Source organism: Paracoccus sp. FO-3, from assembly GCF_006386455.1.
Lineage (GTDB): Bacteria > Pseudomonadota > Alphaproteobacteria > Rhodobacterales > Rhodobacteraceae > Paracoccus > Paracoccus versutus.
In genome coordinates, this window is sequence record NZ_VCBQ01000031.1 from 1 (window position 1) to 50,327 (window position 50,327).

Genomic DNA, 50,327 nt, shown 5'->3' on the forward strand with positions numbered 1-50,327 from the left:
GACCTGGAGACCTGGAGACCTGGAGACTGCGAAAGCCCGACGCGCCTGTCGAGAGGGTTTTCCACCCCGCCATGGGAAATTTTTGCCGCGCCACCTAGGGAAAGCGCATTGCCGGCTTTCGGCATGCCTTCCCGGATGGCTCAGCGCAGGCCCATCTCGGCCAGCGCCCTGGCGATTTCGGGGGGCAGGTCCGGCTCGGCCCCGCGGCCTGCCGGCAGGTCGGGCGGGGTCTCGGCGCCGGGCAGATAGCGCCAGCCCTGGAACGGACGGCGCGGCACGGCCGCGACGCGCACCAGCTCGGGGGCAAGGACCAGCGCGCAGCGGCGGATGCCGTCCTCGCCCTGCACCTCATGCAGCTCCAGGATGCGCTGGCGGGCCTGCATCACGCCCTTGAACACCCAGTAGATCGAGCCGCCGTCCAGCAGTTCGGCCTCGCGCTTGGGCCACATGCGGGTGACATGGCGGGCCGGGCCGCCGCCGAAACGGTGCTTCTGCCAGGCGGCGAGTTCGGCCGGATCGTCGCAGCCGACGCAGAGTTTCATCAGGTTCAGGGACGCGCTCATGCGCCAGATATAGCTCTGTGACGGGCGGGCGCAATGGACCTGTGCGCCAAGCCGCCATGACCGCAGTGCAGCGGCCGGGCAAACAGGACCGGCCCAGCGACGGGCGGGGGCGTGCTGTTTCCCCCGAGGCGATGACCACCCTGCGACAACATGGACGCCAGGCCGAATCCGATTCTTTGGCCAAAAAGCGATCATTCAGGAAAAATTTTGCAAAGCAACGCAGTCTGGTCCGGTGCAGTCTGGTCCGGTGCAGTCTGCGCGCCCGACCTCCTTGGGCTGTGAACCCATGAACACAACGGGAGGAGTAACCTATGATGTAACCGCTCGGTTTCTACCGCCTCGGCTTGCCGATGATCAGGCGGCTGCCGCCCGCGGTGCTGCCGGTGGCGCCCAGTTCCAGGGGAGCAGTTCGTCGAGCCGGTTGATCTTGTGGTCGTGGATGCGGTCCAGGATGTCGGCCAGATAGGCCTGCGGATCGAGGCCGTTCATCTTGGCCGTCTCGATCAGGGTCATGGCGCCGGCGAGAGTCTCGGCGCCGGTCTCGGCACCCGCGAAGAGCCAGTTTTTCCTGCCGATTCCAATGGGCCGCAGGGCCCTCTCGGCCGGATTGTTGTCGATGGCAACGCGGCCATCGTCGAGGAACAGGCTGAAGCCCGCGCGGCGGCTAAGGCCATAGCGGAAGGCCTTCGCGAGATCGCTCTTGCCGGGGAGCCGGCGTAGCTGCACCCCGGACCAGTCGAAGAACGCTTCGACCAGCGGCTTGCTCAGCGTCTGGCGGGCCGCATGGCGCGCCTTGGCAGTCTGGCCGGTGATGTCGCGCTCGATGTCGTAGAACGCCCCGATCCGATCAAGGGCTGCGCGGGCGATCTCGGATTTGGTGGATTGCCAGACGTCATGGAAGTCCCGTCGCAGATGCGCCCAGCACGCGGCCTCGCGGAAGCGGGCCGAGCTGCCGTCCGGTTCGGGAAGGTAGAGCTTGGCGTAGCCCTTGTAGCCATCTGCCTGTGAGGCATGCCGCTGGACCGTCGCAGGTGATGGCGGACATGCTCTTCCTTCCAGTCCGGCGCGAAGTGACAGGTCACGCCGGGTGGCGCTGAGCCGGACCAGGGCCGCTGATCGCGGACATAGGCCCAGATCCGACCCTTCTTCACCCCCTTGCCGAGGCCGCGGTCGCGCAAGGACCGGTCGAGCACCCGGATCGGGGTGTCATCGGCATGGAGCAGATCGCTGGCCATCACCGACATCTCGATGCGATCGATCAGCGGCTGCAGCACCCGCATCGCCCGGCCGCACCAGTCGACCAGAGTGCTGTCGGGGATGTCCGCACCCATGCGGGCGAAGATCTCGTTCTGGCGATACAAGGGAAGATGATCGTCGAACCTCGAGACCAGCACATGCGCAAGCAGCCCCGCGCCCGCCATGCTGCCGGGGATCGGACGGCTGGGCGCGGGCGGTTGCACCCTGTGCTCGCAGCGGCGGCAGGACTTCTTGAGCCGGGCGATCTGCACGACCTCCAGCTGCGCCGCAACCAGATCCAGCATCTCGCTGGTGTCTTCGCCCACCAGTCGTAGGTCGCCGCCGCAATCGGGGCAGCAGCTGCCGGGGTCGAGTTCCTGACGCTCGCGCGGCGTATCCGCCGAGACCCGCGGGCGGCGGCGTGTGGGGCGGTCCTCTGTATCGGGCTCGGCGATGGTCTTGACTTCCGGGGCATCCTCGGCGGCGGCCGCGCTGCTTTCGGCTGTCGCGACCATGAGGTCTTCAAGCGCCAGTTCCAGCTGTGCGATCTCGCGTTCGATCTTCTCCGATGACTGGCCGAAGACCTGTTTGCGCAATTTGGCGATCCGCGCCCGCAGGGTCTGGATCAGAGGGTCAGGGGCGCGCAGGGTCGCCGATATCTGCGCATTCCCGGCCTGCAAGGCCGCGATCAGCGCCTTCAGAAGCGCAGGATCATCCGGCAGGTGTTCGGCCATGCTCGACATGCGATCTGATAACACGGATCGGTCCGAACAGCCATAAAAACAACGTCTTCCGGTTCATCCGACCCGCGCAGGCGGCGCGCCCCAATCCGGCCTGCGCCAATCAATTCCTTCCCAGAGCATGGCAAGCTGCGCCGAAGTCAGGCGCATCGATCCTTCGCTACTGCCGGGCCAAGGGAAGCGGCCCCGCTCCAGGATCTTGTAGTAGAGGCAGAAGCACTGGCCGTCCCAATAGAGCAGCTTCAGCCTGTCGCCGCGACGGCCGCGGAAGGCGAAGACCGCGCCGCAGGTCGGGTTCTGGCGCAGCACGTCCCGGGCCAGCGCCGCCAGCCCCTCGATCCCCTTGCGCATGTCGGTCACGCCGCAGGCCAGATAGACCCTGACACCGGTTCCGGGGCCGATCATGCCGCCTCGACCACCCGGATCAGCCGCACCAGAACAGCAGGCTCCAGATCTGGCATGAAGCGCAGGCAGCGGCCATTGGCCAGCACCAACTCAATCTGCGGATCGGGTGCGGTCGAGCGGACAGTTGCCTCTGGCAGGGCCGTCTCTATCGGCTCGGGCGCCGAGATCGGCAGGAACAGCGCATCGGCGGTCGGAAACACCAGCCCCTTCTTCTTCAGCTCGGGCCGCCAGGCGTAGATCTGCTGGCGCGTCACATCATGGCGCTGCGCCACCTGCGTGACCGTCGCGCCATCGGCGCCAACCGACAGCACGATCCCGAGCTTCTCCTCGTCATCCCACCGCCGCCGCTCCAACCCAAGGACATCGCCACGCATCCTCAACCCCGCATAAGAGACGTCGCTAACGACGTCGTTATGCACGTCCCATAGCCGATCCGCCCAAACTCAGGCAGATGGTCGCAACCGGGCGGTTACCCCATGATGAACCGCCGCATGTTTCTTTGCACCACCGCTTCGTTCACGCCGGCCTCCGCCGGCGCGGGCATGGCGGAAACCGCCTGCGTCATGCCGACGAAGGAGCGCCAGGCCGACATGACCCCCGCGATGTCATCGCCGCGCTGCAAGAGGGCAATGCCCGCTTTGCCGCCGGGGCGGTGCAGCATTGCGACCTGAACGCGATGGCGCGCGAAACCTCGGAAGGGCAATATCCCGTTGCCGCGGTCGTGGGCTGCATCGACAGCCGCGTGCCGCCGGAACTGGTCTTCGACCAGAAGGTCGGCGACCTGTTCACCGCGCGCATCGCCGGAAATTATGTGAACACCGACATCATAGGCAGCCTTGAATTTGCCTGCAAGGTCTCGGGCTCCAGGGCCATCGTCGTGCTGGGGGCACAGCGCCTGCGGCGCGGCCAAGGGTGCCATCGACAAGGTCGAGCTGGGCTATCTGACGCATGTGATGCAGAGGATCGAACCGGCCATTGCGGCCGTCGCCCAGGCCAATCGCACCTCGAAGGACAAGGCGCTGGTGCAGCAGGTGGCCGAGAAGAATGCCGAACTGACCGTGGCCAAGATCCTTGCGGAAAGCCCGACGCTGAAGGACATGGCCATGCCGCCGAAATCGTGGTGGTGGCCGCGATGCACGGCACCGCCACGGGGGAAATCCGCTTCCTGTAGGCGAAAGGGACGGGATCAGGCGGGGTGCCCGCAGGGGTTGAACCCCGGGGCTTGCGAGGTTACGCCCCGGAGGTCCACCGATGGAAGACATCATGCCCAATCCCCAACCGACCCGCGGCCAGCCCCTGCCGGAGTTCATCGCGATGCTGGCGCTGATCTTCGCCGTCATCGCCTTTTCGATCGATTCCATGCTGCCGGCCCTGCCCGAGATCGCGGCCACCCTGACGCCCCAGAACGTCAACCGCGCGCAGCTTGTGCTGACCTCCTTCGTCGGCGGGCTGGGGCTGGGCCTGCTGGTCGGCGGGCCGCTTTCCGACGCGCTGGGGCGCAAGCCGGTCATCACCGCCGGCTTCGCGCTTTACGCGCTGGCCGCCGTGGCGGCGATCTTTGCCGATTCGCTGGACCTGCTGCTGGCGGCGCGTTTCGTGCAGGGCATCGCCGCCGCCGCACCGCGCATCGTGGCGCTGGCCATGGTGCGCGACCTGTACCAGGGGCGCGAGATGGCGCGGATCACCAGCTTCGTGATGATGGTCTTCATCCTGGTGCCGGCGGTGGCGCCGTCGATCGGGGCGGTGGTGATCCATTTCGTCGGCTGGCGCGGGGTGTTCGGCTCTTTCGTGGTGCTGGCGCTGATCGGCAGCCTGTGGCTGAACCTGCGCCGCCCCGAGACCCTGCCCGAGGCCGCGCGCCGGCCGCTGAACCTGCGCAGCCTGGCGGCCTCGGCGCGCGAGGTGATGGGCAACGGCCAGGTGCAGCTGGTGACGGTGGTGATGACGCTGGGCTTCGGGCAGATGTTCGCGCTGCTGAGTTCGGCCCAGCAGCTTTTCGTCGACACCTACGGCAAGGGCGAAAGCTTCCCGCTGTGGTTCGCCGCCATGGCCCTGCTGTCGGGCAGCGGCACGGTGCTGAACGCGCGCTATGTCGTGCGGCTGGGCATGCGGCGCATCGTGGGCTGGGCCTATGCCATGCAGGTCGTGGTCTCGGGCGCAATGACGGTGCTGGTGTTTTGCGACCTGCTGCCCGAGGCGCTGCGCTTTCCGGCCTTCTTCTTCTGGGCGGTCAGCGTGTTCTTCATGGCCGGCGTGACCTTCGGCAACCTCAACGCCATGGCCCTGCAGCGCATGGGTCATGTGGCGGGGATGGCGGCCTCGGTCGTCGGCGCGCTTTCGACGCTGGGGGCGGTGCTGATCGCGGCGCCGGTCGGGCTGCTTTACGACGGCACGGCGCGGCCGATCGTGCTGGCGACGCTGGTCTGCTCGGCGGTCGCGCTGATGCTGATGCGCGGCGTGCGCGAGGGCTGACGGCGCCGGCCGCGAGTTACCCACAGGGGAATGCGCCGCGGCCCCTTGCGCAGCCGCCGAAGCTGGCCTAAGAGCAGCCGTGTCGCCGGCCGAAGCGCAGGCGCAGGCATGGCCCGTTCGTCTATCGGTTAGGACGTCAGGTTTTCAACCTGAAAAGAGGGGTTCGACTCCCCTACGGGCTGCCATCGCCCCCTTTGCCTTTGATCCCCTTGCACGGCTAGCCCGATGCCGCCCACCCGATGCAGGCGCGCGCCCGTGGGTGGCCGGGAACATGCCGCGAAGGGGCGGCGGTTCGGGCAGGCCGCCGGGAAGGCGGCCCGCCTCGGGGTCAGTGGCTGGTCGCGGTCAGTGGCTGGCCGGGCGGACCAGCGGCACCTCATTGCCATTCGCGTCGTAGAGCCGGCCGTCCATGAAATAGTCCCCGTCCTCGAGCTGGGCGATGTCGGTGTAGCGGATGGTTCGTTCCGCCGCGGCACCGAAGACCGAGGGCTGGTCGGAATTGCCGGCCGTGAAATGGTTGAACAGAAGGTTCAGCGTGATCGCCATCAGCGCCGAGGAGCTGATGCCCGAATGGAAGATCGTCTCGACCCAGGCCGGGAACTGGTGGTAGAAGGCCGGCAGCACGATCGGGATGGTGCCGAAGCCGATCGAGGTCGCCACGATGATCAGGTTCATGTTGTTGGCGTAATCGACCTTGGACAGGGTGCGGATGCCGCTTGCCGCGACCGTCCCGAACAGGACGATGCCGGCACCGCCAAGCACCGGGCTGGGAATCGCCGCGACGATCCGGCCCATGACCGGGAACAGCCCCAGCGCCACCAGGATCAGCCCGCCCGTCGCCACGACATAGCGGCTCTTGACGCCGGTCACGGCCACCAGGCCGACGTTCTGGGCAAAGGCGCTTTGCGTGAACGAGCCGACGACCGGCGCCAGCATGCTCGACAGCATGTCGGCGCGTAGCCCGTCGCCCAGCCGCCGCCCGTCCACCTTGGTCTCGACGATCTCGCCCACGGCGAAAATATCCGCCGAGGTCTCGACCAGGGTCACGAGGATGACGATGAACATCGAGATGGTGGCCGCGACGCCGAAGGTCGGATAGCCGAAATGAAAGATCTGCGGCAGCGCGAAGACCGGCCCCTGCCCGACCTGGGAAAAATCGGTCATGCCGGTCGCATAGGCGATGGCCGTGCCGATCACCAGCGCCAGCAGGATCGACAGCCGGGATATGGCGGCATTGCCGACCTTGCTGAGCAGCAGCACGATGGCCAGCGTCAGGCCCGCCAGCAGGATGTTGGCCGGGCTGCCGTAATCGGCCGCGTTGCGGTCGCCGCCCATCGCCCAGGACCCCGCGACCGGCATCAGCGTCAGACCGATGGTGGTGATCACGATTCCCGCCACCAGCGGCGGAAAGAAGCGGGTGATGCGCGAGAATATCGGCGTGATCAGCAGGCCCAGCAGCGACGAGACGATGACCGCGCCGAAGATCGCCTGTATGCCGCCATTCCCCGAGATGGCGATCATCGTCGCCACCCCGGCAAAGGAAACCCCCTGCACCAGCGGCAACTGGCAGCCAAAGAATGGCAGGCCGATGGTTTGCAGGATGGTCGCGACGCCGCCGGCGAACAGGGATGCCGTGATCAGCAGCCCGATGTCGGCGGGCGACAGGCCGGCGGCCTGGCCGACGATCAGCGGCACCGCCACGATGCCGCCATACATGGTCAGGATATGCTGCATGCCATAGGCCAGATTGGCGGCAAGGCCCAGCCGTTCGTCCTCGGGCCGGACCGGCCCCGCTTCTGCATTCGTTGCCGTTTGCATGGTCGTCTCCCCCTTCTCTCTTCGCAAGCAGGCTCTCTCCCCTCAAGATTGGCGGAACTTATCGGGATAAGCCGGGGGTGACTTTTACAGAAAGCTATATGCTGACTTAAAATCTGATATAAAATCGACACGGGAGGCGCGGCAGGTGGGGCAGCAGGCCAGACCCGCGGCAGGATTTCCACCCTGCCGCGGGCCTGGGTCAGGGGTGCAGGGCCTCAGTCGTCGCTGGCCGCATCGGCCGGGTTGACCATCGCCTCCAGGATCGAGGGCAGGTCGATGATCCCGACCAGCCTGTCGCCGTCGCGGACCTGCGCCTCGGACACGCCGGCCTTGGTCATGCGGCGCGCGACCAGGTCCAGCCGCGAACGCGCCTTGACGGCAAAGCCGGGCAGTTCGCGCCCCTCGGCGGCGGGCGCGGCGATGGTGCGCGCCTCGATGATGCGGCCGCGATTCACCTCGCGCACGAATTCGGCGATATAGGCGTTGGCGGGGCGCAGCACGATCTCCTGCCCGTCGCCCACCTGCTCCATGGCGCCGTCGCGCAGGATGGCGATCTTGTCGCCCAGCCGCAGCGCCTCGTCGAGGTCATGGGTGATGAAGATGATAGTCTTGCGCAGTTCCTGCTGCAATTCCAGCAGGATCGACTGCATGTCCATGCGGATCAGCGGGTCCAGCGCCGAAAACGCCTCGTCCATCAGCAGGATCTCGGCATCGTTGGCCAGGGCCCGCGCCAGGCCCACGCGCTGCTGCATGCCGCCGGAAAGCTGGCGGGGATAATATTCCTCGTAGCCCTGCAGGCCGACGCGGCCGATCCAGTGCCGGGCGCGCTCCTCGGCCTCGGCGATGCCGCGGATGTCCAGCCCGTAGGCCACGTTGCGCAGCACGGTGCGATGCGGCAGCAGCGCGAATTTCTGGAACACCATCGCCGTCTTTTGCCGGCGGAAGTCGCGCAGCTGCGCCGGCGTCATCGTCACCACGTCCAGCCCGTCATAGAGCACCTGCCCCGCGGTCGGCCGGATCAGCCCGTTGATGTGCCGGATCAGCGTCGACTTGCCCGAACCCGACAGCCCCATGATGACCGTGATCCGGCCATGCGGGATGGTCAGGTTGATGTCCTGCAGGCCCAGGACGTGATTGTGCCGGTCGTTCAGCTCGGTCTTGGTCAGCCCGGCCTTGACCGCCTCGACATGGCGGCCGGCCTCGGGGCCGAAGATCTTGTAAAGGTCGCGGATCTCGATGTCATGCGTGCCCGCCTCGGTCATTTGCCGGCCTCCGTGTGCTTTTGCAGCCGCTTGCCATAGGCCTGCGTGGTGCGGTCCATGATGATGGCGATGGCGACGATGGCCAGGCCGTTCATCACCCCCATGGTGAAATATTGCTGGTTGATCGCCTGCAGCACCGGCTGGCCCAGGCCCCGCACCCCGATCATCGAGGCGACGACGACCATCGCGAGGCTCATCATGATGGTCTGGTTGACGCCCGCCATGATCGTCGGCAGCGCCAGCGGCAGTTGCACGTCACGCAGCTTCTGCCAGCTCGACGAGCCAAAGGCCTCGGCCGCCTCCAGCACGTCCGCCGCCACCTGCCGGATGCCCAGGTTGGTCAGCCGGATCACCGGCGGGATGGCATAGATCACCACCGCGATCACGCCGGGCACCTTGCCCAGGCCAAAGATCATCACCACCGGGATCAGGTAGACGAAGCTCGGCATGGTCTGCATCATGTCGAGGATCGGCGTCACCATGGCGTTCATGCGGTTCGACTGCGCCATCAGGATGCCGATGGGAATGCCCACCACCACGGCGATCAGGGTGCAGACCGCGACCATGGCGATGGTGCGCATCGTGTCCTCCCACATGCCGAAATAGCCGACCACCAGCAGCGCCAGCACCGAACCCAGCGCGATCTTCCAGCTTCGGCTCAGCAGCCAGATCCCGGCCGCCAGCACCGCCAGCACCAGGATCCAGGGCGAGCGGATCAGCAGGTTCTCGATCAGGGTCAGCAGGTCTTGCAGCGGCGCGAAGATCGCCTCCAGCGTGTCGCCCCAGGCGCGGGTAAAGTCCCGGAAGCCGCCGTCGATGGTCTGGCGCATCGCGCGCAGGCTCCCGCGGCTCATCTCCGGGAAACGGATCAGGTCCATGTCGTTCGTCCTTTGGAAATGGAAAGGGGCAAGACCGCGGCGGCGGCCTTGCCCGTCAGGCGCGAAGGCGCGGGTTACAGGGCGGCCTTGACCTTGTCGGCGACCTCGGCGGGCACCCAGCGGGTCCAGATCTCCTCGTGCCGTTCCAGGAACTCATAGGCGGCGTCCTCGTTGCTGGCCTGGTTCTCGACCATCCAGGCCAGCATCTCGTTGACGGTGTCGTTGCTCCAGGCGCGGGACTCGACATAGTCCATGGCCACGCCGGCCTTGTCGGCGAATTCCCTGGTCACGGCGGTATAGACGTCCGAGACCGGCCATTCCGTGACCTCGGGCTCGGCGCAATCGGGCTTGACCATGCAGCTGTCCCAGCGCTCGCGGTCGAAATCGGCCTCCAGCTCCAGCCGGGTCATGTCATGCTGGCCCAGGATGGCGGTGGGCGCCCAGTAATAGCCCAGCCAGCCCTCGTTGCGGTTCGCCGCCCGCGCGATCGAGCCGTCCAGCGCCGCGGCCGAGCCGGAATCGACCAGCTCGAACCCCTTTTCCGCCGCGCCCGATCCGACGAACTGGTTGCGGTTGATCGCCTGGCAGGCCCAGCCCGAGGGGCAGCCGAACCAGGCGCCCTTGCTGCCGTCCTCGGCACCGGGGAACAGCTCGGGATGCTCCAGCGCGTCCTCGAGCGTGCGGATGTCGTGTTCCTCGGCCAGCCAGGTCGGCACCCAGATGCCCTCGACCCCGCCGTCGGACAGGATCTTCGAGGCGATGACGATCCGCCCCTCTTCCACCGCCTGGTCCAGCGGTTCCTTGACGGCGTTGACCCACAGTTCGGGCGCCATGTCCGGCTCGCCCTTTTCGTTCATCGAGGCGAAGGTCGGCATGGTATCGCCCGCGACCAGCCCCACGTCGCATCCATAGCCCTCTTCAAGAATGATCTTGTCGACCCAAGCCGCCAACCCCGCCGAGGCCCAGTTCATTTCGGCGACGGTGATGCTGCCGCATTCTTCATCCGCAGCAAAGGCGGGGACGGTCAGCGCCACGAAGGCAAGCGTAGTCGAAGCAAGAAATTTGCCCATCAAACATGATCTCCGGATTTTCAACGCGCACGCGTGACGCGGCGCAGGGGGCGAAACCAACCGACGCGCGACGCCGGTCACCTCCGCGGGTCGATTGCGACCCTGTTGCGTGGAATGGGGCATGCGCCCCGATTTCGGTGGGCGATACTATACAGTTCTGTGAGAAAAGTTCAAATCCGCTTCAGGATTTTCTGCCGGCAGGGGATTTGCGCCGCATTTTCGGGACCGCAAAAGCGTCCTGGCAAGGCCAGGGGGCGCCTTGTGGCCCACCGGCCGGCCGCTACCCTGCGCGCCGCAGCCGGCATCTTGCCCAAGCCGCGAAGCTCACCACCCAAGTCGCTGATCTGGAAGAAGTGGTGGGCGACCCTGGAATCGAACCAGGCATGGGTCTCCCCGGCGGAGTTACAGTCCGCTGCCGCACCTTGCAGCACGTCGCCCGCCGAGCGCTTTCGGCGTGAAGCGGTGATTATCCCGACCGTCGGGGGGCGTCAAGCAGGGAACCGCGGAAAAGTCGCACTTCCTTGCCCCACCGCCAACCCGCCGCCACCCCGCCGCCAAGGTTGCATTCGGCGGCATTTTCTGCGCAGTCGAAACAGCAACCGGGAATGCGACATGGCCGAGAAACCACAGAAATCCAAGAAACCCGCCTGGGTCATCGACAAGGAACGCGCCCGCCGCGCCGCCGCGGCCGAAACCGTCTGGCTGTTCGGCCTGCATGCGGTGCGCGACGCGCTGGCCAACCCCCGGCGCGAAAAGCTGCGGCTGGTGGTGACGCGCAACGCGCTGGACCGGCTGGGCCCCCTGCCCGCGGAACTGACGCCCGAGATCATCGATGCCCGCGTCTTCGACCGGACGGTGCCGCTGTCGCCCGAAAGCGTCCACCAGGGCGCGGCGCTGGAGGTCAGGCCGCTGAAATGGGACAGCCTGGCCGACCTGGCGCTGTCCGGGCCGGGCCGGCCGCTGCTGGTGGCGCTGGACCGGGTGACGGACCCGCATAACGTCGGCGCCATCCTGCGCTCGGCCGAGGTCTTTGGCGCCCGCGCGGTCATCGCGCCGGCGCGCCATTCCGCGCCCGAGACCGGGGCGCTGGCCAAGACCGCCTCGGGCGCGCTGGAACGACAGCCCTACCTGCGCATCGTCAACCTGGCCGATGCGCTGATCGAGCTGCAATCCATGGGATATGTCGTGCTGGGCCTGGACGGCACCGGCACGGAAACCCTGCCGCAGGCGCTGGCGGAACTTTCGGGCCGGGCGATCTGCCTGGTCCTCGGCGCCGAGGGCCCCGGCCTGCGCGAACGCACGCGCGAGACCTGCGACCGTATCCTGCGCATTCCCTTCGCCGCAGATTTCGGCTCGCTCAACGTCTCGAACGCGGCGGCGGTGGCGCTTTACGCGGCTTCACAGAGTTGAACCCGGCCTTCACATCGGCGCTAGAACCAGCCCGCCCCGGTTGAGAATCGCCAACCGATTTGCCAGATCGAAAGCAGTCCAACCAAACCCCGCCGCACCATGATTCGTCCGATTCTCGCCAGCCTGATGCTTGCCCTGCCCGTTTCGGCGGCGTTGGCGCAGGATTGGGCATTGGACGGCATGGATCCGGTCTCATACGGCACCGAAAACGCCGCGGTTCCGGGGCGCACCGACCTGGTGACGGTCTGGCGCGGCCAGGCCTGGCATTTCGCCAGCGAACAGAACCGCAACCTTTTCGAAGCCAATCCAAAGGCTTACGCCCCCGGCCTGGGCGGGCTTTGCGTCCTGGCCCTGTCCGAAGGCCGTTCCGAGCCGGGCAATCCGCGCTATTTCGTGGTGATCGGCCAACGCACCTATTTCCTGCGCTCGGAACGCGCACGTGAGCGACTTCTTGCCGATCCGCAGCAGATCCTGATGCGCGCCAAGGCCGTCTGGACCCGCATGAATCCCTAAAATTTCACTTTTTTGCGAGCGGGGTGGAACTTTTTAGCCACGGTTCCCATTTATTTACTGAACATGGCCACGGAACGGTCATGTTCAGATCACTGTCCCTCGTTCCGCGACTTGCGCCCGGCCAGACCTCTGGACCGGGCGCTTTTTCCATGCCACTTTCGGTTGAGATCTGGGGGAGGATCAGATGAACCTGGCAGTACTTCGCGACATCGGCACCTCGCCGGTCGACGACGACATTGCGCGCATCGCCCGCACGGTGCGCTGCATTGCCATCGTGGGCCTGTCGCCGAACGAAGCGCGACCATCCTGGGGCGTGGCCCGTTACCTGAAATCGCAGGGCTATCGCATCATCCCGGTCAATCCGGGCCATGCGGGCAGCACCATCCTGGATGAACGGGTCTATCCCGACCTGCGGGCGATTCCGCCCGAGGTGGTGGTGGACATGGTGGACATCTTCCGCCGGGCCGAGGCCGTGCCCGCCATCGTCGACCAGGCGCTGGCGCATCTGCCCCGGCCTGGCACGATCTGGATGCAGCTGGGCGTCCGCCATCCGCAGGCGGCCGCACGCGCCCGCGCCCGCGGCCTGACGGTGATCGAGGATCGTTGCCCGAAGATCGAGTTCCCGCGCTTTCTTTAAGGCCATGGCGATACGAAAAAGGCCCCGGTCCAGAGGATCGGGGCCTTTCTTTTGCGCCGCCGGCGATCAAACGCCCGAATAGAGCCCTTCGTAGATCGGGCCCAGCGTGTCCACCTCGAACAGCGAGCTGACCGAGGTGCCGTTCCAGATGTTCAGGATCGCCTGGGCGAACATCGGCGCCGTCGGCACGATGCGAATGTTCGAGGCGGATTTCACCTTGTCGCTCGGCTCGATCGAATCGGTGATGACCAGCGATTTCATCACCGAGGCCTGCACCCGCTCGACCGCGGGGCCGGACAGGACGCCATGGGTGATATAGGCATGCACCTCGGTCGCGCCGTGTTCGGTCAGCACCTGCGCCGCCTTGCACAGCGTGCCGGCGGTGTCGCAGATGTCGTCGACGATGATGCAGGTCTTGCCGGTCACGTCGCCGATCACCGTCATCTCGGCCACCTCGCCCGGCTTTTCGCGGCGCTTGTCCACGATGGCCAGCGGCGCGCCGATGCGCTGCGCCAGTTCCCGCGCCCGCGCCACCCCGCCCACGTCGGGCGAGATCACCATCAGGTCCGACAGCCGCTCGCGGAAGTGATGCTTGATGTCCAGCGCAAAGACCGGCGCGGCATAAAGGTTGTCCACCGGGATGTCGAAGAAGCCCTGGATCTGCGCCGCATGCAGGTCAAGCGTCAGCACCCGGTCCACGCCCGCCTCGGTCAGCAGGTTCGCGACCAGCTTGGCGCTGATCGGCGTGCGGGCCTTGGCGCGGCGATCCTGGCGGGCATAGCCGAAATAGGGGATGACCGCGGTGATGCGCGCCGCCGAGGACCGCTTCAGCGCATCGGTCATGATCAGCAGTTCCATCAGGTTGTCATTGGCCGGGTTCGAGGTCGGCTGGATGATGAACATGTCCTCGCCGCGGACGTTCTCATAGACCTCGACGAAAATTTCCTGGTCGTTGAAACGCTCGACCCGCGCCTCGACGGGAGCGACGTTCATCCCGCGATGCATCGACATGCGCCGGGCAATGGCATTGGCCAGAGGCCGGTTCGCATTTCCCGCGATGAGCTTGGGTTCGGTCATGGCCGGCATGGGCTTTCCCTGTCTGGATTCGTGCGATTGCACCCCGCTTAGCACCGGGCTAGCCTGCCCGCAAACCCCGAGGACGAAACCATGGCGCATATCGACTATTACTTCGGCACACCCAGCCCCTGGAGCTATCTTGCCGGCAACCGGCTGGAGGAAATCGCCGCCCGCCATGGGGCGACGATCCGCTACAAGCCCGTCGATCTGCTGCAACTTTTCGACCGCACCGGCGGGGTGCGCCCCGCGAACCGCCACCCCTCGCGCATGGAATACCGCGCGCAGGAACTGCGCCGCTGGTCCCAGCACCTGGGCATGGCGCTGAACCCGAAGCCCGCCTTCTGGCCGGTGAATCCCGCCCCCTCGTCCTATGCCATCATCGCCGCGCAAGAGGCGGGCGGCGGCGACCTGGCCGGGCTGGTGCAGGGCTTTCTGCGCGCCGTCTGGGCCGAGGACGCCGACATCGCCGACGACGCGGTGATCCGCCGGACGCTGGCCGCGGCGGGCTTCGACCCGGACCTGGCCGACAAGGGCCTGTTCGTCGGCGCCGAGACCTTCGGCCGCAACCTGGAACAGGCGGTCGAGGCCGGGGCCTTCGGCGCGCCCTTCTATATCGTGCGCGAGACGGGCGAGCGGTTCTGGGGCCAGGACCGGCTGGATTTCCTCGACCGGCACCTGGCAAGCCTGTGAGCGCGCTGCACCTGAGGCGCTGGCCGGGCAACGAGGACCGCCCGGCCCTGGCGCTGCATTGCATGATGGGCAACGCGGTCTATTGGGGGCCGATCGCCGAGGCGCTGCGCGACCGTGTGCGGATCAGCGCGCCGGACCTGCCGGGCCATGGGCAAAGCCCGGACTGGCCGGGCGGCACGCCGGATTATCACACCGCCGTCACCCGCGCGGCCGCGGCGCTGATCGACCGGCCGCTGGACCTGATCGGCCACAGCATGGGCGCGACCGTGGCGCTGCGCATCGCCGTCGCCGCGCCCGAGGCCGTGCGCAGCCTGACCCTGATCGAGCCTGTGCTGTTCGCCGCCGCCCCCGAGGCGCAGAACGACGCGCTGATGGAGGATGTCGCGGCCCGGCTCGCCGCCGGGGAGGATGCCGAGGCGGCACGCGCCTTTCTTGGCATCTGGGGCGGGATCGACTGGGATTCGCAGACCGCCGCGGGCAAGGCCCGCCTGGCACGGCAGATCCACCTGGTCCAGGCCAGCAACCAAGCGCTGCGCCAGGACAGCGCCAATATCCTGCGGTCCGAGGGGCTGGAGGCCATCGACGCGCCCGTGCTGATCGTCATGGGCGAGGATTCGCCCGCCGTGATCCCGGCCATCGCCGATGCGCTGGCGGCACGGCTGCCCGATGTCGCGCGCGCGCGCGTTCCCGGCGCCGGCCATATGTTGCCGATCACCCATCCGCGGCAGGTGGCCGAGCTGATCGGGCTGAACCTGGACCGCGCCTGACCGGGGTCAGTCCAGATTCCAGTCGTCCTCGTGCCGCAAGGGGCCGATGGCCATCCAGCTGGCGCGCACGCGGGCGACGCGGGTATCGCCCCAGGTGCTGAACTGCAGCTCGAACCCCTCGGCGGTGATGTTCACCGCCTGAATGTCGGCGCGCTGGTTGGCATTGCCGTCCACGTCCCACATGCTCAGCGAGACATGCACCACGGGCGGCTCGACGAAGCGTTCGTCGAAGCGCACGGAACGCAGCTCGACCCGCGGCCCCTGCCCTGTCCACATCGGCCCGCCGCTCTCGAAGGCCGAGAACATCTCGGTCGAGCCATTGGCGACACCGACGGCGAAATATCCGAAACGTCGCACCCCTTACCCCTCCCCCATGCCATGAAAAAATGATGGCACAAGTAGATAAAGCCCCGGAAAACCGGGGCTTACCATAGTTTTCATCAATTCCCGGTTAATGCGGGAAATTCGCCTGGTTCGGGTCAAGCCCGATATGCGTGCCAAGCGCCTCCATGTCGGCCAGAAGCTTGACCGCCGCGGCGACCAATTCCTCGCCGGCAGTTTCGCGTTCCTTGGCGACTTCGACGCGACGACGGGCCTGGGCCATCATCTCGTTGAAGACCGCCTGCGTCATCTCGGCGCGGGGATGCCCGCGTTCGGCCAGCAGGGTGACGGAGTCGTTGTTGATCTCGGCGAAGCCGCCGGTCACTGCGAATTCCGTCGCGGACCCGTCCCCTGCCACCACGGTCACCAGACCGGGGCGCAGGTTGACGATGGCCGGCGCATGGCCGGGCATCGCCGTCAGGTCGCCATCGGCGCCGGGCAGGCGCACCTCGCGCACCGGGACGGAAACCAGGTTCCGTTCCGGCGAGACGAGGTCGAACTGCATCGTGTCGGCCATGTCGCCCCCTTACGCCGCGTCAGCGGCGAGACGCTGAGCCTTGGCTTTCACTTCCTCGATGCCGCCGACCATGTAGAAGGCCGCTTCCGGCAGGTGATCGTATTCGCCGGCCACGACCGCCTTGAACGAGGCGATGGTATCCTCCAGCGGCACCTGCACCCCGTCCGAGCCGGTGAAGACCTTGGCCACGTCGAAGGGCTGCGACAGGAAACGCTGGATCTTCCGGGCGCGGGCCACGGTCAGCTTGTCCTCTTCCGACAGTTCGTCCATGCCGAGAATGGCGATGATGTCCTGCAGCGATTTGTATTTCTGCAGGATCCCCTGGACGTCGCGGGCGACCTGGTAATGCTCTTCGCCGACGATCGCCGGATCGAGGATCCGCGAGTTCGAGTCGAGCGGGTCCACGGCCGGATAGATGCCCAGTTCCGAGATCGCGCGCGACAGAACGGTCGTGGCGTCCAGGTGGGCAAAGGTCGTGGCCGGCGCCGGGTCGGTCAGGTCGTCGGCCGGAACATAGACGGCCTGGATCGAGGTGATCGAGCCGTTCTTGGTCGAGGTGATGCGTTCCTGCATCGCGCCCATGTCCGTGGCCAGCGTCGGCTGGTAGCCCACGGCCGAGGGGATGCGGCCCAGAAGCGCCGACACTTCCGAACCCGCCTGGGTGAAGCGGAAGATGTTGTCGACGAAGAACAGAACGTCGGTGCCGGTCGCGTCGCGGAACTGCTCGGCCAGGGTCAGGCCGGTCAGCGCCACGCGCATCCGCGCCCCCGGAGGCTCGTTCATCTGGCCATAGACCAGCGCCACCTGCGATTCCGCCAGGTTGTCCGGCTTGATGACGCCCGATTCCACCATCTCGTGATAGAGGTCGTTGCCTTCGCGGGTCCGCTCGCCGACGCCGGCGAACACCGAATAGCCCGAGTGCACCTTGGCGATGTTGTTGATCAGTTCCATGATCAGAACCGTCTTGCCCACGCCGGCGCCGCCGAACAGGCCGATCTTGCCGCCCTTGGAATAGGGGGCCAGCAGGTCGATCACCTTGATGCCCGTCACCAGGATCTCGGACGCGGTCGCCTGGGCGGCGAAGTCCGGGGCCGGCTGGTGGATGGCGCGCTTGTCCGTTGCGACCAGCGGCTCGCCTTCGTCCACCGGCTCGCCGACGACGTTCAGGATGCGGCCGAGCGTCACGTCGCCGACCGGAACCATGATCGGGCCGCCGGTGTCACGCACCGGCAGGCCGCGGACCAGACCTTCGGTCGCGTCCATGGCGATGGTGCGGACGGTGTTCTCGCCCAGGTGCTGGGCTACTTCCAGCACCAGGCGCTTGCCGTTGTTCTCGGTTTCCAGAGCGTTCAGAATCGCAGGAAGCTGGCCGTCGAACTGCACGTCGACGACGGCGCCGATCACCTGCGTGATTTTTCCATTGGCCTCTGCCATGTCTCTACCTCTACGTGTCAGAGCGCCTCTGCGCCCGAGATGATTTCAATCAGTTCCTTGGTGATCGCGGCCTGACGCGAACGGTTGTATTCCGTCGTCAGCCTGTCGATCATGTCGCCGGCGTTGCGCGTGGCGTTGTCCATGGCGGTCATCCGCGCGCCCTGTTCGGACGCGGCATTCTCCAGCAGCGCCGCAAAGACCTGCGTCGCGACCGAGCGCGGCAGAAGGTCGTTCAGGATCGCGCTTTCATCCGGCTCGTAATCGTAGAGCGCCGAGGCCGCGGCCTCGCCCTCCTCGACCACGGCGGGGATGATCTGCCTTGCGGTCGGAACCTGGCTGATCACCGTTTCGAAGCGGTTGTAGAACAGCGTCGCCACGTCGAACTCGCCGGCGTCGAAGCGGTCGAGGATCTCGTCCGCGATCTGGCGCGCGTTCTCGTAGCCGATGCGCTTGACCTCGCTCATGTCGACGTGATGGACGAAGAGGTCGCTGTATTCGCGCTTCAGCTGCTCGCGGCCCTTCTTGCCGACGGTCAGGATCGACACCTGCTTGCCCTGCGCCAGCAACTCTTGCAGGCGCTGGCGGGCGAGCTTGACGATGGACGAGTTGAACCCGCCCGCAAGCCCGCGCTCCGAGGTCATCACCACCAGCAGGTGGCGGCGGTCTTCGCCGGTCCCTGCCAGCAGCCGCGGCGCCATGTCCGAGCCCGCCGCCGCAGCGGTCAGCCCGGCCATCACCGAGGCCATCCGGTCGGCATAGGGACGCGCAGCCTCCGCCGCTTCCTGCGCGCGGCGCAGTTTCGCGGCGGCGACCATCTGCATCGCCTTGGTGATCTTGCGCGTGTTCTTGACGCTGCCGATCCGGTTCTTGAGATCCTTGAGGCTGGGCATCTATCCCTCCTCTCAGGCGTAGGTCTTGGCGTAGCCGTCCAGCGCTGCCTTGATCGCATCCTCAAGCTCGCCCGCCACCTTGCGGTCGTTCCTGGTCATGTCCTCAAGCAGATCGGCCTTCTGGTTGCGCAGATACTGGATCAGCCCCTGCTCCCATTTGGTCACGTCGCGGACCGGGATGCCGTCCAGGTAGCCCTTGGTGCCGGCATAGATGACGATGACGATCTCGGCATTGGTCAGCGGCGAATATTGCGGCTGCTTCATCAGCTCGGTCAGGCGCGCGCCGCGGTTCAGCAGCTTCTGCGTCGCCGCGTCGAGGTCCGAGCCGAACTGCGCGAAGGCCGCCATCTCGCGATACTGCGCCAGCTCCAGCTTGACCGGGCCCGCGACCGACTTCATCGCCTTGGTCTGGGCGGCCGAGCCCACGCGCGACACCGAAAGGCCGGTGTTCACGGCCGGGCGGATGCCCTGGAAGAACAGTTCGGTTTCCAGGAAGATCTGGCCGTCGGTGATCGAGATCACGTTGGTCGGGATATAGGCCGACACGTCGCCCGCCTGGGTCTCGATGATCGGCAGCGCGGTCAGCGAGCCGGCACCGTTGGCCTCGTTCAGCTTGGCCGAACGCTCCAGCAGGCGCGAGTGCAGGTAGAAGACGTCGCCCGGATAGGCTTCGCGCCCCGGCGGACGGCGCAGCAGCAGCGACATCTGGCGATAGGCCACGGCCTGCTTGGACAGGTCGTCATAGATGATCAGCGCATCCATGCCGTTGTCGCGGAAATATTCGCCCATGGCGGTCGCCGAATAGGGCGCGAGATACTGCATCGGCGCCGGGTCCGAGGCGGTCGCGGCCACGACGGTGGTGTAGGCCATGGCGCCGGTCTCTTCCAGCTTCTTCACCAGCTGGGCCACGGTCGAGCGCTTCTGGCCGACGGCGACATAGATGCAGTGCAGGGTCTTCATGCCATCGGCCTCGCGGCCGTTGTAGTTCGCCTGGTTCAGGATGGTGTCCAGCGCGATGGCGGTCTTGCCGGTCTGGCGGTCGCCGATGATCAGCTCGCGCTGGCCGCGGCCGACCGGGATCATGGCGTCCACCGACTTCAGGCCGGTCGCCATCGGCTCGTGCACCGACTTGCGCGGCATGATGCCGGGGGCCTTCACGTCGGCGACGCGGCGCTCGGAGGCGTTCAGCGGGCCCTTGCCGTCGATCGGGTTGCCCAGCGCGTCCACGACGCGGCCCAGCAGTTCCTTGCCGGCGGGGACTTCCACGATGGCGCCGGTGCGCTTGACGGTGTCGCCTTCCTTGATGTCGCGGTCGTCGCCGAAGATCACGACGCCGACGTTGTCGGTTTCAAGGTTCAGCACCATGCCGCGGATGCCGCCGGGGAACTCGACCATCTCGCCGGCCTGAACCTTGTCCAGGCCATAGACGCGGGCGATGCCGTCACCGACGGACAGCACCTGCCCGACCTCGGCCACCTCGGCGTCCTGACCGAAATTCTTGATCTGATCCTTGAGGATGGCCGAGATTTCGGCTGCCTGGATTCCCATTATCCGACCTCTTTCATAGCATTCTGGAGGGAGGCGAGCTTCGAGCGGATCGAGCTGTCGATCATCTGCGAGCCCAGTTTGACGATCATGCCGCCGATGAGGCTTTCATCGACACGCGCGTTCAGTTTCACCTTCTTGCCCGATTTCACGGCCAGCGTATCCGCAAGGCGGGCCTTCTGTTCGTCCGTCAGCGCCTGGGCGCTGACCACGTCGGCGGTGACTTCGCCCTTCGCATCGGCGATCAGGCTGCGCAGCTTGGCCAGCAGCTGCGGCAGGGCGAACAGCCGGCGGTTGCGGGCCATCAGGCGCAGCGTGTTGGCCAGTTCGGGCGAAAGCCCCATGCGGCCGGCAAGCGCGCCGATCGCAGTTTCCTGCTGCTGGCGGTCGTAGAGGGGCGAGAGGGTCAGATCGCGCAGATCCTGGCTGGCGTCATAGGCCGAGGCCAGATCGTCGATCTGGGCGGACAGGGCGTCGATGCCGCCCGAGTCCCTGACCAGATCGAACAGGGCCTGCGCGTAACGCCCGGCGATATCAGCGGAAATCGAAGCGGAATTGGCCACGGTCATCCTTCCGGTTAGCGCAAGCTCCGCAGGCGGGCCGGCGGGCGGGCCGGTCTGTCGCGGAGCGCGGGTCAAGGGCAGGCCCTGGCACAATACGGCTGGAGCCTTCCCGAAATCTGCGGCGTCTCTAGCAGGTGATTTTCCCTGCCGCAACCGCCTTGAACACGGAAAAATGAGCGTTTGCGGCCCTTGGCCGAGGACAGCCTGCGACCGATTGCGCAAACAGCCCGCCCCTCCGGCCGCTCGCGCGTGCGCAGAGCCGCGACGCGGTGCCGGCAGCCGGGGGGATTCGCCCGCCCGTCCGCTCAGCCCGAGTCAGCCCGAGCCCCGCGCCGTGCGCCCGGCGCCTTGCCCCGCCGGCCGCGGCCGGGCGATGCCTCCCAGCACGTCGAGCGGGCTGGGCACGCTGACGCGCCGCCCCGGCCCGACCGGGGCCTGCACCTGCTTGCTGAACTCGGTCAGCACCACGCCCGCGACCAGGACCTGGCTGATGCGGAGCCCGGCACGTTCCCACATCTGCGCGCTCTTCAGCCAGAACCGCCGGTCCGAGGGCGGGATGTAGAGCGCGGCCCCCGTGCGCTCGGTCACGAAGCCGGCCTCGCGGGCCTGCACCTCCAGCTGCCCCGCGGTATAGCTGCGCCCGAAGCCGAAGGGCGTCGTCTCGGACCGCGCCCACAGCCCGGCGCGGTTCGGCACCATCACCAGCAGCCGCCCGCCCGGACCCAGCACGCGCCAGGCCTCGTCCAGCAGGACGAAGGGATGGTCCGCCGTCTCCAGCGCATGCAGCAGCACCAGCCGGTCCACGCTGCCGGTGTCCAGCGGCCAGGCCGTCTCCTCGCACAGGACCGAGCAATTGGGCAGTCCGGCCGGCCAGGCCATCACCCCCTGCGGCCCCGGCATCAGCGAGACGACCCGCCGCGCCCGCCCCAGCCAGGGCCGCAGCAGCGGCGCGGCAAAGCCATAGCCGGCCACGGTCATGCCCTGCACCTGCTCGGTCGGCCACAGCCCGGTCAGCCGGTCGCGCAGCACCCGCTGCACCACCCGGCCCAGGGGGCGGTTGTAATAGAATTTCCGCAGCTCATAGACGTCGTGATGCATTGCGCCTCCCGCCTCGCGAGGCCAGACTGCGGCAAAGAGAGGAATTTGCCAATGCCGCTGGAACTGGTCCCCGTCCGCTGCCTGACCGACAACTATGCCTGGCTCGTGCATGGCAACGGGCGGACCGCGCTGGTCGATGCGCCCGAGGCCGCGCCCATCCTGGCGGAACTGGCGGCGCGCGGCTGGTCGCTGGACCAGATCGCGCTGACCCACCACCATGCCGACCACATCCAGGCGGTGCCCGAACTGGTCGCGCAGACCGGCGCCGCGGTGATCGGCAATGCCGAGGATGCCGCCCGGCTGCCGCCGCTGGACCACGCCGTGCGGCCCGGCGAACGCTTCGCGCTTTGCGGTGAGGAGGCCGAGGTGATCGACGTCTCGGGCCATACCGTCGGCCATGTCGCCTTCCACCTGCCCGGCTCGGCCATGGTCTTTACCGCCGACAGCCTGATGGCGCTCGGCTGCGGCCGGCTGTTCGAGGGCGATGCCGCGATGATGTGGGCCAGCCTCTCGCGCCTGAACGCCCTGCCGGCGGAAACCCTGGTCTGCTCGGGACATGACTATTGCCGCGGCAACGGCGCCTTCGCCCTGTCGGTCGATCCCGGCAATGCGGCGCTGCGCGAAAGGCTGGCCGACACGGCGGCCGGCGGGCGGCCCTGCGCCCCCTCGACCCTGGCCGAGGAACGGGCGACCAACCCCTTCCTGCGGGTCGCGGAACTGGCGGATTCCCTTGGCCTTGCCGGCGCGCCCGAGGCCGCGGTCTTTGCCGAGCTGCGCGCCAGGAAGGATCGGTTCTGAGGTGTTTTCGCAACGCAGCAAGGACAAAGGGCCGGAACCGGCCCCCTGTCCCGCCATGGCGTTCGCCCAGGGCGACATGCTTGAAATTCGGCCAGGGGAACATCACATCTGCCTCAACCACGGGAAATTCGGCAGGGGCGGACGCAAATACCGCTTGAACTGCGCCGCAATCCACCAAATCTTAACTGTATCGTGACAGTCTGGTCAGGTGGACCGCTAAATCTGGCGGCCCATACCGCCAGCCGACTGACAGGAGCTTGAAGTGCCGTCCTTTTCGACCTCGCTGGAACAGGCCATCCATGCCGCGCTTGCGCTGGCCAACGAACATCGCCATGAGCTTGCCACGCTTGAACACCTCCTGCTCGCGCTGACGGAAGAACCCGATGCCGTGAAGGTGATGCGGGCATGCAATGTCGATCTGGACGAGTTGCGCCGCATGCTGGTCGAGTTCATCGAGGACGACCTTTCGACCCTCATCACCGATGTCGAGGGTTCCGAGGCCGTCCCCACCGCCGCCTTCCAGCGCGTGATCCAGCGCGCCGCGATCCATGTGCAAAGCTCGGGCCGGACCGAGGTGACGGGGGCGAACGTCCTTGTCGCCATCTTCGCCGAGCGCGAATCCAACGCCGCCTTCTTCCTGCAAGAGCTGGACATGACGCGCTATGACGCGGTGAATTTCATCGCCCATGGCGTCGCCAAGAACCCCTCCTTCTCGGAAAACCGCCCGGTCCAGGGCGCCGAGCAGCAGGCCGAGCAGGCCCAGGCCGAAACCGCCCAGCCCAAGGACGAATCGGCGCTGGCGAAATATTGCGTCGACCTGAACAAGAAGGCCGCCAAGGGCGACGTCGATCCGCTGATCGGCCGCGCCGACGAGGTCGAGCGCTGCATCCAGGTGCTGTGCCGGCGTCGCAAGAACAACCCGCTGCTGGTCGGCGATCCCGGCGTCGGCAAGACCGCCATCGCCGAGGGGCTGGCGCTCAAGATCACCCGCGGCGAGACGCCGGACGTGCTGGCCGGCTCGACCATCTTCTCGCTCGACATGGGGGCGCTGCTGGCCGGCACCCGCTATCGCGGCGATTTCGAGGAACGGCTGAAGGCCGTCGTCAAGGAACTCGAGGACCATCCCGACGCCATCCTCTTCATCGACGAGATCCATACGGTGATCGGCGCCGGTGCCACCTCGGGCGGCGCCATGGACGCCTCGAACCTGCTCAAGCCGGCGCTGGCCGGCGGCAAGCTGCGCTGCATGGGCTCGACCACCTACAAGGAGTTCCGCCAGCATTTCGAAAAGGACCGGGCGCTGTCGCGCCGCTTCCAGAAGATCGACGTGAACGAGCCGACCGTGCCCGACACGATCAAGATCCTGATGGGGCTGAAGCCCAGTTTCGAAAAGCACCACGACCTGCGCTATACCAATGACGCGATCAAGATGGCGGTCGAGCTTTCGGCGCGCTACATCCACGACCGCAAGCTGCCCGACAAGGCCATCGACGTGATCGACGAGGCCGGTGCGGCGCAGCATCTGGTCGCGGAAAGCAAGCGCCGCAAGACCATCGGCCCCAAGGAGATCGAGGCGGTGGTGGCCAAGATCGCCCGCATCCCGCCCAAAAGCGTCTCCAAGGACGATGCGGCGGTGCTGAAGGATCTGGACGCGACGCTCAAGCGGCTGGTCTTCGGCCAGGACGCGGCGATCGAGGCGCTGTCCTCGGCGATCAAGCTGGCGCGGGCGGGCCTGCGCGAACCCGAAAAGCCGATCGGCAACTATCTCTTCGCCGGCCCCACCGGCGTCGGCAAGACCGAGGTGGCCAAGCAGCTCGCCTCGACGCTGGGGGTGGAGCTGCTGCGCTTCGACATGTCGGAATACATGGAAAAGCACGCGGTCAGCCGGCTGATCGGCGCACCTCCGGGCTATGTCGGCTTCGACCAGGGCGGGCTTCTGACCGACGGGGTGGACCAGCATCCGCATTGCGTGCTGCTGCTCGACGAGATCGAAAAGGCGCACCCGGATGTCTACAACATCCTGCTGCAGGTCATGGACCACGGCAAGCTCACCGACCATAACGGCCGGCAGGTGGATTTCCGCAACGTGATCCTGATCATGACCTCGAATGCGGGCGCGGCGGACCAGGCCAAGGCCGCCTTCGGCTTCGGCCGCGAACGCCGCGAGGGCGAGGATACCGCCGCCATCGAGCGCACCTTCACGCCCGAGTTCCGCAACCGGCTGGATGCGGTCATCAGCTTCGCGCCGCTCTCGCGCGAGGTGATCGTGCAGGTGGTCGAGAAATTCGTCCTCCAGCTCGAGGCCCAGCTGATCGACCGCGGCGTCCATATCGAACTGAGCCCCGAGGCCGCCGACTGGCTGGCCGAACGCGGCTATGACGAAAAGATGGGCGCGCGCCCCCTCGGCCGGGTGATCCAGGAATCGATCAAGAAGCCCCTGGCCGAGGAACTCCTGTTCGGCCGCCTGACCAAGGGCGGCGTGGTCCGGGTGCGGATCGAGGACGACAAGCCCGTCTTCGACATCACCGGCCCCGAGACGCCCAGGATCAGCAACTCCAAGCCGCCGCTGCTGACGGCGGACTGATCGCCGATCCCGGAAAGACAAAGGCGGCGCACCCCTCGCGCCGCCTTTCCTCTGCGTCGCAAGTCCTCTGCGTCGCAGGGGCCGCCCGGCTTTTCTTCCGTGTGGAAATATCCCGGGGGTCCGGGGGCAGCGCCCCCGGCGCAGCCGCGCCGTTCGGCCGCACCCGATCCTCCGCCAGGCCCGATCCCGACCGCCCCGGCCTTCTACCCCTTGGCCCTGCCTTCCTTGATCTTCGCCGCCAGCTCCTTGGCGATGGCGAAGCTGCCCTTGATGCGCTCGGCGTCGGTCGGCCAGTCGCGCAGGACGACGATGCGGTTATCCGTCACCTTGGCCTGGCCGCGCTGGTCGTGGATGAACTCGACCAGCCCGGCCGGGTTCGGGAACTTGTCGCCGTGGAACTGGATGGTCGCGCCCTTGGGCCCGGCATCCAGCCGGGCGATATTCGCCCGCTTGGCCATGGCCTTGATGCGGATGACCAGCAAAAGCGTGTTCACCTCGCGCGGCAAGGGGCCGAAACGGTCGATCAGCTCGGCCGCGAAACCCTCCAGCTCGACCTTGCTGGTCAGCTCGGCCAGGCGGCGATAAAGCCCCAGCCGCACGTCCAGGTCGGGAACATAGCTTTCCGGGATCGTCACCGGCACGCCCAGGTTCAGCTGCGGCGCCCATTCGTCCTCGGGCGTGCCCTCGATCTCGCCGGATTTCAGCTTGGCGATGGTCTCCTCCAGCATCTGCTGGTAAAGCTCGAAGCCGACCTCCTTGATATGGCCCGACTGCTCCTCGCCCAGAAGGTTGCCGGCACCGCGCAGGTCCAGGTCCTGCGAGGCCAGGTTGAAGCCGGCGCCCAGGCTGTCGATGGCGCCCAGGAATTTCAGCCGCCGCATCGCCTGCGGGGTCAAGGGCACCCGCGGCTTGGTGGTCAGGTAGCAATAAGCCCGCGTCTTGGAGCGCCCGACCCGGCCGCGGATCTGGTAAAGCTGCGCCAGGCCGAACATGTCGGCGCGCCAGACCACCATGGTGTTCGCGGTCGGGATGTCCAGCCCCGATTCGACGATGCTGGTCGCCAGCAGCACATCGGCGCCGCGGTCGTAGAAGGCATTCATCCGCTGGTCCAGGTCGCCCGCCGCCAGCTGGCCATGGGCGACGATGGTGCTGGCCTCCGGCACATGCTCGCGCAGCCATTCCTCGACGTCGGGCAGGTCGGCCAGCCGCGGCACGACGAAGAAGCTCTGCCCGCCGCGATATTTCTCGCGCAGCAGCGCCTCGCGGATGGTCACGCCGTCGAACTCGGACACATAGGTGCGGATCGCCAGGCGGTCCACCGGCGGCGTGCCGATGATCGACAGATCCCGCACCCCGGTCAGCGACAGCTGCAAGGTGCGCGGGATCGGCGTCGCGGTCAGGGTCAGGACGTGGATGTCGCTGCGCAGCTCCTTCAGCCGCTCCTTGTGCCCGACGCCGAAATGCTGCTCCTCGTCGACGATCAGCAGGCCCAGGGTCTTGAAGCGCACCTGTTTCGCCAGCACGGCATGGGTGCCGACGACGATGTCCACCGTGCCCTCGGCCAGGCCCTTGCGGGTCTCGGCCGCGTCCTTGGCGGAGACGAAGCGCGACAGCGGCCGGACATTGATCGCCGTGCCGCGGAAGCGCTCGGCAAAGGTGCGGAAGTGCTGGCGCGCCAGCAGCGTGGTCGGCGCCACCACGGCGACCTGCCGGCCCTGCGAGGCGGCGATGAAGGCCGCGCGCATGGCGACCTCGGTCTTGCCGAAGCCCACGTCGCCCACGACCAGCCGGTCCATGGGCCGGCCGGCGGCCAGATCCTCGGCCACGTCGGCGATGGCGGCGGCCTGATCCTCGGTCTCGGCATAGGGGAAGCGGGCGGCGAAGCTTTCGATCTCGTGATGCTCGGGCTCCAGCACCGGGGCGGGCCGCAGCAGGCGTTCGGCCGCGACGCGCATCAGCCGGTCGGCGATCAGCTTGATGCGTTCCTTGAGGCGCGCTTTCCGCGCCTGCCAGGCGCCGCCGCCCAGCTTGTCGAGCAACCCTTCCTCGTGCCCGTAGCGGCTGAGCAGCTCGATATTCTCGACCGGCAGGTAAAGCCGGTCGCCGCCGGCATATTCCAGCGCCACGCAATCATGCGGCACGCCAAGCGCCTGGACGGTCTCCAGCCCGGTATAGCGGCCGATGCCGTGTTCGACATGCACGACCAGGTCGCCGGGGCTCAGCATCGTGGTATCGCGCAGGAAATTCTCGGCCTTGCGGCGGCGCTTGGCCCCCCGGATCAGCCGGTCGCCCAGCACGTCCTGTTCCGAGATCACCGCCAGCGCCCCGGTGGCCGCGCCGTCCGAGGTAAAGCCCTCCTCCAGCGGCCAGACCGCCAGGCCAAGCGCACCGGGCTGGTCGGGCAGCTCGCGCAGGTCGGCGATGGGCTGGGCGCCCTTGATGCCCTCATCGGCGATCAGCCCGGCCAGGCGTTCGCGCGCCCCTTCCGAGAAGCTGGCGATGATCACCCTGCGCGAGGCTTGAAGATTTCGAATATGATCGGCAAGAGCCTTGAAAAGATTTCCCTTCTCGGCCTGGCGCTCGGGAGCGAAATTGCGCCCGACGCGACCGCCGGCATCCAGCACGCCCGGACCCGGCGGCTGCGGCAGAACCGAAAGGCGCAGCACCCGATGCGCGGCCAGCCAGCGCGCCCATTCGGCCTCGTCCGGGAACATGCCGGAGGGCGGCACGGGGCGATAGACCGTGTCGGTGCCGCCCTTGCGGGCCAGCGCCTCGCGCCGCGCCGCGAACTGCTCGGTGATCGTGTGCCAGCGCGCGTCGCGCACCTGCTCCAGATGGTCGTCCGCCACCACCGAAGCGCCGGGCAGATAGTCGAACAGGCTTTCCAGCCGCGCATGGAACCAGGGCAGCCAATGCTCCATGCCGGCCATCTTGCGGCCGGCGCTGATGCCCTCGTAAAGCGGATCGTTGGCGCCGCCGCCATATTCGGCGCGGTAGTTCTGGCGAAAGCGGGTGATGGCGGCTTCGTCCAGGATCACCTCGGACATGGGCGCAAGCTCGACGCGGTCGAGCTTTTCGATGGAACGCTGTGTTTCTGCGTCGAATCTGCGCGCACCGTCCAGGACGTCGCCGAACATGTCCAGCCGGATCGGCCCGGATTCGCCTGGCGGGAAGATGTCGATGATGCCGCCGCGGACGGCGAAATCGCCCGGCTCGGTCACGGTCGGGGCCTGCGAGAATCCCATGCGGGCCAGGAAGGCGCGCAAGGCGCCTTCGTCCATGCGGTCGCCCACCGCGGCCGAGAAGCCGGCGCCGCGCAGCACCTCGCGCGCGGGCACGCGCTGCATGGCGGCCGAAAGCGTGGTCAGCACCACGAACGGCCCCTTCAGCGCGCCATGCGCCAGCGCCGTCAGCACCGCCATGCGCGCGGCCATCACCGCCCCCGCGGGCGAGACGCGGTCATAGGGCGTGGTGTCCCAGGCCGGGAACTCCAGCATCGCGGCCGAGGGCGCAAAGAAGCCCAGCGCCGCCCGCATCGCGGCCATGCGCCGGTCGTCGCGGGCGATGTGGATGACGGGATTGCCGCGGGCCAGTTCGCGCGCGACCAGCGCGGCGTCCATGCCCTCGGGCGCGCCGGACAGGGTCAGGTGTTCGGGAAGCGGTGCCATGCGCCCCGAGGTAAAGCCGGCATCGGCGAAGTCAAGAGCGGTTCAGAAGCCGAAGGGATGCACGATCATCCAGAGCGCGCCATAAAAGGCGGTCAGCGCCACCACAAGGACCGACATGGCCAGGATCACCATCCGGTGCCGGCGCATCAGCCGCGCGGCCTCGGCCCCGGCCTCGTTGACCGGCTGGCCCACCTCGGCGCGGGCCAGCACCGCGCGCAGGCGCCGCGCCAGCCGCAGCTCCAGCCCGAAAAGCAGGGCGAAGGGCAGGACCAGCAGCACCAGCGCCTGCGCCATCTCCAGCCCGTAGCCAAAGCCCAGGATGGCCAACGTGGTCAGCAGGAACGAGCCCAGCCCCAGCAGGATCGCGCCCTCGCGCCGGTCGATGCGCCAGCGCGGCAGGGTCAGCGACAGCCAGTCGAGCAGCGCCAGGGCGGCCGGGTCGTCCCTGGGGCCCGGCTCGGCGCCGACGGCCCCGGAAATCACGTCCGAGGGCACGCCCAGGATGCGGCGCCCCGCCATGGTCCAGGCCAGAGTCAGGATCACCCAGAACCAGATCGAGCCGAAGGACCGGCTGTCCAGCAGGGCGAGGATTCCCTCGGGTCGGGGCACGTCTTCTCCTTGCAGCGGTTGCGCAGGGCAAACTAACCGGGCCTGGGGCAAAGGAAAACCTCGATTTTCGCCGCCGGGCGGCAAGGGGTTGCGCGGCGCGGGGCATGGGTGCAGGTTCGGGCCAGATCCTTGCAAGCCACAGGCCCCGCCCATGTCCCCGACCCCGATCACCGCCCCCTTCCCCGCCAGCCGCCTGCGCCGGCTGCGCCGCACGCCCGCGCTGCGCGCGATGGTGACGGAAACGACCCTGACCCCCGCCAACCTGATCTGGCCGATCTTCGTGACCGAGATCGCCGGCGGCGAGGGCGAGATCCCCTCGATGCCGGGCGTCGAGCGGCTGACGCTGAACGGCGCCAAGCGCGCGGCGGAAACCGCGATGCGGCTGGGCATCCCGGCGATCTGCATCTTTCCCCACTCCGACCCGGAGCTGAAGACCGAAAGCTGCGAGCGCGCCTGGGATCCCGACAACATCGGCAACCGCGCCATCCGCGCCATCAAGGAGGTCGCGCCCGAACTGGCGGTGATGACTGACATCGCGCTGGACCCCTATAACGCCAACGGCCATGACGGGCTGGTGCGCGACGGGGTGATCCTGAACGACGAGACCGTCGAGGCGCTTGGCCGCATGGCGCTGGTCCAGGCCGAGGCGGGGGCGGACATCCTGGGCCCCTCGGACATGATGGACGGGAGGATCGGCGCGCTGCGCGGGCTGCTGGAGCAAAACGGCCACAAGGACGTGGCGATCCTGTCCTATGCGGCGAAATTCGCCAGCGGCTTCTATGGCCCGTTCCGCGACGCGGTGGGCGCCTCGGGGCGGCTGGTGGGCGACAAGAAGACCTATCAGGTGAACCCCGCCAACCGCGAAGAGGCAATGCGCTGCGTCGCCCGCGACCTGGCCGAGGGCGCCGACATGGTCATGGTCAAGCCGGGCATGCCCTATCTGGACATCTGCCGCATGGTCCGCGACCAGTTCGCGGCGCCGACCTTTGCCTATCAGGTCAGCGGCGAATATGCGATGATCGAGGGCGCGATCCGCAACGGCTGGCTGTCGCGCGAGGTGGTGGTGGAAAGCCTGCTGGCCTTTCGCCGCGCCGGCTGCGACGGCATCCTGACCTATTACGCGCCGCAGGTGGCCGAAAGGCTGGCGTGAGGGCGCGCGCCCGTCTATCATCGCGGCCTTGACAGGCGGGGCAACCGCCGAACAGGGAACGAGGGCTAGGATGATGTATTCCAACGGGATGAGCCGGCGCCTGCTGCTGCTGGGCGGCGCGGCGCTGGGGCTGGCGGGCTGTTCGAACGCGATCGGGCAGGATGCGCCCTCGCGGCTGGACGCGCGCGTCGATGCGACGCGGGACTTCCTGCTGCGCAGCTATCCCAATGTCGCGCCCATGGTGCAGAACGCCAAGGGCGTGCTCTACATGCCGCTGATGACCGAGGCAGGCTTCGGCGTCGGCGGCGCCTATGGCCAGGGCGCGCTGCGCATCAACGACGTGACGGTGGACTACTATTCGGCGGCGCAGGCCAGCGTCGGCTTCCAGATCGGCGCGCAGCAATATGCCCATGTGCTGATCTTCCAGACCGATGCCGCGCTGGCCGATTTCCGCCGCGCGCCGGGCTGGGTGGCCGAGGCCGGGGCCTATTACGCGCTGCCCGCCGGGGGCGTCTCGATGGGCACCGACACCATCACCGCGCAGCAGCCGGTGGTGGCGATGATCTTCGGCCAGTCGGGTCTGATGGCCGGCGCCTCGATCGCCGGGACGAAATACAGCCGCGTCATCCCCTCGACCTTCTGACCCTCGACCTTCTGAGGGCGCGCGCCAAGGCCGGACGCCCTGCCCGGCCCAGCCTTTCAGCTGCCGTGGATGATGCGGACGTAGTTGCGCGTCTCGCGATAGGGCGGCACGCCGCCGTATTTCGCCACCGCCGCCGGCCCGGCGTTATAGGCCGCCAGCGCCAGCCGCCAGCTGCCGAAGGTGTTGTACATCATGCGCAGGTAGCGCGCGCCGCCTTCCAGGTTCTGCATCGGGTCGTTGGGATCGACGCCCAGCTTGGCCGCCGTGCCCGGCATCAGCTGCGCCAGCCCCTGCGCCCCCTTGTGCGAGCGGGCCGAGGGGTTCCAGCCCGATTCCTGCTGCACCAGGCGCAGGAACAGATCCTCGGGGATGCCGTGCTTGCGCGCGACGGCACGGGCATGGGGCAGGTACTGGCTGCGCCGGTTGCCGCGATAGGCGGGGATGGCGGTGGGAATGTCCAGCTCCACCACGCTCTTGGTCGAGGTGCCGCCGGGGCGCAGCCGCGCCGATTGCTGGTATTGCGCGGCCAGGCGCGAATCCATCAGCCGGGTCTGGCGCTCGAACTGGGCCAGCCGCGACTTGCCGCTTTTCGCCTGCAGCCGCAGCCCGTCGGCCGTGGCGGGGGCGGCCAGCCCGGCCGAAAGCGCCAGGGCCATCACGGCCCGGCCCAGCTGGCGCATCATCGCCCGATCGCGTGAAAGCATCCTTGGTCCCTCATGCATGGCGTCTTCTTTTTTGCCGGCACTATAGCGCAAAGCGGGCCGCGCGCCGCAAGAGGATTTTGCCGCGCGCCGGGCGGCACCGCCATCGGCGGATTTCCGCCCATGGCCGGGGTGACGCCATTCCGCTTGCCCCCCCGCCCCCTCACGCGCTACACCCCCGCGGGAACGAAGCCAACGAAAGGGACCGCAGCATGGCTGGCAGCGTGAACAAGGTGATCCTGGTCGGCAACCTGGGCCAAGACCCGGAGATCCGCAGCTTTCCCAGCGGCGGCAAGGTCGCCAACCTGCGTATCGCGACCTCGGAGACCTGGAAGGACCGCAACACCGGCGAGCGCAAGGAGCGCACGGAATGGCACACGGTCGCCATCTATTCCGAGCCCCTGGTCCGCGTGGCCGAGCAATACCTGAAAAAGGGCTCCAAGGTCTATGTCGAGGGCCAGCTGGAGACCCGCAAATGGCAGGACCAGAGCGGCAACGACCGCTATTCGACCGAGGTGGCGCTGCGCCCCTTCCGCAGCGAGCTGCACATGCTCGACAGCCGCGGCGGCGGTGCGGCGGGCGGCGGCCGCGATGACGGCTATGGCGGCGGCGGTTACGGGGGCGGCGGCTATGGCGGCGGCGGCTCTTCGGGCGGCAGTTCCTCAGGCGGCGGGCAGTCGCAGAACCGTCCCGATTTCGACGACGACATCCCGTTCTGATCCGCGAATCCTGGGCCCGCGAACCTGGCCCCACGAATCCCGATCCCGGCCCCTCGCGGCCGGGATCTTGCGTTCAGAACCGGCTCAGCAGGTCCGAGCGGAACGAGGCGTCCAGCCGCCGCATGTAGCTTTCGGCGCAGCACATGTGGTCGTGCATGATGCGGGCGGCGGCATCGCCGTCCTCGGCACGAAAGGCGGCCAGCAATTGCCGGTGGCTTTCGATATTCGCCTCGCCGAAGATCTCGTGCTCGCGCATGCTTTCGCTGCGATAGCTGACCAGGTCGCGCAGCATGCTGTTCAGAAAGCGGCACATGAAGACCAGGATCACGTTGTCCGAGGCCTCGCAGAGGATGTCGTGGAACTCGGTCTCGGCCCGGCGCACCACGGCGCGGTCCTGGGCCGCGTTCGCCTCTTCGCAGATGCGGATGTTTTCCTCGAGCCGGCGGAAATGCGCGGGCGTCAGCTTGCCGATGACGTTGCGCGCCAGGCTGACCTCCAGCGACTGGCGCAGCTCGTAGACCTGGGCGAAGTCGATCTTCTGGAAATGCAGGTATTGCCGCAGCTGCTGGGTGACGATGTCGATCGAGGCCGGCTGGATCTCGGGCCCGCCGTTCGGACCCGAGAGCATGCGCACCAGCCCCTCGACCTCCAGCGCCTTCAGCGCCTCGCGGATGGTGCCTTTCGAGCAGCCGTAATGCTCCATCAGCGCGCGCTCATGCGGCAATCGGTCGCCGGGGTGCATGCCGTCGCGGGCGATGCGGCGGCGGATGTCCTCGGCCACCTGGTCCGACAGCTTGATGCGGGTAAGCCTGCGTTCCTTGCCTGCCGGCGCGTCCTGATCCATGCGGTCCTTCAATCCTGCCAGGTTGTCCCCAGGTCCAGCGGATATATGGGCCGGGCGAGTTTTTTGAAAGCAAACAGATCGTAATCCGAGGCGGTTACGCCCGAGCTGGCGCATTCCACCACCGCCTTGGCCAGCGGCTCGAAGACCGGACGGCAATACATGCGCGATTTCAGGTGCAGGAACCGCGCCTTGCCGGCGTCGAGGCCGAGGCAGGAAAAGCAGCCCAGGTCCAGTGGCTCGTGCGGTTCCTCGCAGATCACGATGCGCGCGGCGCCGGTGTCGAAGGCGGCGGCGCGGCCCATCGACAGCCCCTGCCCGTGATAGATCGGGCCGGCCACGCGATAGCGCCCGTCCGACAGCGCCGTGACCCGGCCCGACAGCCGCAGCGGCGGGCGCGGCGCGGGCAGGCCCTCGGCCGGGGTCTTGTTGCCCAGCCGGATCTCGGCCTCGGTTCCCTCGCCCGCGGCCAAAAGCTGCGCCACGGTCTCGGGATCGGCGACGGGACCGACCAGGATGCCCTGCTGCCCGGCGGCCAGCAGTTCCTCCAGCACGTCCATCACGTCGCAGCTGCCGCCCGACATGCAATTGTCGCCATGGTCCAGCAGCAGCACCGGGGCCGAGCCATCGGCCAGCGCGGCGGCGCGGGCGATGGATTGCGCCAGGGGTTCCTCGGCATAGACATATTCGGCGCGCCGGTGCCATGCCTCGCGGCCAAGCTCCTGCGCGACCGCGCGCGCAAGCTCGGGCGTGTCGGCGACGGTGACGATGGACAGGCCGGTCTCGGCCAGGTCGGCGATGGGAAAGCCGCCAAAGACCGTCACCGCCTGCACGCCCGGCCGCGCCTCGGCCTGCCGCGCCAGCGCGATCAGGTCGGTCATGGCGCAGTCGGTCGTCGTGTTCATGCACAGCGTCGCCGCCAGCATCGGCGGGTGGCACAGCGCCATTGCCGGGCGCGGGGCGCCGGAAAGCAGCGGTTCGAACAGGCGCACGACATGTTCGCCGGTCTCGACCATGTCCACATGCGGATAGGTCTTGAAGCCGGCGATCACGTCGCAATGGTCCAGCGTGGCTTGGGTGATATTGCCATGCAGGTCCAGCGCCACGCCGATGGGCACGCCCGGCGCGGCGGCGCGGACGCGGCGCAGCAGTTCGCCCTCGCCGTCGTCATGGCTGCGCGTGACCATGGCGCCGTGCAGGTCCAGCAGGATGCCGTCGCAGCCTTTTTCCACCGCCGCCAGGATCGCCTGCGCCATGGCCTCGAAGGCATCGTCCTCGACGGGCCCCGAGGGCATGGCATGGGCTATCAGCGGCACCTCGACCTCGGCGCCGATGCGGCGGGCGAAGGCGTAAAAGGCGCCGATGGCGGCGGGATAGGTCTCGGCCGCGGCCAGCGCGTCCTCGCCCCATTTCGGGGCAAAGGCGGCCAGCGGGGTCTTGAGCGGCGAGAAGGTGTTGGTCTCGTGGTTCAGCCGGGCCAGGACAAGGCGGGTCATGCGGCGGCCCCCTTGCGGGTCTCGGCCATGCGGCGGTCATAGTCCAGCACCGCCTCCAGCAACACCTGCGCGCCGGCGGCGCATTCCGCGGGTTCGGTCGATTCGGCGGGGTTGTGGCTCAGCCCGTCCTTGCAGGGCACGAAGATCATCGTCGTCGGCGCCTTGGCCGCGGCATGGGCGGCGTCATGGCCGGCGCCCGAGATGATGTCGCGCGTGGAATAGCCCGCCGCCTGCGCCCCCGCCCTGACCGAGGCGATGCATTCGGCGTCGAACACCACCGGCGCGGTGCGCGAGATCTGCTCCAGTCGGCTTTCCAGCCCGACCGCCCCGGCGGCATCCTGCACCAGTGCCTCGACCTCGGCCTGCATCCGGTCCAGCACCGCATCCGAGGGGTGGCGCAGGTCGATGGTGGCGCGCACCTCGCCGGGGATGACGTTGTGCGAATTGGGGCTGATCTCCAGGAAGCCGATGGTGCCCACCGCGTCCTGATGCGCCTTGGCGATGCGGTCGATGCCCTCGATCACCCGCGCCATGCCCAGAAGCGCGTTGCGGCGCATGCCCATGGGGGTCGAGCCAGTATGCGCCGCCGTGCCGGTCAGGGTCAGTTCGAACCAGCGCATGCCCTGGATGCCCTGCACCACGCCGATCTGGATGCCCTCGGCCTCCAGGATCGGGCCCTGCTCGATATGCAGCTCGAACATGGCGCCGAAGCGGACGGCGCCCGCCTTGGCCTCGCCGCGATAGCCGATGCGGTCCAGGCTGGCGCCGAAGGTGTCGCCGCGGGCGTCCGCCCGCCCGTCGCCGTATTCGCGGCTATAGACCCCGGCCCAGATCCCCGAGCCAAGCATGGCCGGCGAAAAGCGCGAGCCCTCCTCGTTGGTCCAGTTGACCAGCATCAGCGGCGCCTCGGTCTGGTAGCCGGCTGCGTCGAGCGTGCGCAGCACCTCGAGCCCCGCCAGCACCCCCAGCACGCCGTCGAACTTGCCGCCGGTCGGCTGGGTGTCCAGGTGGCTGCCCATGGCGATGGCGGGCAGGTCCGCGCGGGCGCCGGGGCGGGTGGCGAACATGTTGCCGGCCTCGTCCACGGTCATGCTCAGCCCCAGCGCGTCGCATTGCGCCCCAAGCCAGTCGCGCACGCGGCGGTCGTCCTCGGACAGCGTCAGCCGGGCGATGCCGCCGTCGGGCGTGGCGCCGATGCGCGCCGTCTCCATCAGGCTGTCCCACAGCCTTTCGGCGTCGATCGTCAGGTTGGACATGGTGGTTTCCTTCATGCCTTCACGCCCAGATAGCGGTCGATGGTATCGGGGTCGCTGCGGAACTGCTCGGCGCTGGCGCAATGCACGATGCGGCCCAGTTCCAGGATGTAGTGCCGGTCGGCCAGTTGGCTGCACACGGCCAGGTTCTGCTCGACCAGCAGGATCGGCACGCCGGCCTCGCGGATCAGGCGGATCTGGGCCACGATCTCCTCGACGATGATCGGGGCCAGGCCCTCGACCGGCTCGTCGAGCATCAGCACCTTGGGGCCGTTCAGCAGCGCGCGGGCGATCGACAGCATCTGCTGCTCGCCCCCCGAAAGCTGGCCGCCGCCGTTCTTCCTGCGCTCCTCGAGCCGCGGAAAGATGCGGTAGATGTCGCCAAGCGACCAGGGCGAGCCGCGGCGCACGGCGATGCGCAGGTTCTCCTCGACGCTGAGCAGCTGGAAGATGCCGCGGTCCTCGGGCACCAGCGACAGCCCGGCCGCGGCGATGCGATGCGCGGGCTGGCCGGTCACGTCGCGGCCCGCCAGTTCCACCCGGCCCTGCCGCGGCGCGATCAGCCCCACGGCGGTCTTCAGCGTCGTGCTTTTGCCGGCGCCGTTGCGGCCCAGCAGGGTGACGATCTCGCCCGGCCCGACCTCCAGCGTAACGCCTTGCAGGATGTGGCTCTTGCCGTAATAGCTGTGCAGATCGGTCAGTCGCAGCGCGGCGCTCATGCGATGTCCCCCGTGATCATGTTGCCCAGATAGGCGCGCTGCACCTCGGGGTCGTCGCGGACCTGGGCGGGCGGCCCCTCGACCAGCTTGCGGCCCAGCCGCATCACCGTGACCATGTCCGAGATGTTCATGACGATGCCCATGTTATGCTCGATGAACAGCACGGTATGGTCGCGGCCCAGGTCGCGGATCAGCTGCTTCATCGCCTCGATGTCGTCGATGCCCATGCCGGATGTCGGCTCGTCCAGCAGGATGACGCGCGGCCGCGCCGCCATGGCCATGCCGACCTCCAGCCGGCGCTGCTGGCCATGCGACAGCTCGCCCGCCAGCCGGTTCGACACGGGGGCAAGCGCCAGCCGCTCGATCACCTCGTCGGCGATGGCCAGCGCCTCGGCATTGGCTTCCGCCCGCCGCCAGGGCGCCAGCGCCTGCCAGGGCGTGCGGCCCTGGGCGGCCAGGCGCAGGTTCTCGCGCAGGGCCAGGTTCGGGAACAGGCTCGTGACCTGGAACGAGCGCGCGATCCCCAGCCGCACCCGGTCGTCGTCCGAGGTGTCGGTGATGTCGCGCCCGTCCAGCTCGATCCGGCCCGAGGATGCCCGCACCCGCCCGGTCAGCGCATGGAACAGCGTGGTCTTGCCCGCGCCGTTCGGCCCGATGATCGAATGGACCGAGTTGCGGCGGATCTGCAGGTCGACCTCGGCCAGCGCGTGGAAGTTGCCGTATTTGACGCCCAGGCCGCGGGTCTGCAATGCGATGTCGGTCATCTCAATGCTCCTCGGCCGGGGTTTCGGGCGCGCGCTCGCGGCGGAAGACCAGGTCGTAGCCGCGCTCGACCAGCCCCCAGAGCCCGCGTTGCAGGAACAGCGCCACCGTCACAAGCACCAGGCCCAAGAGCAGCAGCCAGCGCGGCCAGACCGTCGAGAGCGCATCGGCCAAGAGCAGGTAGAACCCCGCCCCCAGCACCGAGCCGAACAGGCTGGAGCTGCCGCCGATGATGGTCATGATCAGGATCAGCTCGCTGGTGTGGTATTCGATGTTCGACAGGGGCGCGACGCCGATCAGCATGGCATGCAGCGCACCGCCGAAGGCCGTGACCGCGCCCGAGATGGCGAAAGCCTCAAGCTTGAACAGCTTGGTCGGGAAGCCGATGGCGGCCGCCCGCCCCTCGTTCTCGCGGATCGCCAGCAGGGTGCGGCCGAAGGTCGATTGCGTGACCATGACCAGCACCGCGAAGACCGCAACGAAGCAGACGGCGACGAAGGTGTAATAGGACCACGGGCTGTTCAGCGCCGTGCCGCCGACCGAAGGACGCGGCACGCCCAAAAGGCCGTTGTCGCCGCCGGTCACGCCGCTGAACGTATAGGCGACGAAGTAGAACAGCTGCGAGAAGGCCAGCGTCAGCATGACGAAATAGACCCCCTGCCGGCGGATCGACAGCCAGCCGACCAGCGTCGCCGTGGCCGCGCCCAGCACCGCCGCGCCAGCCAGCACCAGGGGCACCGGGACCGACCAGCGCGTCAGGCAGATGCCGGCGACATAGGTGCCGATGCCGAAGAAGATGCCCTGGCCGAAGGACAGCAGGCCGGTGTAGCCCAGAAGCAGGTTGCAAGCCGCGACGACCATGGCGAAGATCAGGATCTCGGTCGCCAGGATGCCGGATTTCAGGAACAGCGGCAGCACCAGCACGGTCAGCAGCGCCAGCGCGAGCTGCGCATAGGGTTTGTCGAGCGGGTTCATGCTCATGCCCTCCCCAACAGGCCGCGGGGCATCAGCGCGATGACCAGCGCCATGCCGACATAGATCATCAGCCGCGCGCCCTCGGGCCAGAGCGTGGTCATGACGCTTTGCACCACGCCGACCAGCAGGCCCGCGACCAGCGCGCCGGTATAGCTGCCCATGCCGCCGATCACGACGACGACGAAGGCGACGGAAAGCGCCTCGATCCCCATGAAGGGCTCGACGCCCCGGATCGGCGCGGCAAGCGCGCCCGCAAGCCCGGCAAGCCCGGCGCCGAAGCCGAAGACGGCGGTGTTGATGCGCAGCGTGTTGTAGCCCAAGAGCGCCATGTTCGCCGGCGATTCGGACCCGCCGCGCACGATGGCGCCCAGCCGCGTGCCTTCGAGCAGCCACCAGAGCAGCCCGGCCAGGACGGCGGTGAAGCCGATGGTGAAGAGCCGGTATTGCGGATAGATGAAATCGCCCAGGATGACGACGCCCTGCAACCCGTCCGGCGCGGGAACCGAGCCGCCCAGCGGCCCCCAGGCGATGATGACCAGCTCCTGCACGACCAGGGCCAGGCCGACCGTCACCAGGATGTGGAAGGTATGCGGCAGCTTGTAGATGCGATGCAGCAGCACCGCCTCGATCAGCGCGGCGATGCCGGCCACGATCAGCGTGGCCAGCGGCATGGCGGCCCAGAAGCTGAAGCCGCGCATGGTCAGGTCATAGGTCAGATAGGCGCCCAGCAGGTAGAAGGCGCCATGGGCGAAGTTCACGAACTGCAACAGGCCGAAGATGACGCTGAGGCCGACGGCGAGCAGGAAATACAGCATCCCCAGACCGATGCCGTTCAGAACCTGGAATAGGTAGATCACGGGCTTCTCCTGAAACCGGGCGAAAAGGCCCCGCGCGACAGGGGTCGCGCGGGGAGGCGGGGGTTCAGGCGGGCATCTTGCAGCCGGCATCCTCGGGCGACAGGAACGACTTGCCGGCGCTGATGACCTCGGCGTAATCGTCCTTGTCGGCCATGTCGGCCTTGGCCTTGCCCTTGAGCAGGTAATAGTCCTTGATGACCTGGTGGTCGGCGGCGCGGATCTCCTCCTCGCCGGTCAGGCCCTGGTATTTCAACCCGCTCAGCGCCGCGGCGACGCCCGCGCCATCCGGCGAGCCGGCCTTGACCGCGGCTTCCAGCAGCAGTTTCGCGCAGATATAGCTGCCGGCAAAGGAATAGTTCGGGTTGAAGCCGTGCTTTTCCTGCACCTTGGCCACCAACTCGCGGTTCAGGGCCGTATCGGCGCCATGCCAGTATTGCGCGCCGAAATAGACGCCCTCGCAGATGTCCGGCCCCAGCGCCTCGAACTGCTCGAGCCCCGAGGCCCAGGCAACGACGATGGTCATGCGCTGCTTGAGGCCAAAGCTGACCGCCTGGCGCAGCGTATCCGAGCTTTGCGCGCCGAAGTTCAAGAGCAGCAGCACGTGGGGCTGGGCGGCGATGGCATTGGTCAGGTAGCCGGAAAATTCCTTGTCGGTCAGCGAATGATAGCTGTTGCCGACATGCTCGATGCCCTTTTCCGCGAACACATCCTTGGCGGCGTTCAGCAGCCCGTCGCCAAAGACGTATTGCGGGGTGATCGTATACCATTTCTTGGCATCGGGCAGCGCGTCGATGATCGGGCGCACGGTCTCGTTGATGGCGCCATAGGTCGGCACCGACCAGCGGAAGGTGGCCTTGTTGCAATCGACGCCGGTGATCTCGTCGGCGCCGGCGGTGGTCATGAAGGCGCCGCCGCCGCGCTCGACCTCCTTGCCCATGGCCAGCGATTCCGACGACAGGATGCCGCCGGCGAACAGCTTGACCCCGTCCTGCGCCAGCGCGTCCTGCACCTTGCGCACCGCGGTCGCAGGCTTGCCCTCGGTATCCAGGTCGAGGGTCGAGACCTGCACGCCATGCGCGGCCGCGACCTCTTCGGCGGCCATCACCGCGCCGATGGTGGCGAACTTGCCGTTGGCGGCAAAGGCGCCCGAGATCGGCACCGGCACGCCGATCTTCAGCGCCTCGCCCTGGGCAAGGGCGCGGGTGACAAGCCCCGGCGCGGCAAGCGCGGCCGCGGCCAGCGTGGATGTGGTCAGGAAACGACGACGATTGATCATGGGGAAACCCTGTTGTTGGCGTTGCATTGGTTCTAGGGGAGGCAACTTTCAAAACTATACGTATAGATAGGATTATCTGTCTATAAGCGGCTTCGCCTCGCCTTCCGAATATTTCCCTTTGAAATCATCGATCTGATCGTTTCTGCATCGCAGCGATAGCTTCGCGCCCGCAGAAAGGGCAGCGGCAAAACCCGCGGCAAGGGCGCGCGACCCAGCCCGATTCGGCCCTGCTTGCGCCGAACTGGCCCCATCTATGGGCGCGATCTGGCTCTATCCCTTTTCCGCATTCGGGCGCAGTCAGGAGGAAACGCCCTTTGCCCGCAGGAGTCCGGCCATGACGCTCGATCTGAACCCCAACGACATGTCCCATGTGGTCGCGGCCGACCGCGCCCATGTCTGGCACCACCTGAGCCAGCACAAGCAATATGAGACCATCGACCCGCGCGTCTTCGTCGAGGGCAAGGGGATGCGGCTCTGGGATGCCACCGGGCGCGAGTTCCTCGATGCGGTTTCGGGCGGGGTCTGGACCGTGAACGTGGGCTACGGCCGCGAAAGCATCGCCGATGCGATCCGCGACCAGCTGGTCAAGCTGAACTATTACGCCGGCGCCGCCGGCACCGTGCCGGGCGCGATCTTCGCCCAGAAGCTGATCGAGAAGATGCCGGGCATGAGCCGGGTCTATTACTCGAACTCGGGCTCGGAAGCGAACGAGAAGGTCTACAAGATGGTGCGCCAGATCGCCGCGCGCCATCACGGCGGCAAGAAGTGGAAGATCCTGTATCGCGACCGCGATTATCACGGCACCACCATCGCCACGCTCGCGACCTCGGGCCAGGACCAGCGCGCCGCGGCCTATGGTCCCTTCCCCGACGGCTTCGTGCGCGTGCCGCATTGCCTGGAATACCGCAAGCAATGGGACGTGGAGAACTATGGCGAGCGCGCCGCCGACGCCATCGAGGAGGTGATCCTGCGCGAGGGCCCCGATACCGTCGGCGCCATCGTGCTGGAGCCGGTGACGGCCGGCGGCGGCGTCATCACCCCGCCCGAGGGCTATTGGCAGCGCGTGCAGGAGATCTGCCGCAAATACGACATCCTGCTGCATATCGACGAGGTGGTCTGCGGGCTTGGCCGCACCGGCACCTGGTTCGGCTATCAGCAATACGGCATCGAGCCGGATTTCGTGACCATGGCCAAGGGCGTCGCCTCGGGCTATGCGGCGATCTCCTGCACCGTCACCACCGAGCGCGTCTTCGACATGTTCAAGGACGCGCCCGAGGACGGCATGAGCTTCTTCCGCGACATCTCGACCTTCGGCGGCTGCACCTCGGGGCCGGTGGCGGCGATCGAGAACATGCGCATCATCGAGGACGAGGGGCTGCTGGCGAATACCGTCGCCATGGGCGAGCGCACGCTGGCGAACCTGCGCGCGCTGATGGAGAAGCACGCGGTCATCGGCGACGTGCGCGGCAAGGGCTTGTTCTGCGGCGCCGAACTGGTCGCCGACCGCGCCAGCAAGGAGCCGATGGACGAGAAGAAGGTGCAGGCCGTGGTCGCCGACTGCCTGGCGCAGGGCGTCATCATCGGCGCCACCAACCGCTCGCTGCCGGGCTTCAACAACACGCTTTGCCTGTCGCCGGCGCTGATCGCCACGGCGGACGACATCGACCGCATCACCGATGCCATCGACAACGCGCTGACCAGGGTCTTTGCCTGACCCTTGATCCGCGGCGGCATTCGGGGGAGTGATGGACCCCGCCAGCCGCCGCGGATCACCCCATGCCGATTCCCCCCGACGCCTTCTTCCTGGACCACGCCGCCGGCCTGCCGCTTCAGGTCCAGCTGCGGCGCCAGATCATCGCCGCGGTGACGGCCGGCCGCTTTCGCGCGGGCGAGAAGCTGCCCTCGACCCGCGCGCTGGCCCGGCACCTGGGCGTGGCGCGGGTGACGGTGGCGCAGGCTTTCGCCGAGCTGGTCTCGACCGACTACCTGGCCAGCCGCGACCGCTCGGGCCATTACATCTCGGACAGCATCGAGCGGCGGCTGGAGGCCGAGGCTCCCGCCCCGGCGACGCCGCGCTTCGACTGGGACAGCCAGATCGAGGGCCGCTTTGCCCGCGCCCAACGCACGGATCGCGAACGCGACTGGCGCCGCTTTGCCTATCCCTTCGTCTATGGCCAGGCCGATCCGGCGCTGGTCGACCACGCCGCCTGGCGCGACTGCGCCATGCGCGCGCTTGGCCGGCGCGAGTTCGACAGCCTGACCGGCGATCTCTACGACGCCGACGACCCGGAACTGGTCGACCATATCGCCCGCCAGATCCTGCCCCGCCGCGGCATCAGCGCCGGGCGCGACGAGATCCTGCTGACCATGGGGGCGCAGAACGCGCTGTGGCTGGTGGCGCAGGTGCTGCTGCGCCCCGGCGCCTCCTGCGCCGTGGAAGACCCCTCCTATCCCGGCCAGCGCGAAATCCTGCTGGCCAGCCGCGCACGCATCCTGCCGGTTCCCGTCGATGCGCGCGGCCTGCTCCCCGATGCCATCCCGCCCGGCGTCGCGGCGGTCTTCACCACTGCCAGCCACCAGTGCCCGACCAATTCCACCATGCCGCTGGCCCGGCGCAAGGAACTGCTGGCCCGCGCCCAGGCGCAAGGCTTCGCCGTGGTCGAGGACGACTACGAATTCGAGATGTCCTTTGCCGGCGCGCCCTCGCCCGCGCTCAAGGCCATCGACCGGGCGGGGGCGGTGATCTATATCGGCTCCTTCTCGAAATCGGTGTTTCCCGGCGTGCGGCTGGGCTATGTCGTGGCCGATCCGCGCGTCATCGCCGAGGCCCGCGCCCTGCGCGGCATGGTGCTGCGCCACCCGCCGGGCCATATGCAGCGCACGCTGGCGCATTTCCTGTCGCTGGGCCATTACGACGCGCAGGCGAACCGCATGCGCCGCGCCTATGCCCGGCGGCGCGAGGTGATGCTGGCCGCCATCGCGCGCGAGGGGCTGCGGCTCGCCTCGCCCGAGGCGACCGGGGGCTCCAGCTTCTGGCTGGCGACGCCCGAGGGGGTGGATTCCTCGGCGCTTGCACTCCGGCTCAAGGCGCGCGGCGTGCTGATCGAGGGCGGCGCGGCCTTCTTTGCCCAGCCGGCGCGGGGGCGGGGCTTCTTTCGCCTCGCCTATTCCTCGATCTCGGCCGAGCGCATTCCCGAAGGCATCCGCCGCATCGCCGAGGCCCTGCAAGAGCAGGACCGGGGAGCGCCGCCGCCCGAGAGTTAGCTAGCCCCGGCCCCAATCGGCGTCGCGCATCTCGCGCAGCCGGCTGGCGGTGCGCTCGAACTCGAAGGCGCCCTCGCCCTCGGCGTAAAGCTGTTCGGGCTCGTCGGCGGCGCTGGCGATCAGCCGGACCCTGGCCTCGTAAAGCGCGTCGATCAGGGTGACGAAGCGCTTGGCCTCGTTGTAGTTCGATTGGCCAAGGCGGGGGATGGCGTCGATGAAGAGCAGGTCCAGCGCCTCGGCCATGGCCAGGTAATCGGCCGGGCCCAGGGGCTTGCCGCAAATATCCCAGAAGCCCGCGCGGCCGATGCGGCCGACATGCCGCGGGATCTCGACCTTGCGGCCCTTGATCTCGAGCAGCAGGGGCGCGGCCGCCGCGCCGCCGGTTTCGGCCTGCCACAGCGCATCCATCTGCGCCCGCGCCGCCGCATCGGCGGGGATGAACCAGACCTGCCCGCCCTCGTCGCGATTCTGGCGGTGATCGGTGGCGCTGGCCAGCTCGACCACTTCCAGCCGCTCGCGGATCAGCGCGATGAAGGGCAGGAAAAGCTGGCGGTTGAGGCCGTTCTTGTAAAGATCCTCGGGCACCCGGTTCGAGGTGGTGACGACGGTCACGCCCTCTTCGAACAGCACCTGGAACAGCCGGCCGACGATCATCGCATCGGCGATGTCGGTGATCTGCATCTCGTCGAAACACAGCAGCCGCGCCTGCTGCGCCACCGCCTTGGCGACCGGGCGGACGGCGTCCTGCTGGCCGGTCTTGCGCACGCCCTCCAGCGCGCCCTGGATCTCTTGCATGAATTCGTGGAAATGCACCCGGCGCTTGGCGGCGACCGGCGCCGCCTCCATCACCAGGTCCATCAGCATCGACTTGCCGCGGCCGACGCCGCCCCACAGGTAAAGGCCCCGCACCGCCGGCGCAGGCGCAGGGGCCGCGCCCCGCAACCGCGCGAGCCAGCCGTTCTTCTGCGGCGCGGGCGCCGGGGCTGCGGCCAATTCCCGCACCAGCCGGTCCAGCACCGGCAGGACGCCGCGCTGCGCCGCGTCGGGTTCCAGCCGCCCCGCCGCCACGCGGGCCTCGTAGAGTTCGGATACGCTTGCCATATCCGCCCCCTGCCAAAGAAAGGACCGGCCCGCAAGGGCCGGCCCGGCAATTCCCATGAATTTCGTCGGGTTCAGCGCCCGCGGCGCTGGAAACTGCCGCGCGGATCGGTGCCGCGGCCCAGCCAGTTCTGCGTCACCGCGGCGATCTGGTTCACGATCTGCACCCGCTGGGTCAGGCCCTTGGCATCGGCCTCGTCCCCGGCCCGGCCGACGAGGGCGGGAAACTCGGCCTTGACCAGTTGCGGCTGGCTCAGCGCGGCCCCGCTGCGGGCGTCGAAGACCTGCACGGTATAGTGGATGTTGTGGACGCCCGAGTTCTGCAACCGCTGGCGCACCACCGGGGTGATGGCGTGGAAGCGGTCGAGGGTGGCGACGATGCGCACGCCCGTCTTGCCCTTCAGCCCGGCGGCACCCCGTTCGATGCCTTCCTCTAGGATGGCGGCCACCTGGGCGCGCCGGTCGCCCGCCGGCTCGCCATGCCAGACGATGTCGGCATTGGGCATGTAGCTGTTCGCCTCGGAGGTGGTCAGCTCGTCCGGCACCGCGACCTCGACCGCGGCAAGGCGCCAGCCGGCGGTCTGCGCCGGATCAAGCTGTTCGTAGGCGGTTTCCCAGGTGCTGGCGCAGCCCGAGAGCCCAAGGGCCAGGCCAAGCGCCAGAAGCGCAGGTTTCAACATGGGGTGGTTCCTCGTTAAAATCGAATGAATGGAAGGCCGGCGACAGGCCGGCCGCTGAAATTGCGCCAGGGTCTTTGGGCATGATCGTGGCCTGGAAAATCGGATGGATCAGAAAAGCGCCTTTCGCAAACGGGCCGGCTTGCGCCGCCCTTAGGTCGCGGGAACAATCCCGCAAACCGATGGAAGGATAGTCCTGGTTTTCCAATGCGCAAGAGATTCGATTCCATACAGGCCGCCGCCCGCGCCGAACCCTGTCCCGACTGGCCCCTGCGTGCGGCAAGGCTGCGCACCCTGCGGCAGATGCTGGACGAGAACCGCCGCCGCCTCGGCCAGGCCATCGCCCGCGATTTCGGCCAGCGCCCCCAGGCCGAGACCGACCTGGCCGAGGTCTTTCCGGCGCGCGCCGGCATCCGCCACGCGCTGCGCCACGGCCGCGGCTGGATGCGCCGCCGCCCGGCGCGGACCGGGCCATGGTTCTGGCCCGCGCGCTCATGGGTCCAGCCGCGGCCGCTGGGCGTGGTGGGGATCGTGGTGCCGTGGAACTATCCGCTGTTTCTCAGCATCGGGCCGCTGACCGATGCGCTGGCGGCCGGCAACCGGGTCATGCTCAAGCTGTCCGAACATGCCCCCGGCTTTGCCGAGGCCTTCGCCGAGGCGGCGGCGCGGCATTTCGACGCGGATGTGCTGGCGGTCGTGACCGGCGGGCCCGAGGTCGCGGCCGAGTTCGCCGCCCTGCCCTTCGACCATCTGCTGTTCACCGGCTCGGGCCGCGTCGGGCGGCAGGTGATGCAGGCGGCCGCGGCGAACCTGACCCCGGTCACGCTGGAGCTGGGCGGCAAGTCCCCGGCCCTCGTCGCGCCCGATGCGCCGCTGGCCCATGCGGTGGACCGGATCATGACCGGCAAGCTGCTGAACGCCGGCCAGACCTGCATCGCACCCGATTACGTGCTGCTGCCGCGCGCCGGGATCGAGCCGTTCATCGCCGAGGCCCGCACCTGGGTCGCCCGGCACTATCCTCGGCTGGAGGGGAATGCCGATTACAGCCGCATCATCAACGACGCGCAGTTCCGGCGCCTGGACGACTGGATCGCGCAGGCCCGCGACGCCGGCGCCGCCGGCGCCGCCCTGCACCCGCTAAGCGACGCGGCCCCCGATCCCGCCAGCCGGCTGATGCCGCCGCTGATCGTGACCGATGCGCAAGGCCCGCTGGCCGAGCAGGAGATCTTCGGCCCCATCCTGCCGCTGGTCCCCTATGACAGGCTGCGCGAGGCGGTGGACCACATCCTGGCCCGGCCGCGCCCGCTGGCCTTCTATCCCTTCACCCAGGACGACGAGACGCTGGCGCTGCTGCTGGGGACCGTCGCAGCGGGCGGGGTGACGGTGAACGACACGCTGATGCACGTCGCCCAGCCCGGCCTGCCCTTTGGCGGTATCGGCGCCAGCGGCATGGGCGCCTGGCACGGCAAGGCGGGGTTCGACCGCCTGTCGCACCTGATGCCGGTGTTCCGGCAGGCGCGGCCGAACGGCGCCGGGCTGCTGGCGCCGCCCTATGGCGCGCGGTTCCGCATGCTGATGCGCTGGATTCTGCGGCTCTAGACGATGGACTGGTTGCGGGTCTCGGCCCGGATGAACAGCGTGCCGATGGCGGCCAGGAGCAGCAGCGCGGCAAAGACGCCGATGGCGACGCCGAAGCCGCGCGCCACGACATAGCCCATGAGCGAGGGCGCCAGCAGCCCGCCCACCCGTGCCACCGCGCTGGCCGTGCCCATGCCGGTGCCGCGCAGGCCGGTCGGGTAAAGCTCGGGGGTGAAGGCGTAAAGCGCCCCCCAGGTGCCCAGCAGCGCAAAGCTCATCAGCAGCAGCGAGGCGGCGACCAGCCAGGGGCTGCCTGCGACGGTGAACAGGAAACAGCCCGCCGCGCTGAGCAGCAGGAAGACCTGCAAGGTGGGCTTCCTGCCCCAGCTTTCCACGCCATGCGCCGCCAGCGCATAGCCGGGCAACTGCGCCAGCGCCATCAGCACCAGGAAGCCATAGCCGCGCACGAAGCCGAAACCGCCCTTGGCCAGCTCCGCCGGCAGCCAGACGAAGACGCCGTAATAGGACAGCGAGACCAGGAACCAGGCGGCAAAGATGCCCAGGCTGCGGTTGCGCAGCTCGGGGCCGAACAGCCGCGCCTCGGCGGTGACGGGCGGCGCGGTCAGCCGGGCGCCCTGCGGCAACGCGCGGGCGCCGTTCGCGGTCAGCACCCGGTCCACGACCGCCCGCGCGCCCGGCTCGTCGCCCTTGCGCAGCAGGTACATCGGCGATTCCGGCACCCAGAGCCGCAGCCAGATGCCGATCAGCGCCGGCAGCGCGGCGACGGCAAAGATCCAGCGCCAGGGCTCGGCCGCGCCGGCCAGATGCGCGATCCAGGCGGTCAAGGCGATGGCGATGGTGCCGATGGCCCAGAACCCCTCGAGCCAGACCAGCCAGCGGCCGCGGTTCCTGGGCGGCAGGAACTCGGCCATCATGGCGTAATCGACCGGCAGCGTGCCGCCCACCGCCATGCCGGTCAGGAAGCGCAGCAGCATCAGCGACCAGATGTCTGGCGCAAAGACCGAGGCCAGGCCGAAGACCGCATCGCAGCCCACCGTCAAGAGCAGCACGTTGCGCCGCCCGATCCGGTCGGCGATGCGCCCGAACAGCGTTGCGCCCGCGAACATGCCCAGGAAGAACAGCGTGCCGGTCTGCAGGGCCTGCGGCACGGTCAGCCCGAAGCTGGCCGCGATCGAGGCGGCGGTGAAGCCGATGGCGATGACCTGCATCGCATCCGCCGCCCAGACCAGGCCGAAGATGCCCAGCAGCCGCTGCTGGAAACGGCCCGCGCCACCCTGGGTCAGGGCCTCGTCGATGGTCAGGTTCATGGGTCTTCTCCGCCTTGACGCCTGCGCCGCGGTCTTGCGGCGATCACCGCCATGTCCCACAGGAAAACGCCCGCCGACAAGCGGTTTTGCGCAAGGCGATGCGGGGCGGACGACGCAGGCATGAAAAGCGGGCATGAAAAAAGGCCGCCCCGGCGGGGCGACCTCTGGCGGGGCGGACGGGGCCGCGGGACCGTCAGGCGGACAGAAAATCCTCGATCACCTGCTCGAAGCTGGCGGCAAAGCTGCCGCCCGCCGGGCGGCCGAACAGCGCCGCGCGCATCACCGTGCCATGCAACCTCTGGCCGATGGCGACGGTTGCGTATTCCACGCCCGGAATGCCCGGCACGCTGAAGGTCGCGATGCTTCCCCCCCGCGTATAGGCACGCACCATCTGCGCCGCATTGTCGATCTCGATCCCCACCACGAAGGCCTCGGGCGTGGCGGGCGCCCCCCCGAGATTGACCACGCGCGAGGTTTCCCCGTCGTGGTAATAGGACTGCAGCTTGCCCTTGTTGCTGGTGATCGAGACGGGGCCGCCGGCGGGATTGGTCGCGAAAAGCTGCGCCACCCCGGAGTTGTGATGCTCGATCGCCAGGCGCAGGACGACGAACATCCCGCCGATGCCGCTGGTCGAGATCCCCGAGGCCTGCAGGAAGCCGCCGCCGTCGAAGCGGATGCCCGCGGGCGTCATGGCAATGGCCTGCCCCGAGCCGACCCGCGCCAGATCCCAGCCGCCATTGCCGCCGTTCACCAGCCCCGAGACGGCATCGGCCGTGCCGGAAAACGCGGAACCGGCGTGGAAATACCCCGCCGCCCGCGCGTAATCCAGGCCCGGCGCCCCCGGTTCGGCGACCGTCAGCAGCGCCGGGGCGGCGACGGCCGTGCCCGAGGCATTGCTCCAGTTGACCGCCAGCGCATATTCGCCGGGCTCGGACAGTTCCATGCTCAGCTGGTCCGGGTCGACCTGGTCGCGAATCGAGCTGTCGCCCAGAGTCAGATCCCATGCCGCGGCCGGCGGCGGCGCGCCCTCGGCCGCGCCCAGGTCCAGGGTGATGCTGTCGCCCAGCCCGGCCCCTTCGGGCAGCAGCGCGGGCTGGCGGGTGATCGTCGGGGCCACCGCGGGCTCGGGGGGTTGCGCCCCGATCAGCACCGCGCCGCTTGCGTCCAGCAAGGCCGCCGGCTCGCCGCCCAGATAGATCTGCTGCACCCCCTGGAACAGGCTGCCCTCGATGGTGCCATGGATCACCGGCGGCGCGTCCCGCCCGTCCAGGACCAGCAGGTCGTTCGGGCGGCGCTGGCTTTCGGGCAGGGCGAGGTAGCGGTCATGGTCCGAAACCGTGATCAGCCGCGCCACGTTGCCCTCGC

General features: G+C 68.2%; 43 protein-coding genes, 2 tRNA genes and 4 pseudogenes. 17 read left to right on the forward strand and 32 right to left on the reverse strand.

Features of this window, described 5'->3' with window-relative positions; translation table 11 throughout:
* Nucleotides 1–140: 140 nt before the first annotated feature.
* The 4 genes and pseudogenes from FE811_RS10680 to FE811_RS10695 all read right to left on the reverse strand — a co-directional run bounded on the left by FE811_RS10680 (nucleotide 141) and on the right by FE811_RS10695 (nucleotide 3,318).
* Nucleotides 141–563 carry a DUF1489 family protein gene (locus FE811_RS10680; protein ID WP_114537472.1) on the reverse strand — a complete coding sequence of 141 codons (423 nt, stop codon included), beginning with the start codon at nucleotides 561–563 and terminating at the stop codon, nucleotides 141–143.
* A gap of 354 nt (nucleotides 564–917) precedes the next feature.
* A pseudogene (locus tag FE811_RS10685) lies at nucleotides 918–2,542 on the reverse strand (IS66 family transposase).
* Nucleotides 2,543–2,596: 54 nt separating this feature from the next.
* Nucleotides 2,597–2,944, reverse strand: a complete 348-nt coding sequence (gene tnpB, locus FE811_RS10690) for an IS66 family insertion sequence element accessory protein TnpB (RefSeq protein ID WP_116222598.1) — start codon at nucleotides 2,942–2,944, stop codon at nucleotides 2,597–2,599.
* Entirely contained in the window at nucleotides 2,941–3,318 is a 378-nt protein-coding gene (locus FE811_RS10695) for a transposase (protein ID WP_116222597.1), read from the reverse strand. The genes tnpB and FE811_RS10695 overlap by 4 nt, the downstream gene beginning before the upstream one ends.
* 302 nt (nucleotides 3,319–3,620) lie before the next feature.
* On the opposite strand from FE811_RS10695, the pseudogene FE811_RS28710 reads away from it, so the two are divergent.
* The 4 genes and pseudogenes from FE811_RS28710 to FE811_RS10710 form a co-directional block, all read left to right on the forward strand.
* A pseudogene (locus FE811_RS28710) lies at nucleotides 3,621–3,815 on the forward strand (carbonic anhydrase); the annotation flags it as partial.
* Nucleotides 3,787–3,981: pseudogene (locus FE811_RS28715) on the forward strand (hypothetical protein); the annotation flags it as partial. The pseudogenes FE811_RS28710 and FE811_RS28715, both read left to right, overlap by 29 nt.
* 226 nt (nucleotides 3,982–4,207) lie before the next feature.
* Complete coding sequence (locus FE811_RS10705) at nucleotides 4,208–5,416, forward strand: Bcr/CflA family efflux MFS transporter (protein ID WP_116222846.1); 1,209 nt, start codon at nucleotides 4,208–4,210, stop codon at nucleotides 5,414–5,416.
* Nucleotides 5,417–5,526: 110 nt separating this feature from the next.
* Nucleotides 5,527–5,601 (forward strand) — tRNA-Glu (locus tag FE811_RS10710).
* A gap of 160 nt (nucleotides 5,602–5,761) precedes the next feature.
* Here the strand turns inward: FE811_RS10710 and FE811_RS10715 are convergent.
* The 5 genes from FE811_RS10715 to FE811_RS10735 form a co-directional block, all read right to left on the reverse strand.
* Complete coding sequence (locus tag FE811_RS10715) at nucleotides 5,762–7,234, reverse strand: nucleobase:cation symporter-2 family protein (protein WP_116222596.1); 1,473 nt, start codon at nucleotides 7,232–7,234, stop codon at nucleotides 5,762–5,764.
* Nucleotides 7,235–7,449: 215 nt separating this feature from the next.
* Nucleotides 7,450–8,496: a glycine betaine/L-proline ABC transporter ATP-binding protein gene (locus FE811_RS10720; RefSeq protein ID WP_036756652.1), complete on the reverse strand. Its 1,047-nt coding sequence runs from the start codon at nucleotides 8,494–8,496 to the stop codon at nucleotides 7,450–7,452.
* Nucleotides 8,493–9,374 (reverse strand): proline/glycine betaine ABC transporter permease, encoded by an 882-nt coding sequence (locus tag FE811_RS10725; RefSeq protein WP_036756655.1) that lies wholly within the window; start codon nucleotides 9,372–9,374, stop codon nucleotides 8,493–8,495. The genes FE811_RS10720 and FE811_RS10725 overlap by 4 nt, the downstream gene beginning before the upstream one ends.
* 74 nt (nucleotides 9,375–9,448) lie before the next feature.
* Nucleotides 9,449–10,444, reverse strand: a complete 996-nt coding sequence (locus tag FE811_RS10730; RefSeq protein WP_036756658.1) for an ABC transporter substrate-binding protein — start codon at nucleotides 10,442–10,444, stop codon at nucleotides 9,449–9,451.
* Nucleotides 10,445–10,798: 354 nt separating this feature from the next.
* Nucleotides 10,799–10,882, reverse strand: a tRNA-Tyr gene (locus FE811_RS10735).
* A gap of 174 nt (nucleotides 10,883–11,056) precedes the next feature.
* Between FE811_RS10735 and rlmB the strand changes: the two genes are divergently transcribed.
* The 3 genes from rlmB to FE811_RS10750 all read left to right on the forward strand — a co-directional run bounded on the left by rlmB (nucleotide 11,057) and on the right by FE811_RS10750 (nucleotide 13,004).
* The gene (gene rlmB, locus FE811_RS10740) at nucleotides 11,057–11,854 is read left to right on the forward strand and encodes a 23S rRNA (guanosine(2251)-2'-O)-methyltransferase RlmB (RefSeq protein ID WP_116222595.1); all 798 of its coding nucleotides are present in this window, start codon (nucleotides 11,057–11,059) and stop codon (nucleotides 11,852–11,854) included.
* Nucleotides 11,855–12,025: 171 nt separating this feature from the next.
* A complete protein-coding gene (locus tag FE811_RS10745) occupies nucleotides 12,026–12,367 on the forward strand; it encodes a YHS domain-containing (seleno)protein (RefSeq protein WP_275600366.1) in 342 nt (113 codons plus the stop codon).
* A 184-nt stretch (nucleotides 12,368–12,551) separates the two neighbouring features.
* Nucleotides 12,552–13,004: a CoA-binding protein gene (locus FE811_RS10750; RefSeq protein WP_036756667.1), complete on the forward strand. Its 453-nt coding sequence runs from the start codon at nucleotides 12,552–12,554 to the stop codon at nucleotides 13,002–13,004.
* A 66-nt stretch (nucleotides 13,005–13,070) separates the two neighbouring features.
* Here the strand turns inward: FE811_RS10750 and FE811_RS10755 are convergent, their stop codons facing one another.
* Nucleotides 13,071–14,090, reverse strand: a complete 1,020-nt coding sequence (locus FE811_RS10755; protein ID WP_036756670.1) for a ribose-phosphate pyrophosphokinase — start codon at nucleotides 14,088–14,090, stop codon at nucleotides 13,071–13,073.
* An 81-nt stretch (nucleotides 14,091–14,171) separates the two neighbouring features.
* On the opposite strand from FE811_RS10755, the gene FE811_RS10760 reads away from it, so the two are divergent.
* Nucleotides 14,172–14,771, forward strand: coding sequence for a 2-hydroxychromene-2-carboxylate isomerase (locus FE811_RS10760; protein WP_036756673.1), 600 nt, complete (start codon nucleotides 14,172–14,174; stop codon nucleotides 14,769–14,771).
* Nucleotides 14,768–15,538, forward strand: a complete 771-nt coding sequence (locus FE811_RS10765; RefSeq protein ID WP_116222594.1) for an alpha/beta fold hydrolase — start codon at nucleotides 14,768–14,770, stop codon at nucleotides 15,536–15,538. The genes FE811_RS10760 and FE811_RS10765 overlap by 4 nt, the downstream gene beginning before the upstream one ends.
* Before the next feature lie 6 nt (nucleotides 15,539–15,544).
* On the opposite strand, the gene FE811_RS10770 is transcribed toward FE811_RS10765, so the two are convergent.
* From FE811_RS10770 to FE811_RS10800, 7 genes are all read right to left on the reverse strand, one after another.
* Nucleotides 15,545–15,895, reverse strand: coding sequence for an H-type lectin domain-containing protein (locus FE811_RS10770; protein WP_036756679.1), 351 nt, complete (start codon nucleotides 15,893–15,895; stop codon nucleotides 15,545–15,547).
* A 94-nt stretch (nucleotides 15,896–15,989) separates the two neighbouring features.
* A complete protein-coding gene (locus FE811_RS10775) occupies nucleotides 15,990–16,436 on the reverse strand; it encodes a F0F1 ATP synthase subunit epsilon (RefSeq protein WP_036756682.1) in 447 nt (148 codons plus the stop codon).
* 9 nt (nucleotides 16,437–16,445) lie between these two features.
* Nucleotides 16,446–17,870, reverse strand: a complete 1,425-nt coding sequence (gene atpD, locus FE811_RS10780; RefSeq protein ID WP_036756685.1) for a F0F1 ATP synthase subunit beta — start codon at nucleotides 17,868–17,870, stop codon at nucleotides 16,446–16,448.
* Between the two features lie 17 nt (nucleotides 17,871–17,887).
* Entirely contained in the window at nucleotides 17,888–18,760 is an 873-nt protein-coding gene (locus FE811_RS10785; RefSeq protein WP_036756686.1) for a F0F1 ATP synthase subunit gamma, read from the reverse strand.
* Between the two features lie 12 nt (nucleotides 18,761–18,772).
* The gene (gene atpA / locus FE811_RS10790; protein ID WP_036756687.1) at nucleotides 18,773–20,308 is read right to left on the reverse strand and encodes a F0F1 ATP synthase subunit alpha; all 1,536 of its coding nucleotides are present in this window, start codon (nucleotides 20,306–20,308) and stop codon (nucleotides 18,773–18,775) included.
* On the reverse strand, nucleotides 20,308–20,868 hold the full coding sequence (locus FE811_RS10795) for a F0F1 ATP synthase subunit delta (protein WP_181180853.1): 561 nt from the start codon (nucleotides 20,866–20,868) through the stop codon (nucleotides 20,308–20,310). Before FE811_RS10795 ends, atpA begins: the two co-directional genes overlap by 1 nt.
* Before the next feature lie 315 nt (nucleotides 20,869–21,183).
* Nucleotides 21,184–21,966 (reverse strand): methyltransferase domain-containing protein, encoded by a 783-nt coding sequence (locus tag FE811_RS10800; RefSeq protein WP_036756690.1) that lies wholly within the window; start codon nucleotides 21,964–21,966, stop codon nucleotides 21,184–21,186.
* Nucleotides 21,967–22,017: 51 nt separating this feature from the next.
* Here FE811_RS10800 and gloB point away from each other — a divergent pair, with 51 nt between their 5' ends.
* Complete coding sequence (gene gloB, locus FE811_RS10805; protein ID WP_116222593.1) at nucleotides 22,018–22,764, forward strand: hydroxyacylglutathione hydrolase; 747 nt, start codon at nucleotides 22,018–22,020, stop codon at nucleotides 22,762–22,764.
* Between the two features lie 262 nt (nucleotides 22,765–23,026).
* Complete coding sequence (gene clpA, locus FE811_RS10810) at nucleotides 23,027–25,348, forward strand: ATP-dependent Clp protease ATP-binding subunit ClpA (RefSeq protein ID WP_036756693.1); 2,322 nt, start codon at nucleotides 23,027–23,029, stop codon at nucleotides 25,346–25,348.
* A 203-nt stretch (nucleotides 25,349–25,551) separates the two neighbouring features.
* On the opposite strand, the gene mfd is transcribed toward clpA, so the two are convergent.
* Both mfd and FE811_RS10820 read right to left on the reverse strand, forming a co-directional pair.
* On the reverse strand, nucleotides 25,552–29,016 hold the full coding sequence (mfd, locus tag FE811_RS10815; protein ID WP_116222592.1) for a transcription-repair coupling factor: 3,465 nt from the start codon (nucleotides 29,014–29,016) through the stop codon (nucleotides 25,552–25,554).
* Nucleotides 29,017–29,058: 42 nt separating this feature from the next.
* The gene (locus tag FE811_RS10820) at nucleotides 29,059–29,625 is read right to left on the reverse strand and encodes a hypothetical protein (RefSeq protein WP_116222591.1); all 567 of its coding nucleotides are present in this window, start codon (nucleotides 29,623–29,625) and stop codon (nucleotides 29,059–29,061) included.
* Nucleotides 29,626–29,776: 151 nt separating this feature from the next.
* Here FE811_RS10820 and hemB point away from each other — a divergent pair, with 151 nt between their 5' ends.
* The gene (gene hemB, locus FE811_RS10825; RefSeq protein WP_116222590.1) at nucleotides 29,777–30,775 is read left to right on the forward strand and encodes a porphobilinogen synthase; all 999 of its coding nucleotides are present in this window, start codon (nucleotides 29,777–29,779) and stop codon (nucleotides 30,773–30,775) included.
* A 70-nt stretch (nucleotides 30,776–30,845) separates the two neighbouring features.
* Entirely contained in the window at nucleotides 30,846–31,418 is a 573-nt protein-coding gene (locus FE811_RS10830) for a YSC84-related protein (RefSeq protein WP_084197151.1), read from the forward strand.
* 56 nt (nucleotides 31,419–31,474) lie between these two features.
* On the opposite strand, the gene FE811_RS10835 is transcribed toward FE811_RS10830, so the two are convergent.
* The gene (locus tag FE811_RS10835; protein WP_036756703.1) at nucleotides 31,475–32,122 is read right to left on the reverse strand and encodes a lytic transglycosylase domain-containing protein; all 648 of its coding nucleotides are present in this window, start codon (nucleotides 32,120–32,122) and stop codon (nucleotides 31,475–31,477) included.
* 209 nt (nucleotides 32,123–32,331) lie between these two features.
* On the opposite strand from FE811_RS10835, the gene ssb reads away from it, so the two are divergent.
* Nucleotides 32,332–32,838, forward strand: a complete 507-nt coding sequence (gene ssb, locus FE811_RS10840; protein WP_116222589.1) for a single-stranded DNA-binding protein — start codon at nucleotides 32,332–32,334, stop codon at nucleotides 32,836–32,838.
* 73 nt (nucleotides 32,839–32,911) lie between these two features.
* Here the strand turns inward: ssb and FE811_RS10845 are convergent, their stop codons facing one another.
* The 8 genes from FE811_RS10845 to FE811_RS10880 all read right to left on the reverse strand — a co-directional run bounded on the left by FE811_RS10845 (nucleotide 32,912) and on the right by FE811_RS10880 (nucleotide 41,017).
* Complete coding sequence (locus FE811_RS10845) at nucleotides 32,912–33,682, reverse strand: FadR/GntR family transcriptional regulator (RefSeq protein ID WP_072461938.1); 771 nt, start codon at nucleotides 33,680–33,682, stop codon at nucleotides 32,912–32,914.
* Nucleotides 33,683–33,690: 8 nt separating this feature from the next.
* Nucleotides 33,691–35,175, reverse strand: coding sequence for a M81 family metallopeptidase (locus tag FE811_RS10850; protein WP_116222588.1), 1,485 nt, complete (start codon nucleotides 35,173–35,175; stop codon nucleotides 33,691–33,693).
* Entirely contained in the window at nucleotides 35,172–36,431 is a 1,260-nt protein-coding gene (locus FE811_RS10855; protein WP_166435580.1) for a Zn-dependent hydrolase, read from the reverse strand. Before FE811_RS10855 ends, FE811_RS10850 begins: the two co-directional genes overlap by 4 nt.
* A gap of 11 nt (nucleotides 36,432–36,442) precedes the next feature.
* On the reverse strand, nucleotides 36,443–37,147 hold the full coding sequence (locus FE811_RS10860; protein WP_072461935.1) for an ABC transporter ATP-binding protein: 705 nt from the start codon (nucleotides 37,145–37,147) through the stop codon (nucleotides 36,443–36,445).
* Nucleotides 37,144–37,911: an ABC transporter ATP-binding protein gene (locus tag FE811_RS10865; protein ID WP_036756714.1), complete on the reverse strand. Its 768-nt coding sequence runs from the start codon at nucleotides 37,909–37,911 to the stop codon at nucleotides 37,144–37,146. Before FE811_RS10865 ends, FE811_RS10860 begins: the two co-directional genes overlap by 4 nt.
* Before the next feature lies 1 nt (nucleotide 37,912).
* Nucleotides 37,913–38,884, reverse strand: coding sequence for a branched-chain amino acid ABC transporter permease (locus FE811_RS10870; RefSeq protein ID WP_244295284.1), 972 nt, complete (start codon nucleotides 38,882–38,884; stop codon nucleotides 37,913–37,915).
* Nucleotides 38,885–38,886: 2 nt separating this feature from the next.
* Nucleotides 38,887–39,741, reverse strand: a complete 855-nt coding sequence (locus FE811_RS10875) for a branched-chain amino acid ABC transporter permease (RefSeq protein ID WP_036756728.1) — start codon at nucleotides 39,739–39,741, stop codon at nucleotides 38,887–38,889.
* A 64-nt stretch (nucleotides 39,742–39,805) separates the two neighbouring features.
* Nucleotides 39,806–41,017 carry an ABC transporter substrate-binding protein gene (locus FE811_RS10880; protein WP_116222585.1) on the reverse strand — a complete coding sequence of 404 codons (1,212 nt, stop codon included), beginning with the start codon at nucleotides 41,015–41,017 and terminating at the stop codon, nucleotides 39,806–39,808.
* A 334-nt stretch (nucleotides 41,018–41,351) separates the two neighbouring features.
* Here FE811_RS10880 and tpa point away from each other — a divergent pair, with 334 nt between their 5' ends.
* Both tpa and FE811_RS10890 read left to right on the forward strand, forming a co-directional pair.
* Nucleotides 41,352–42,731: a hypotaurine--pyruvate aminotransferase Tpa gene (gene tpa, locus FE811_RS10885; protein ID WP_116222845.1), complete on the forward strand. Its 1,380-nt coding sequence runs from the start codon at nucleotides 41,352–41,354 to the stop codon at nucleotides 42,729–42,731.
* Nucleotides 42,732–42,793: 62 nt separating this feature from the next.
* Complete coding sequence (locus FE811_RS10890; protein ID WP_116222584.1) at nucleotides 42,794–44,281, forward strand: PLP-dependent aminotransferase family protein; 1,488 nt, start codon at nucleotides 42,794–42,796, stop codon at nucleotides 44,279–44,281.
* Here FE811_RS10890 and zapE read toward each other — a convergent pair whose 3' ends face one another.
* Both zapE and FE811_RS10900 read right to left on the reverse strand, forming a co-directional pair.
* The gene (gene zapE / locus FE811_RS10895) at nucleotides 44,282–45,382 is read right to left on the reverse strand and encodes a cell division protein ZapE (protein WP_116222583.1); all 1,101 of its coding nucleotides are present in this window, start codon (nucleotides 45,380–45,382) and stop codon (nucleotides 44,282–44,284) included.
* Nucleotides 45,383–45,453: 71 nt separating this feature from the next.
* A complete protein-coding gene (locus tag FE811_RS10900; protein WP_116222582.1) occupies nucleotides 45,454–46,059 on the reverse strand; it encodes a DUF6778 family protein in 606 nt (201 codons plus the stop codon).
* A 204-nt stretch (nucleotides 46,060–46,263) separates the two neighbouring features.
* Between FE811_RS10900 and FE811_RS10905 the strand changes: the two genes are divergently transcribed.
* Nucleotides 46,264–47,655, forward strand: coding sequence for a coniferyl aldehyde dehydrogenase (locus FE811_RS10905; RefSeq protein ID WP_116222581.1), 1,392 nt, complete (start codon nucleotides 46,264–46,266; stop codon nucleotides 47,653–47,655).
* On the opposite strand, the gene FE811_RS10910 is transcribed toward FE811_RS10905, so the two are convergent.
* Nucleotides 47,652–48,962, reverse strand: coding sequence for an MFS transporter (locus tag FE811_RS10910; RefSeq protein WP_116222580.1), 1,311 nt, complete (start codon nucleotides 48,960–48,962; stop codon nucleotides 47,652–47,654). The genes FE811_RS10905 and FE811_RS10910 overlap by 4 nt on opposite strands.
* A gap of 193 nt (nucleotides 48,963–49,155) precedes the next feature.
* A pseudogene (locus FE811_RS27425) lies at nucleotides 49,156–50,327 on the reverse strand (hypothetical protein); the annotation flags it as partial.

Bases quoted from the DNA above. Each gene is read 5' to 3' on its own strand.
- FE811_RS10695 (WP_116222597.1), bottom strand. From the start codon at position 3,318: ATGCGTGGCGATGTCCTTGGGTTGGAGCGGCGGCGGTGGGATGACGAG.
- FE811_RS10830 (WP_084197151.1), top strand. From the start codon at position 30,846: ATGATGTATTCCAACGGGATGAGCCGGCGCCTGCTGCTGCTGGGCGGC.
- FE811_RS10760 (WP_036756673.1), top strand. From the start codon at position 14,172: ATGGCGCATATCGACTATTACTTCGGCACACCCAGCCCCTGGAGCTAT.
- mfd (WP_116222592.1), bottom strand. From the start codon at position 29,016: ATGGCACCGCTTCCCGAACACCTGACCCTGTCCGGCGCGCCCGAGGGC.
- atpD (WP_036756685.1), bottom strand. From the start codon at position 17,870: ATGGCAGAGGCCAATGGAAAAATCACGCAGGTGATCGGCGCCGTCGTC.
- FE811_RS10775 (WP_036756682.1), bottom strand. From the start codon at position 16,436: ATGGCCGACACGATGCAGTTCGACCTCGTCTCGCCGGAACGGAACCTG.
- FE811_RS10785 (WP_036756686.1), bottom strand. From the start codon at position 18,760: ATGCCCAGCCTCAAGGATCTCAAGAACCGGATCGGCAGCGTCAAGAAC.
- FE811_RS10905 (WP_116222581.1), top strand. From the start codon at position 46,264: ATGCGCAAGAGATTCGATTCCATACAGGCCGCCGCCCGCGCCGAACCC.
- tpa (WP_116222845.1), top strand. From the start codon at position 41,352: ATGACGCTCGATCTGAACCCCAACGACATGTCCCATGTGGTCGCGGCC.
- tnpB (WP_116222598.1), bottom strand. From the start codon at position 2,944: ATGATCGGCCCCGGAACCGGTGTCAGGGTCTATCTGGCCTGCGGCGTG.
- FE811_RS10715 (WP_116222596.1), bottom strand. From the start codon at position 7,234: ATGCAAACGGCAACGAATGCAGAAGCGGGGCCGGTCCGGCCCGAGGAC.
- FE811_RS10835 (WP_036756703.1), bottom strand. From the start codon at position 32,122: ATGCTTTCACGCGATCGGGCGATGATGCGCCAGCTGGGCCGGGCCGTG.
- FE811_RS10725 (WP_036756655.1), bottom strand. From the start codon at position 9,374: ATGGACCTGATCCGTTTCCCGGAGATGAGCCGCGGGAGCCTGCGCGCG.
- FE811_RS10860 (WP_072461935.1), bottom strand. From the start codon at position 37,147: ATGAGCGCCGCGCTGCGACTGACCGATCTGCACAGCTATTACGGCAAG.
- rlmB (WP_116222595.1), top strand. From the start codon at position 11,057: ATGGCCGAGAAACCACAGAAATCCAAGAAACCCGCCTGGGTCATCGAC.
- FE811_RS10800 (WP_036756690.1), bottom strand. From the start codon at position 21,966: ATGCATCACGACGTCTATGAGCTGCGGAAATTCTATTACAACCGCCCC.
- FE811_RS10755 (WP_036756670.1), bottom strand. From the start codon at position 14,090: ATGCCGGCCATGACCGAACCCAAGCTCATCGCGGGAAATGCGAACCGG.
- FE811_RS10890 (WP_116222584.1), top strand. From the start codon at position 42,794: ATGCCGATTCCCCCCGACGCCTTCTTCCTGGACCACGCCGCCGGCCTG.
- FE811_RS10865 (WP_036756714.1), bottom strand. From the start codon at position 37,911: ATGACCGACATCGCATTGCAGACCCGCGGCCTGGGCGTCAAATACGGC.
- FE811_RS10855 (WP_166435580.1), bottom strand. From the start codon at position 36,431: ATGTCCAACCTGACGATCGACGCCGAAAGGCTGTGGGACAGCCTGATG.
- FE811_RS10750 (WP_036756667.1), top strand. From the start codon at position 12,552: ATGAACCTGGCAGTACTTCGCGACATCGGCACCTCGCCGGTCGACGAC.
- zapE (WP_116222583.1), bottom strand. From the start codon at position 45,382: ATGGCAAGCGTATCCGAACTCTACGAGGCCCGCGTGGCGGCGGGGCGG.
- FE811_RS10910 (WP_116222580.1), bottom strand. From the start codon at position 48,962: ATGAACCTGACCATCGACGAGGCCCTGACCCAGGGTGGCGCGGGCCGT.
- FE811_RS10870 (WP_244295284.1), bottom strand. From the start codon at position 38,884: ATGAACCCGCTCGACAAACCCTATGCGCAGCTCGCGCTGGCGCTGCTG.
- FE811_RS10880 (WP_116222585.1), bottom strand. From the start codon at position 41,017: ATGATCAATCGTCGTCGTTTCCTGACCACATCCACGCTGGCCGCGGCC.
- FE811_RS10900 (WP_116222582.1), bottom strand. From the start codon at position 46,059: ATGTTGAAACCTGCGCTTCTGGCGCTTGGCCTGGCCCTTGGGCTCTCG.
- gloB (WP_116222593.1), top strand. From the start codon at position 22,018: ATGCCGCTGGAACTGGTCCCCGTCCGCTGCCTGACCGACAACTATGCC.
- FE811_RS10730 (WP_036756658.1), bottom strand. From the start codon at position 10,444: ATGGGCAAATTTCTTGCTTCGACTACGCTTGCCTTCGTGGCGCTGACC.
- ssb (WP_116222589.1), top strand. From the start codon at position 32,332: ATGGCTGGCAGCGTGAACAAGGTGATCCTGGTCGGCAACCTGGGCCAA.
- FE811_RS10720 (WP_036756652.1), bottom strand. From the start codon at position 8,496: ATGACCGAGGCGGGCACGCATGACATCGAGATCCGCGACCTTTACAAG.
- atpA (WP_036756687.1), bottom strand. From the start codon at position 20,308: ATGGGAATCCAGGCAGCCGAAATCTCGGCCATCCTCAAGGATCAGATC.
- FE811_RS10705 (WP_116222846.1), top strand. From the start codon at position 4,208: ATGCCCAATCCCCAACCGACCCGCGGCCAGCCCCTGCCGGAGTTCATC.
- FE811_RS10845 (WP_072461938.1), bottom strand. From the start codon at position 33,682: ATGGATCAGGACGCGCCGGCAGGCAAGGAACGCAGGCTTACCCGCATC.
- FE811_RS10680 (WP_114537472.1), bottom strand. From the start codon at position 563: ATGAGCGCGTCCCTGAACCTGATGAAACTCTGCGTCGGCTGCGACGAT.
- hemB (WP_116222590.1), top strand. From the start codon at position 29,777: ATGTCCCCGACCCCGATCACCGCCCCCTTCCCCGCCAGCCGCCTGCGC.
- FE811_RS10850 (WP_116222588.1), bottom strand. From the start codon at position 35,175: ATGACCCGCCTTGTCCTGGCCCGGCTGAACCACGAGACCAACACCTTC.